The sequence below is a fragment of the Hyphomicrobiales bacterium genome (assembly GCA_039973685.1).
In the GTDB taxonomy this organism is placed as follows: Bacteria; Pseudomonadota; Alphaproteobacteria; order Rhizobiales; family JACESI01; genus JACESI01.
On the sequence record JBDWKL010000011.1, the window covers coordinates 57,672 to 114,534 of the forward strand.

56 protein-coding genes and 1 pseudogene (2 of these 57 only partly in view) are annotated in these 56,863 nt (G+C 48.5%); 26 read left to right on the plus strand and 31 right to left on the minus strand.

The genetic code is table 11. The annotated features are described in order from the left end of the window. From ABJO30_02075 to ychF, 3 genes are all read right to left on the minus strand, one after another. A protein-coding gene (locus tag ABJO30_02075; protein MEP3231598.1) for a hypothetical protein crosses the window boundary here: on the minus strand, positions 1-347 show its 5' portion. Its footprint begins 151 nt before the window's first position; only the first 347 of its 498 coding nucleotides appear in the window; its start codon is at positions 345-347; the stop codon falls past the left edge of the window. Between the two features lie 79 nt (positions 348-426). Continuing rightward, positions 427-1,035 carry a 5'-methylthioadenosine/S-adenosylhomocysteine nucleosidase gene (locus tag ABJO30_02080; GenBank protein MEP3231599.1) on the minus strand — a complete coding sequence of 203 codons (609 nt, stop codon included), beginning with the start codon at positions 1,033-1,035 and terminating at the stop codon, positions 427-429. 16 nt (positions 1,036-1,051) lie between these two features. After that, on the minus strand, positions 1,052-2,149 hold the full coding sequence (ychF, locus tag ABJO30_02085; protein MEP3231600.1) for a redox-regulated ATPase YchF: 1,098 nt from the start codon (positions 2,147-2,149) through the stop codon (positions 1,052-1,054). A gap of 111 nt (positions 2,150-2,260) precedes the next feature. On the opposite strand from ychF, the gene ABJO30_02090 reads away from it, so the two are divergent. Then, positions 2,261-2,497 (plus strand): Lrp/AsnC ligand binding domain-containing protein, encoded by a 237-nt coding sequence (locus tag ABJO30_02090; GenBank protein MEP3231601.1) that lies wholly within the window; start codon positions 2,261-2,263, stop codon positions 2,495-2,497. 578 nt (positions 2,498-3,075) lie between these two features. Here the strand turns inward: ABJO30_02090 and ABJO30_02095 are convergent. The 4 genes from ABJO30_02095 to ABJO30_02110 are packed head-to-tail and all read right to left on the minus strand — an operon-like array spanning position 3,076 to position 5,762. After that, positions 3,076-3,942, minus strand: a complete 867-nt coding sequence (locus ABJO30_02095; protein MEP3231602.1) for a halocarboxylic acid dehydrogenase DehI family protein — start codon at positions 3,940-3,942, stop codon at positions 3,076-3,078. Between the two features lie 39 nt (positions 3,943-3,981). Further along, on the minus strand, positions 3,982-4,368 hold the full coding sequence (locus ABJO30_02100) for a YchJ family metal-binding protein (protein MEP3231603.1): 387 nt from the start codon (positions 4,366-4,368) through the stop codon (positions 3,982-3,984). Positions 4,369-4,370: 2 nt separating this feature from the next. Then, positions 4,371-5,099, minus strand: a complete 729-nt coding sequence (gene pth, locus ABJO30_02105; protein ID MEP3231604.1) for an aminoacyl-tRNA hydrolase — start codon at positions 5,097-5,099, stop codon at positions 4,371-4,373. Positions 5,100-5,126: 27 nt separating this feature from the next. Beyond that, the gene (locus tag ABJO30_02110) at positions 5,127-5,762 is read right to left on the minus strand and encodes a 50S ribosomal protein L25/general stress protein Ctc (protein ID MEP3231605.1); all 636 of its coding nucleotides are present in this window, start codon (positions 5,760-5,762) and stop codon (positions 5,127-5,129) included. Between the two features lie 225 nt (positions 5,763-5,987). Between ABJO30_02110 and ABJO30_02115 the strand changes: the two genes are divergently transcribed. The 3 genes from ABJO30_02115 to ABJO30_02125 all read left to right on the plus strand — a co-directional run bounded on the left by ABJO30_02115 (position 5,988) and on the right by ABJO30_02125 (position 9,362). Continuing rightward, positions 5,988-7,295, plus strand: coding sequence for a TadE/TadG family type IV pilus assembly protein (locus ABJO30_02115; protein ID MEP3231606.1), 1,308 nt, complete (start codon positions 5,988-5,990; stop codon positions 7,293-7,295). Positions 7,296-7,593: 298 nt separating this feature from the next. Then, positions 7,594-8,901, plus strand: coding sequence for a hypothetical protein (locus tag ABJO30_02120; protein ID MEP3231607.1), 1,308 nt, complete (start codon positions 7,594-7,596; stop codon positions 8,899-8,901). 116 nt (positions 8,902-9,017) lie between these two features. Beyond that, positions 9,018-9,362: a RidA family protein gene (locus ABJO30_02125; GenBank protein MEP3231608.1), complete on the plus strand. Its 345-nt coding sequence runs from the start codon at positions 9,018-9,020 to the stop codon at positions 9,360-9,362. A 43-nt stretch (positions 9,363-9,405) separates the two neighbouring features. On the opposite strand, the gene ABJO30_02130 is transcribed toward ABJO30_02125, so the two are convergent. From ABJO30_02130 to lgt, 6 genes are all read right to left on the minus strand, one after another. Beyond that, positions 9,406-10,338, minus strand: a complete 933-nt coding sequence (locus ABJO30_02130; GenBank protein MEP3231609.1) for a ribose-phosphate pyrophosphokinase — start codon at positions 10,336-10,338, stop codon at positions 9,406-9,408. Positions 10,339-10,494: 156 nt separating this feature from the next. Further along, positions 10,495-11,058, minus strand: a complete 564-nt coding sequence (locus ABJO30_02135) for a hypothetical protein (protein ID MEP3231610.1) — start codon at positions 11,056-11,058, stop codon at positions 10,495-10,497. Between the two features lie 80 nt (positions 11,059-11,138). Next, complete coding sequence (locus ABJO30_02140) at positions 11,139-12,290, minus strand: Xaa-Pro peptidase family protein (protein ID MEP3231611.1); 1,152 nt, start codon at positions 12,288-12,290, stop codon at positions 11,139-11,141. A gap of 4 nt (positions 12,291-12,294) precedes the next feature. Beyond that, complete coding sequence (gene pgeF / locus ABJO30_02145) at positions 12,295-13,080, minus strand: peptidoglycan editing factor PgeF (GenBank protein ID MEP3231612.1); 786 nt, start codon at positions 13,078-13,080, stop codon at positions 12,295-12,297. Further along, on the minus strand, positions 13,067-14,134 hold the full coding sequence (locus ABJO30_02150; GenBank protein MEP3231613.1) for an SAM-dependent methyltransferase: 1,068 nt from the start codon (positions 14,132-14,134) through the stop codon (positions 13,067-13,069). Before ABJO30_02150 ends, pgeF begins: the two co-directional genes overlap by 14 nt. Before the next feature lie 5 nt (positions 14,135-14,139). Then, positions 14,140-14,967 (minus strand): prolipoprotein diacylglyceryl transferase, encoded by an 828-nt coding sequence (lgt, locus tag ABJO30_02155; GenBank protein MEP3231614.1) that lies wholly within the window; start codon positions 14,965-14,967, stop codon positions 14,140-14,142. 95 nt (positions 14,968-15,062) lie between these two features. On the opposite strand from lgt, the gene ABJO30_02160 reads away from it, so the two are divergent. The 5 genes from ABJO30_02160 (at position 15,063) to ABJO30_02180 (ending at position 18,053) form a co-directional block, all read left to right on the plus strand. Continuing rightward, a complete protein-coding gene (locus ABJO30_02160) occupies positions 15,063-15,320 on the plus strand; it encodes an accessory factor UbiK family protein (protein ID MEP3231615.1) in 258 nt (85 codons plus the stop codon). Positions 15,321-15,614: 294 nt separating this feature from the next. Next, entirely contained in the window at positions 15,615-16,118 is a 504-nt protein-coding gene (locus ABJO30_02165; GenBank protein ID MEP3231616.1) for a YbjN domain-containing protein, read from the plus strand. A 7-nt stretch (positions 16,119-16,125) separates the two neighbouring features. Beyond that, the gene (proC, locus tag ABJO30_02170; GenBank protein MEP3231617.1) at positions 16,126-16,956 is read left to right on the plus strand and encodes a pyrroline-5-carboxylate reductase; all 831 of its coding nucleotides are present in this window, start codon (positions 16,126-16,128) and stop codon (positions 16,954-16,956) included. Positions 16,957-17,043: 87 nt separating this feature from the next. Continuing rightward, positions 17,044-17,715, plus strand: a complete 672-nt coding sequence (locus ABJO30_02175) for a TetR/AcrR family transcriptional regulator (protein MEP3231618.1) — start codon at positions 17,044-17,046, stop codon at positions 17,713-17,715. After that, positions 17,712-18,053: a tRNA-binding protein gene (locus ABJO30_02180; GenBank protein MEP3231619.1), complete on the plus strand. Its 342-nt coding sequence runs from the start codon at positions 17,712-17,714 to the stop codon at positions 18,051-18,053. Before ABJO30_02175 ends, ABJO30_02180 begins: the two co-directional genes overlap by 4 nt. Before the next feature lie 9 nt (positions 18,054-18,062). Here the strand turns inward: ABJO30_02180 and ABJO30_02185 are convergent, their stop codons facing one another. From ABJO30_02185 to ABJO30_02195, 3 genes are all read right to left on the minus strand, one after another. Continuing rightward, positions 18,063-19,421 carry an ATP-binding protein gene (locus tag ABJO30_02185; protein MEP3231620.1) on the minus strand — a complete coding sequence of 453 codons (1,359 nt, stop codon included), beginning with the start codon at positions 19,419-19,421 and terminating at the stop codon, positions 18,063-18,065. A gap of 216 nt (positions 19,422-19,637) precedes the next feature. Further along, the gene (locus ABJO30_02190; protein MEP3231621.1) at positions 19,638-20,339 is read right to left on the minus strand and encodes a response regulator; all 702 of its coding nucleotides are present in this window, start codon (positions 20,337-20,339) and stop codon (positions 19,638-19,640) included. Positions 20,340-20,479: 140 nt separating this feature from the next. After that, positions 20,480-20,941: a MarR family transcriptional regulator gene (locus tag ABJO30_02195; protein MEP3231622.1), complete on the minus strand. Its 462-nt coding sequence runs from the start codon at positions 20,939-20,941 to the stop codon at positions 20,480-20,482. A 217-nt stretch (positions 20,942-21,158) separates the two neighbouring features. Between ABJO30_02195 and ABJO30_02200 the strand changes: the two genes are divergently transcribed. Continuing rightward, entirely contained in the window at positions 21,159-22,040 is an 882-nt protein-coding gene (locus ABJO30_02200; GenBank protein ID MEP3231623.1) for a branched-chain amino acid aminotransferase, read from the plus strand. A 53-nt stretch (positions 22,041-22,093) separates the two neighbouring features. Here ABJO30_02200 and ABJO30_02205 read toward each other — a convergent pair whose 3' ends face one another. The 4 genes and pseudogenes from ABJO30_02205 to uvrB all read right to left on the minus strand — a co-directional run bounded on the left by ABJO30_02205 (position 22,094) and on the right by uvrB (position 27,027). Further along, entirely contained in the window at positions 22,094-22,312 is a 219-nt protein-coding gene (locus ABJO30_02205) for a cold-shock protein (GenBank protein MEP3231624.1), read from the minus strand. Between the two features lie 757 nt (positions 22,313-23,069). Next, complete coding sequence (locus ABJO30_02210; GenBank protein ID MEP3231625.1) at positions 23,070-23,474, minus strand: hypothetical protein; 405 nt, start codon at positions 23,472-23,474, stop codon at positions 23,070-23,072. 237 nt (positions 23,475-23,711) lie between these two features. Then, positions 23,712-24,233: a hypothetical protein gene (locus tag ABJO30_02215; protein ID MEP3231626.1), complete on the minus strand. Its 522-nt coding sequence runs from the start codon at positions 24,231-24,233 to the stop codon at positions 23,712-23,714. Between the two features lie 244 nt (positions 24,234-24,477). Further along, positions 24,478-27,027 (minus strand): annotated as a pseudogene (uvrB, locus tag ABJO30_02220) (excinuclease ABC subunit UvrB). A 239-nt stretch (positions 27,028-27,266) separates the two neighbouring features. On the opposite strand from uvrB, the gene ABJO30_02225 reads away from it, so the two are divergent. Continuing rightward, positions 27,267-29,306, plus strand: coding sequence for an autotransporter domain-containing protein (locus tag ABJO30_02225; protein MEP3231627.1), 2,040 nt, complete (start codon positions 27,267-27,269; stop codon positions 29,304-29,306). A gap of 24 nt (positions 29,307-29,330) precedes the next feature. On the opposite strand, the gene ABJO30_02230 is transcribed toward ABJO30_02225, so the two are convergent. Genes ABJO30_02230 through ABJO30_02240 form a run of 3 tightly spaced genes read right to left on the minus strand, consistent with a single transcriptional unit; the run spans position 29,331 to position 31,589 of the window. After that, on the minus strand, positions 29,331-29,825 hold the full coding sequence (locus ABJO30_02230; protein MEP3231628.1) for a DUF1499 domain-containing protein: 495 nt from the start codon (positions 29,823-29,825) through the stop codon (positions 29,331-29,333). A 16-nt stretch (positions 29,826-29,841) separates the two neighbouring features. Next, the gene (locus tag ABJO30_02235) at positions 29,842-30,951 is read right to left on the minus strand and encodes a PQQ-dependent sugar dehydrogenase (protein MEP3231629.1); all 1,110 of its coding nucleotides are present in this window, start codon (positions 30,949-30,951) and stop codon (positions 29,842-29,844) included. 20 nt (positions 30,952-30,971) lie between these two features. Next, positions 30,972-31,589 carry a glutathione S-transferase family protein gene (locus ABJO30_02240; GenBank protein MEP3231630.1) on the minus strand — a complete coding sequence of 206 codons (618 nt, stop codon included), beginning with the start codon at positions 31,587-31,589 and terminating at the stop codon, positions 30,972-30,974. A 198-nt stretch (positions 31,590-31,787) separates the two neighbouring features. On the opposite strand from ABJO30_02240, the gene ABJO30_02245 reads away from it, so the two are divergent. The 5 genes from ABJO30_02245 (at position 31,788) to ABJO30_02265 (ending at position 36,569) form a co-directional block, all read left to right on the plus strand. Further along, positions 31,788-32,990 carry a pyridoxal phosphate-dependent aminotransferase gene (locus tag ABJO30_02245; protein ID MEP3231631.1) on the plus strand — a complete coding sequence of 401 codons (1,203 nt, stop codon included), beginning with the start codon at positions 31,788-31,790 and terminating at the stop codon, positions 32,988-32,990. Between the two features lie 15 nt (positions 32,991-33,005). Then, positions 33,006-33,437: a GNAT family N-acetyltransferase gene (locus ABJO30_02250; GenBank protein MEP3231632.1), complete on the plus strand. Its 432-nt coding sequence runs from the start codon at positions 33,006-33,008 to the stop codon at positions 33,435-33,437. Between the two features lie 171 nt (positions 33,438-33,608). After that, a complete protein-coding gene (msrP, locus tag ABJO30_02255; GenBank protein ID MEP3231633.1) occupies positions 33,609-34,634 on the plus strand; it encodes a protein-methionine-sulfoxide reductase catalytic subunit MsrP in 1,026 nt (341 codons plus the stop codon). A gap of 145 nt (positions 34,635-34,779) precedes the next feature. Next, positions 34,780-36,099 carry an SDR family oxidoreductase gene (locus ABJO30_02260; protein ID MEP3231634.1) on the plus strand — a complete coding sequence of 440 codons (1,320 nt, stop codon included), beginning with the start codon at positions 34,780-34,782 and terminating at the stop codon, positions 36,097-36,099. Further along, entirely contained in the window at positions 36,096-36,569 is a 474-nt protein-coding gene (locus ABJO30_02265; protein MEP3231635.1) for a DUF2269 domain-containing protein, read from the plus strand. The genes ABJO30_02260 and ABJO30_02265 overlap by 4 nt, the downstream gene beginning before the upstream one ends. Positions 36,570-36,580: 11 nt before the next feature. Here the strand turns inward: ABJO30_02265 and ABJO30_02270 are convergent, their stop codons facing one another. The 4 genes from ABJO30_02270 to greA all read right to left on the minus strand — a co-directional run bounded on the left by ABJO30_02270 (position 36,581) and on the right by greA (position 40,038). Continuing rightward, entirely contained in the window at positions 36,581-37,471 is an 891-nt protein-coding gene (locus tag ABJO30_02270) for a LysR family transcriptional regulator (GenBank protein ID MEP3231636.1), read from the minus strand. A 46-nt stretch (positions 37,472-37,517) separates the two neighbouring features. Beyond that, positions 37,518-38,480 (minus strand): thioredoxin-disulfide reductase, encoded by a 963-nt coding sequence (gene trxB / locus ABJO30_02275; protein MEP3231637.1) that lies wholly within the window; start codon positions 38,478-38,480, stop codon positions 37,518-37,520. Positions 38,481-38,615: 135 nt separating this feature from the next. Next, the gene (locus ABJO30_02280) at positions 38,616-39,557 is read right to left on the minus strand and encodes a mitochondrial fission ELM1 family protein (GenBank protein ID MEP3231638.1); all 942 of its coding nucleotides are present in this window, start codon (positions 39,555-39,557) and stop codon (positions 38,616-38,618) included. 4 nt (positions 39,558-39,561) lie between these two features. Then, positions 39,562-40,038, minus strand: coding sequence for a transcription elongation factor GreA (greA, locus tag ABJO30_02285; protein ID MEP3231639.1), 477 nt, complete (start codon positions 40,036-40,038; stop codon positions 39,562-39,564). A 388-nt stretch (positions 40,039-40,426) separates the two neighbouring features. Here greA and ABJO30_02290 point away from each other — a divergent pair, with 388 nt between their 5' ends. Continuing rightward, on the plus strand, positions 40,427-41,296 hold the full coding sequence (locus ABJO30_02290) for a delta-class carbonic anhydrase (GenBank protein ID MEP3231640.1): 870 nt from the start codon (positions 40,427-40,429) through the stop codon (positions 41,294-41,296). A 97-nt stretch (positions 41,297-41,393) separates the two neighbouring features. On the opposite strand, the gene ABJO30_02295 is transcribed toward ABJO30_02290, so the two are convergent. Together ABJO30_02295 and ABJO30_02300 are read right to left on the minus strand one after the other, a co-directional pair. Next, positions 41,394-42,119 (minus strand): haloacid dehalogenase type II, encoded by a 726-nt coding sequence (locus ABJO30_02295; GenBank protein ID MEP3231641.1) that lies wholly within the window; start codon positions 42,117-42,119, stop codon positions 41,394-41,396. 39 nt (positions 42,120-42,158) lie between these two features. After that, entirely contained in the window at positions 42,159-42,539 is a 381-nt protein-coding gene (locus ABJO30_02300) for a DUF1304 domain-containing protein (protein MEP3231642.1), read from the minus strand. Between the two features lie 306 nt (positions 42,540-42,845). Between ABJO30_02300 and ABJO30_02305 the strand changes: the two genes are divergently transcribed. After that, positions 42,846-43,907, plus strand: a complete 1,062-nt coding sequence (locus ABJO30_02305) for an MBL fold metallo-hydrolase (protein ID MEP3231643.1) — start codon at positions 42,846-42,848, stop codon at positions 43,905-43,907. A gap of 79 nt (positions 43,908-43,986) precedes the next feature. On the opposite strand, the gene carB is transcribed toward ABJO30_02305, so the two are convergent. Next, complete coding sequence (gene carB, locus ABJO30_02310; protein MEP3231644.1) at positions 43,987-47,379, minus strand: carbamoyl-phosphate synthase large subunit; 3,393 nt, start codon at positions 47,377-47,379, stop codon at positions 43,987-43,989. Positions 47,380-47,721: 342 nt separating this feature from the next. Between carB and ABJO30_02315 the strand changes: the two genes are divergently transcribed. Continuing rightward, entirely contained in the window at positions 47,722-48,633 is a 912-nt protein-coding gene (locus ABJO30_02315) for a neutral zinc metallopeptidase (protein MEP3231645.1), read from the plus strand. Positions 48,634-48,648: 15 nt separating this feature from the next. After that, a complete protein-coding gene (locus tag ABJO30_02320; GenBank protein MEP3231646.1) occupies positions 48,649-49,158 on the plus strand; it encodes a DUF2937 family protein in 510 nt (169 codons plus the stop codon). Positions 49,159-49,175: 17 nt separating this feature from the next. Here the strand turns inward: ABJO30_02320 and carA are convergent, their stop codons facing one another. Beyond that, positions 49,176-50,375: a glutamine-hydrolyzing carbamoyl-phosphate synthase small subunit gene (gene carA / locus ABJO30_02325; GenBank protein ID MEP3231647.1), complete on the minus strand. Its 1,200-nt coding sequence runs from the start codon at positions 50,373-50,375 to the stop codon at positions 49,176-49,178. Positions 50,376-50,612: 237 nt separating this feature from the next. Between carA and ABJO30_02330 the strand changes: the two genes are divergently transcribed. The 6 genes from ABJO30_02330 to ABJO30_02355 all read left to right on the plus strand — a co-directional run. Next, on the plus strand, positions 50,613-51,062 hold the full coding sequence (locus ABJO30_02330; GenBank protein MEP3231648.1) for a GatB/YqeY domain-containing protein: 450 nt from the start codon (positions 50,613-50,615) through the stop codon (positions 51,060-51,062). Between the two features lie 39 nt (positions 51,063-51,101). Further along, positions 51,102-51,458: a hypothetical protein gene (locus tag ABJO30_02335; GenBank protein MEP3231649.1), complete on the plus strand. Its 357-nt coding sequence runs from the start codon at positions 51,102-51,104 to the stop codon at positions 51,456-51,458. A gap of 59 nt (positions 51,459-51,517) precedes the next feature. Further along, positions 51,518-53,560, plus strand: a complete 2,043-nt coding sequence (dnaG, locus tag ABJO30_02340) for a DNA primase (protein MEP3231650.1) — start codon at positions 51,518-51,520, stop codon at positions 53,558-53,560. A 272-nt stretch (positions 53,561-53,832) separates the two neighbouring features. Next, a complete protein-coding gene (gene rpoD / locus ABJO30_02345; protein ID MEP3231651.1) occupies positions 53,833-55,815 on the plus strand; it encodes an RNA polymerase sigma factor RpoD in 1,983 nt (660 codons plus the stop codon). A gap of 152 nt (positions 55,816-55,967) precedes the next feature. After that, complete coding sequence (locus ABJO30_02350; GenBank protein MEP3231652.1) at positions 55,968-56,252, plus strand: HlyU family transcriptional regulator; 285 nt, start codon at positions 55,968-55,970, stop codon at positions 56,250-56,252. Between the two features lie 178 nt (positions 56,253-56,430). Continuing rightward, on the plus strand, positions 56,431-56,863 hold the 5' portion of the coding sequence (locus tag ABJO30_02355; protein MEP3231653.1) for a TerB family tellurite resistance protein. The gene runs 56 nt beyond the window's last position; the window shows 433 of its 489 coding nt (coding positions 1-433); it begins with the start codon at positions 56,431-56,433; the stop codon falls past the right edge of the window.

Genomic DNA, 56,863 nt, shown 5'->3' on the forward strand with positions numbered 1-56,863 from the left:
GCGCCGATGCTTTCCAAACCTTCTTCAAGATTGATATCGCTTGGCTGGCTTAATTCTTGGGCTGCAAGATCAAGCAGAAACGCAACAGCTGTATCGCTGTTTTCGCCTTGAAACTGTTCTGAAACGAAGGAAAGCACATCAGGCGTCGGCGCTTCTTCGCCCTCATCACCTTCAACAGCGGGGGCGCTGTCTGCGAGCGCTGTCTCAAGGGCATTGATCTCATTGCGGGCTGTGCGCTGTGCATCCGTCAGGCTTGCATCATCCACACTTTCAGACAGGTTTAAACGCTCCAAAAAGGAGGGCGTTGCTACCTGTAGCGGTGAAAATGATGAGCCAATAGAACTCACGGTCGATGCTCCACAAAGATATTATGAAGCGCAGTTTATAGGAAAAGGGTTTCAAAAACGTTTTGGTTTGTTTCGCGCCTTATAAAACGGCGGCGAGCTCATCCACAGCCTTTGCAAGCTTCACATCAATATCTGCGAGATAGGCTGTCCAGTCTTCGTACTTGGAAAGCTCTTCCTTGCCATCTGAGATGCCGCGTAGGCCCATTAATGGCACGTCAAACGTATCTGCAACCCGTTTAATGGCGAAGGTTTCCATGTCCACCATGTCAGCGTCGATAGCTTTGTAGGCCTCGCCAGAAACGATATTTGCGCCTGTTGAAAGTCGTGCTGTTGCCGTTGAGAGCGGGCAGGTGAGGGAGATTGCTATTTCATGGTCGATGAAAGGGGTGACGCCTTTGGTAAAGCCCAGCGGCGAGGCGTCCATATCGCGGTAAGAAACGCTCTCCACCTGATAGACTTCGCCTTGTTCAAGCGTGGCAGAGCCTGCTGACCCAAGAGAGACAATGAGGTCTGGCTTTGTGTTCAAGCCGCTCAAAGCCTTGGTCACCTGCATAGCGGCCTCAACAGGACCAACGCCGCACATGAGGGGCTTGATGCGGGCTTGAAGGGCGTCGCCATATTCCATTGGTACAGCCATGACGAACAGGACTGATTTGCCGTTGATCTGCTTGATCTCAAAATCACTCATGGCGTCACTCTTCGCTCTAGTTGTTAAACTTAAACAACATCACATCGCCATCTTGAACGACATATTCCTTGCCCTCATCACGCGCCTTTCCTGCTTCTTTGGCAGGTACTTCACCGCCCAAGGTTACGTAGTCTGTGTAACCGATGGTTTGGGCGCGGATGAAGCCTTTTTCGAAATCGGTGTGAATGACGCCAGCAGCCTGTGGTGCTTTGGTGCCTTCAGCAATTGTCCACGCGCGGGTCTCTTTCGGGCCAGCGGTGAAATAGGTTTGGAGATTGAGAAGTTCGTAGCCACGGCGGATCAAACGATCAAGGCCCGGTTCTTCAAGCTCTAGGGTTTCCAAGAACTCTTCCTGCTCATCAAGGTCTAGCTGTGCGATCTCTGATTCAATGGCGGCAGAAATGGTGACTGACTTTGCGCCTTGTTCTTCGGCCATCTTGTCAACGCGGGCAGAAAAGTCATTGCCGCTACCAGCGCTTTCTTCTTCCACATTTGCCACATAAAGGATTGGCTTTGAGGTGAGGAGTTGCAAGCCTTCGAAAATTTTGTAGTCGTCATCGCTGACCTCAAGAAGACGTGCAGGTTTGCCCTCTTGCAAGAGTTCTAAGACGGCTTCGATGATGGGAAGTTGTTCAGCAGCTTCTTTGTCTTTACTGCCCGCTTTCTTGCGCACGCCAACAACGCGCTTTTCAAGACTTTCAAGATCCGCAATCAAAAGCTCGGTTTCAACCGTTTCAGCATCTGCAATTGGGTCGATCTTGCCTTCCACGTGCGTAATGTCGCCATCTTCGAAACAACGAAGCACATGGGCGATGGCGTCCACTTCGCGGATGTTGGCAAGGAACTGGTTGCCAAGCCCTTCGCCTTTTGAGGCGCCGCGCACGAGACCCGCAATATCAACGAAGTTGAGGCGGGCGGGCAGGATCTCTTTTGATTCTGCAATCGCTGCAATTTTCGCCAATCGCTCGTCTGGAACACTCACTTCGCCAGTGTTCGGTTCGATGGTACAAAACGGATAATTAGCCGCCTGCGCTGCCGCCGTTTTGGTGAGTGCGTTGAACAAGGTGGATTTGCCAACATTGGGCAAACCAACAATACCGCATTTAAATCCCATGATATGGGTCCTTTGCGTTGAATTTTCGTGTTGCGTGTTGTTAGTTGAAACAACGAAGTTCGGCAAGTGATCGTTAGGGTCACACCATCAAATTCTTAAGGAGCCACGCTTATGCAATGCGTTTTTGTCCAAATCAGATGTCATCCGGGTAAAACTTACACGGTCGCCGACGAAATCTACGCCCGCGAAATCGCATCAGAGCTTTATTCCACCAGCGGCGATTTTGATTTGATGATGAAGCTTTATATTGATGAGGGCGAGGACATCGGCAAATTCGTCAATGATAAGCTGCTCGATATTGAGGGCATTGCAAGGTCGCTGACGACGCTGACGTTTAAGGCGTTTTGAGGGGGCGATGGCGGCTATGCGGACTTTGCTGCTGTTCGTTTAGGTATTGCTGTAGAGTTAGAACTACGCGTATTTGGAATGTTATCTCCAATCGTTTAAGGCTGAACTATCGCTCATAAAGTGAACAATTTCTAGGATGAATTTCCGGCCTGAATAATGATACACTTTGTAAACAGTCCATGAAAATTCCGTCGTCTTTAATAACCTCGAAGGTCAGGGTGACGTCGTTGTGAATTAGCTTACAATCAATTTTTCTAGGAGTTTGGACGCCATCTGGGGTCGTCAGAGCAACATTCATACAATGCGCTTCGGCTAACCTCACGGAACGCTCATAATCTGATCTCAGATCAACAAATATATGTGCTCCATATCCAATAAGTATACCAAAACCCAACAAGAAAAATTTCATCCACCACCCAACTAGATAAGAGAGTATTAGTCGTAGTCCATGTGAAAACAGACTGGGCCCAACGTTTACTTAAAAAATAAACTCCGTCAATATGGGCTCGAAGCGGACGTTCGGCAACACGGGTGTGGTAGCCCGCTCGCCCGTGCCGCTGACGTTTAAAGCGTTTTAATTAATCTCCCAACTGCGCCCGAAAATAAGCAACATTGGTGGTAAGGCCGGGTAGGAGCCATGTGAAGAGGCGGACGGTTTCTAGGATGGCGGGGAGGTCTTCGCCGCAGGCTTGTTTTAGGGTTTCAGCGGTGAGGCCTGTCGGGTTTGCTAATGTTGCCGTCGCTGCAAACTGTGCTTCATGTTGGCTTATTACCAGCGGCTCATAGTTGGGGCCTTGGATCTCAGTCTTCAAATCTTTCCATGCAAGATCGAAATAGCTCGGCCAGCGGGCGAAGCAACGATAATCCGTGTTGACGAAGGGCAGACCGAGAGTGGTTTTGATGTCTTCGTAGATGGCTTGATGGTCGGGCAAAACGTGATGCGGTTCCAGCAGTACAAAGGGTGTTGAGACTTCGGGGCCATGCGCCTTTGCGGCAGCGCCTATGTCAGTTCCGCCGAGCAACTCACCGCCCTCAAGCAATAGCCTCGCGACCATCACTGCTGGGATTTGCATGAAATTGCCGTGGCTGATGATGTCGATCATCTCGCGCATTTCATCCAGTTCTCGTGAGGAATACCCCATGGCAAAAAGGCGCTCAGAAATCGGCGGCGGATTGAGTGCCTCAATGTCGGTTTCAACCTTTGCCCGCAGGCTTTGGGCAACCTCGACATAAGCGTTAGTTTGCACAACAGGCTCTAGCGCCTTCCACCAGCAATCAAAGAATGGGCGATAGTGTGCGTAGGCCATGGTGACGACGCCAACCCATGGAATTTGCATGGCGGCCTTATAGCGCTCATAGGTATCGCGCAATTCGCCTTCGGCTTTGAATTCCCAATGGGGGTAAACGGCAGGGATTGGGACAGGTTTGATGCGTTCAATTTTCATGGAACGTGGCCTCGCTATAAAGGTGCTTACACCGTTAGCTTAAACCACAGGGGCCACATAATACCAGCGGCCTGCTTTCTTTTTGAAGCTGCTTTTCTCGCTCTGTTTATCAAGCTTGCCGTGCACCATTGATGTGGCCTCAAATGTTACCGTGCCTTTGGTGTCGTCTTTGGTGCCTGCTTCGGTTTCTAAAACCCGCAAACCCACCCAAACGCTCTGGGTTGAGCGCACATGATAACCTGCTTCATCAAAACTCTTTTGATAAGGCGGCCATGTGGTGTCTTTGAGGTAGGGAATTTGAGTGGTCACAAAGGCAGAATACCGCGAGCGCATGAGGGCTTCGGCGGTTTCGGGCAGGGCGTCGCCTTTGTGGAAAGGTTCACAGCAGGCTTCGTATTCTTGAATTGAACCGCAGGGGCAGGGCATGGCTATTCTTTGCCGCCAAACAATCGCTTCAACATATCAGCCATCGGGCCAGATGTTGGCACATCTTTCTTGCTGCCTGAGCGCGCTTGATGGATGTGGCTTTGTTTTTTCTTCTCGTGCTTTGCTGCTTTATTGGCTTGGCCGCGTGCGCTTGGTGGCTCGTTTGAATTGAGTTTGAGCGCGAGCTTGTTCGTGAAGTTGGTGTCTTCGCCTTTGGCGAGCGTGTCCATGCAATCAGCAATGCCGGATAAAAGCGGGTCGAGCCATGATTGATCGGCCTTGGCAAAGTCTCCGAGTACATAGCTAGAAACACGGTTCTTATCACCAGGGTGACCGATGCCGAGGCGCACGCGGCGGTATTCTTTGCCGCAATGGGCGTCGATGCTCTTGATCCCGTTGTGACCGCCAGAGCCGCCGCCTTTTTTGATTTTTACTTTGCCGGGTGCAATGTCCAGCTCGTCATAGACGACAATGATATCTGCCAGCTCAATTTTATAGAACTTGCATGCTTCGCGCACAGAGCGACCAGATTCATTCATGAAGGTGGTGGGCTTTAAGAGCAGCGTTTTAACGCCGTCAATTGTGCCTTCCGAAATTTCGCCCTGAAACTTTGAGCGGAAGGGTGTAAAATTATGGCGGTGGGCAATTTCGTCCACCGCCATAAAACCGATGTTGTGTCGGTTAGAAGCGTATTTCGCGCCTGGATTACCAAGTCCTACTATGAGAAACATGGGTGTCTCCTTTAGCGCGAAGGGGCGTTACTCGTCGCCGCCTTCTGCTGGTGCTTCTTCTGCGCCTTCTTCACCGTCTTCGTCTTTCAAGTCTTCCTTGATGCCGGCTGGTGTAGCGATTGTTGCAATCGTGAAATCGCGATCGGTAATCGTTGGTACGCAACCTTCAGGCAATGTCACAGAAGAAATGTGAGCACCATCGCCAAGGTCAAGAGCACCAAGATCAACAACGAGATTTTCTGGGATTGCATCCGCAGGACATTCTAGCTCAACCGTGTAACGCACAACGTTCAACACGCCGCCACGTTTAATGCCAGGTGATGTTTCTTCGTTTTCGAAGAGAACCGGCACTTCAACAGTGAGTTTCGCACCTTTAGTAATGCGCAGAAAATCGACGTGGATCAAGATGTCACGAACAGGATCAAGAGCGTAATCTTTAGGGATCACTTTGACCTTTTCGCCGTTCACATCAATGGTTGCAACAGTCGACATAAAGCCGCCTGCGTGAAGCTTCATGAAAGCTTCTTTGTAATCAATCGCAATCGGGAGAGGAGGTTTTTTGTCGCCGTAGATTACAGCCGGAACTTTTTTGTCCCGACGTAAAGCACGAGCGGCCCCCTTGCCAACCCGGTCGCGTACTTCTGCTTTGAGTTCGTAGCTCATAAGTACACTCCAAATTGTCTGGTATAAAAACGCTGTCTTTCGACTAGCGAGCTGGTTCCTCCAGGGGTGAACAACAGCTGAGCGGCTTATACGGCAAGAAGGTTGGGATTGCAATGTTTGTTCGACTTGTTATTACAGGCCTGCGCTCGCATTTTGGGGTGCGATAAGATCTATTTTTTAAGGAATATTATGAAGAATTTTTTAGTGACGTATTTTAAGAGAAATTTGGCGAAATTTAAAACTGACAGTAGTGGTAACTTTATGATGATCGCTGCCGTTGGCTTGCCCCTTGCAATCTTTGCCATTGGTTCAGCCGTTGATTATGCGAATTTCCTTTTGGCAACTCGTCAGGTGCAAGCAGCTCTAGATTCGGCAAGCTTTGCGGCAACTCGTGCGATTACCGTTGAGGATCTAACACTCGATGAAGCTGCCTTATCTGCTCGTGAACAATTGATGCTGAATATTGCCAATCTATCCTTCATCGATGCGCAGGCCATTGCGAGTTCACTTCGTCTTGAGCACGATAAAGAAATTGGCAAGTTGACGGCGATTGCAGATTTGCAGACACCAACATTGTTTGCTGGTCTTTTTGGTTATGACAATATCTCTACCACAGTGGTTGCAACCAATCAGGTGCAAAGCCTCGAAATGTCATTTGTGCTCGATAATACAGGTTCTATGAGTTTTAGTTTCGCTGATGGATCCAGTAATAAGAATGATGAGCGCATAATTGCCTTAAGGGCTGCGATGTATAATGCGGTTGACCGTCTATTACCGGCTGGTCGCGTCAATGATAATCGCGTGCGTGTTTCTATCACCCCTTATTCTGATGCTGTTAATTTGGGTCAGTTTTATCAAGCCGCTGTGGGGGAGGATGGGCCTGATAGAGGATCATCGTGCGTTACTGAGCGCGAAGGTATGGAGGCCTTTAACGATATTGCCCCAGATGATAGTGATCCAGATACGCTATATGAAACTGACGTTGCCTTGAATCCAGATCACTGCATTAACTCGCGAATTCTTCCTTTAACGGATGATCGTGAAGATCTTTTTTCTGCAATCGATAGGCTTGATACGAAAGGTCGTACAGCAGGGCATATCGGAATTACATGGGGTCTTAATACTCTGTCTGGTGAATGGCGATTATTTTGGCCTTCAAGCGCGCGACCTGCTCGCTACCTTACAACCAATGTCACCAAAATTTTGATTGTCATGACGGACGGTACATTCAATACGACTTATTTTGATGACAAGGCTGTTGAAGGTCCAAACGGGGATTTAGGTCGTGGTGGTTCTGCTAATGAAACCACATCAGAAAATGCAACACGCGAATTTTGCGATCTTGCTAAAGACCCATCTCGTGGGGTTCGCGTTTATACAGTCACATTAGGAACGAGTGCGGCAGCTGGCGCCTTAATGGCTGAATGCGCGACTAACGCTTCCACTGCTTTCATTGTTACGACAGGGGATGAATTGGACGAAGCTTTTGAACAAATTGTAATTCAAGCGCGTACACCAATTTTGACTGACTAGTTTGTTCAACTATAGGACTTTTAGAAAAACCGCCGAAAGGCGGTTTTTTTGTCTTAATTTTCTTCGCCTTCGGTTCCTTTAATGCGCATAACGTCGCGACCTTAACCTTAACAAGGCCTTGCTTTGATGGGTTAGCGAACAAAATTCATGAGAAAATACAAAGAATACATGGCCTTTAACCATTGGAATTAATGGTTAATTTGGGATTAATTTGAAATATTTCTTCTAACTGTTATTGTTAAGACAAGATTACTTTTTGAGGAAGCCGGTGGGACGGGGACTAATGAAAGAGGTCACAATGTCAATATTCTCGAAGAAAAAATGGACATCATTTAAAGCTGATACACGTGGTAATTTCGCGATGATGACTGCTGTCGCTTTACCGGTTGTTGCATTTACGATTGGCTCAGCTGTTGATTTGGCTAATTTCCGTGTCGCAAGCTTCGCTACACAGGCCGCCGTTGATAGCGCAAGCATTGCCGCAACACGTGCCATTACTGTTGAAGATGCCTCACTTGCAGAGGCGACCACTGTTGCCCGTGAGCAATTATCTCTTAACATTTCCAACGTTGCGTTTATCGATTCCCAAGCAGTTGAGAGTTCACTTCGCGTAGAACAAGACTTGAATGCAGGTACGATCACTGCAAGTGCTGATGTACAAACACCTACATTGTTTGCTGGGATTTTTGGCTTCAACAATATTGTTGGTACTGTAAGTGCAACCAATCAGGTTCAAAGCCTTGAGATTGCTTTTGTGCTCGATAATACCGGCTCAATGAGATCTTCAATTCAAGGTAATTCAAATAACAACGAACGGATAAACGCGTTGCGCGGCGCTATGACGAACGCTGTGGACCTTTTGTTACCTATTGGCCGCGTCAATGATAACCGTGTTCGTGCGTCGATTATTCCATATTCTAGTGCTGTTAATGTAGGCCAATTTTATGAGGCGGCTGTGGGGCCAAATGCACCTGATAGAGGATTTACATGTGTGACAGAGCGCGAAGGTGTTAATACCTTTGAAGATGTGGTTCCTGACGAAAATATTGAAGAAACACTCTTTGAAACGGATACTACGCTTGCAGCACCAAATTGCCTTGCAGCAGAATTGCTACCTCTAACAGGTGATCGCGATGAGTTGTTTGCGTCTGTAAATAGCCTGACGCCAAGAGGTGTTACTGCTGGACACAATGGGGTTACTTGGGGCATCAACACCATCTCTGCTGAGTGGCAATCATTTTGGCCTGAAGAAGCGCGTCCAGCAGATTACCTAACATCTAACGTTCGTAAAATTCTTGTTGTTATGACAGATGGTGAGTTCAATTCGAGCTTTTTCGATGCAGATGTTGCTGCGGGAAGAAATATTCTCAATGCGAGAGGATCGTCTGAGTCAGCTGCGCTGGAATATTGTGATCTTGCAAAAGATGCTTCTCGTGGCGTCATTGTTTATACAGTGACATTAGGAAGCAATACTCGCGCCCAAGACCTGATGTCTCAATGTGCAACCAGCCCAGCAACAGCACTTGTTGCAACGAGTGCGGAAGAATTGGACGAAGCTTTTGAGCAGATTGTAATTGAAGCGCGCACACCACTTTTGACGAACTAAGCGTCGCTTTATACGACAAAGAAAAACCCGCCTTATGGCGGGTTTTTTGTTGTGTCGTTTGCTACTAAGGCGCAAAGATGACTCAGGAAATACAAAAAGCATAACGGAGAAACGACATGACAATTAAACGCTACCACACCAACCAGCGTATGAGCCAAATGGTGATACATAACGACACCATCTATCTCGCTGGGCAGGTAGGTTCTCCTGAAAATTCAGTGGCTGATCAAACCCGTGATTGTTTGGCAAAAGTGGATGCATTATTGGCTGAAGCAGGATCTTCCAAAGAACAAATGCTGCAAGCAACCATCTGGCTTGCCGATATGTCTGACTTCGCTGCTATGAATGAAGTTTGGGATGCTTGGGTGCCAGAAGGTCAAGCACCAACACGCGCTTGCGGTGAAGCTAAACTTGCAACGCCTGAACTACTTGTAGAAGTAATTATTATCGCCACGCGCTAAGTTAGCGCGCGCGACATTACAAAATTTTATCAGCTCGTTTTTCTTACTTGAAGAGCGAGCTGATTGATTTTTCATGGTAAGTGCTGTCGATGGCTTCGCCCAAAAGAGGCGCCAATGAGATCGCACGAATATTAGCTGTGTTTTTGATCGCTTCTGTCGGCTCAATGGAATTGGTGATTGCCAATTCTTTAAGCGCAGAGTTACCAATGCGGGCCGCTGCACCACCAGACAATACGCCGTGCGTGATATAAGCCGTTACAGAGTTTGCACCGTCTGCAAGAAGCGCTTCGGCCGCGTTGCACAATGTGCCGCCTGAATCGACGATATCATCGACCAAAATACAATCATGGCCTTTAACGTCGCCGATAATGTTCATGACTTCAGACTCGCCCGCTTTCTCGCGGCGCTTATCAACGATTGCGAGCGGTGCATCAATGCGTTTTGCCAAGGCGCGGGCACGAACCACACCGCCAACGTCGGGCGATACAACCATGGCTTTGCTGGTGTCGTAACGCTCTTTGATGTCGCGACCAAATACGGGCGCTGCAAACAGGTTATCCGTTGGGATATCGAAGAAGCCTTGGATTTGTCCAGCATGAAGATCAAGCGTTAAAACGCGATCAGCACCAGCTTCTACAATAAGGTTTGATACGAGCTTAGCAGAAATTGGGGTACGGCCTGATGTGCGGCGATCCTGACGGGCATAACCGAAATAGGGCATAACCGCTGTAATGCGTTTTGCTGATGAACGTCTCAGCGCATCACACATAATCAGCAATTCCATCAAGTGGTCATTTGTTGGGTAGCTTGTGGACTGGACGATGAAGACATCTTGCCCGCGCACGTTGTCTTGAATTTCTACGAAGATTTCCTCGTCGGCGAAGCGTTTAACCTCGCATCCCACCATGTCGATATCCAGATATTCACAGATATCCTTGGCGAGTGTTCGGTTGGCATTGCCACAAACGATTTTCATGAAACCGGCTCACTATATGCTGACTATACGCGCGGAGGCTGCTTGTCAGCCTCAATTAACGGCGTTTAAACATGCTACGTCTTTGCTGTAAACCAGAATGGAGGGTGGAACCGCCACAAATGATACTTTCTAACCAATTACTCAACAAACTTATGCCTAACTGCCGTTGTTGAGCCAATATACCAATCGGTCGGCTGCGGTTTTTGAAACTTTTTTCATTTCAATATGGCTGATGCCATGCCAGCCCGTGAAGCGAACTTTGTTGCCTCGTTCTGTATCTGTGAAATATTGCAGCTTTTTGCCGTTCGCATCTCTAATGTGCCAACGATAGCTCACTGTTGCACCTGTTGGATCCAGATCTGAGAAAATACGACCTGTTACAATGTGCGTTGGGTTTTGTTTGGGGCCGACAACTTTCACTTTATTGCGTTTTAGCATTTGCGGTACAAGTTGGTTGATAAGGGCTTGGTGATAATCCAATCCGCCTTTGATGCGCTCAAAAGAGATGCGGGCAGCCTTTGACGTGGTCCCACTTGGTGTTGCACGGGCAAGTCCTTTGGGTCCCAAAACACTTGGGTTTTTATCGCGATGTGTTGCTGCACCCGCGATAAAGCCAGTTTCAAAGGGATTAACGCTGGATTTTTTTGAAGCTGCATAAGCGGGAATGGCAACAGCCATTGCACAAGCAAACAAAACAGCACGCACTACAATTTTGGACATGGTTATCTCCTCTTTTATAAAGTTGGCTGCTTCGCTGTTGTCTTGCAACTGATAAACTCTCACATTTGCGTGGTGTGAGTTTATCGAACTTCTAGATCAAGGCTTAGTTTTGACAGATCTTCCGGCCCATTTTCCGTCGTCAGATATGTCCGACCTAATGTCATGGCCGTTTCGGTGTCAGAATCCATAATGATCATATGGGCAAACAGCACCATGTTGGGTGTTATGACCGCTGGGTTGTCGCGGTAGAACATTGGGCCGTCCATCCAGCTTGGAGTAAAGCGAGCGCCCAACGAGTAACCGCAGGCATTGAGACGGTGATTGGCAAGGCCATGTGCTTCCATAACGCGGGCATGGGCCTCAAAAACATCGCCAAATGTGTTGCCGACGACCATTGCATCGCGGCATGCGAGCAGTGCTTCATGGGCAGCTGCATAGAGTTCTTTGTGGCGCGGTGTTGCTTTGCCTACTGGCACGGTCTGCATATAAGCGACATGATAATGGCGATAGGTGCCCGCCCATTCCAATGTAATTTGGTCTTGGTCTTTAAGCACCTGACGGCCAGAGCTATAGCGGCACATCAGTGCTTTTTTGCCAGAACCGATAATGAATTCATTGGCAGGATAATCGCCGCCGCCTCTAAAGATAACGTCATGCATGGCGGCAAGAACGTCGCCTTCATCAACGCCAGCTTTGATTGTGTCTAAGGCTGCAAGAAATGAGGCATCGCCCAATTCGGCGGCTTTTTTGACATAAGCAATTTCTGCGTCACTCTTTACGCAACGAAGGCCGTGAACAACACCTGATGCATCATCAATTTTTGCAAAGCTCTTAAGCGCGTCATCAACCAAGCGGCCATTGCTGGCGGTAAGGCCGTGGGTGTCATATTCAATGCCAATGTGGCTACCCAAAAGACCAAGCTCATCTAAAAGGTCGCGAAGATTGATGGCAGGATTTGCGCCTGCGCGGTCTGTCCACACGCGGATATCTTCTAAGATTGACGTGATTTGCGCCTGTCTCAAATCAGCCGAGCGGGTAAGCAGCGTGACCTCACCATTCGCGCGCACCACCATGCACTGGAAGAAGCAATAACCAAATGTGTCATAGCCTGTGAGCCAATACATGCTTTCTTGGGCAAAGAGGAGAAGCGCATCGTAATTTTGCTCCTTCATTTGCGCTTGCAGTAGCTGCATTCGGTTTTCAAATTCTGCATTTTCAAAGTGAACGGTCATTGTTTTATCCTTCCAAAACAATTGCGCTTAATAGGCGGCCATAGTCTGCTTCACCGCGATGGGTTGTGCGGCGAAATGAGTAGAAACGTTGTTCGTCGGCATAGGTGTCAAGATCGAGACGATTGACGGTGCCAACGTTGAAAGCTGTGAGACGGTCGGTGACATAACCGGGCAGGTCAAACTGGGCATGGCCTTCGTTATCGTTTGGCTGGAAATAAATCGCGTTCTCGTTCCCAAGCTTGAGAAGATTTTCGACAAATTCTGGACCGACTTCATAAGAAGGTTGGGCGATGGTTGGGCCTAATACAGCTGTAATATTTGCGCGATCTGCACCAAGGTCTTCCATGGCGGTGATGGTGTTTTCTAAAACGCCACCTGTCGCACCACGCCATCCTGCATGGGCCGCACCAACAACGCCTGCTTTATCATCGGCAAAAAGAACGGGGCCACAGTCTGCTGTGGCAATGCCCATCATTAGGCCGGGAATATTGGTAACAAGGGCGTCCGCTTTCGGGCCTTCGCCTGCATCCCAAACCTCGGTGACGGTAATCACATTGGGTGAGTGGATTTGGTAAGGTGTTGCGAGTTTATCTGCAGTAATGCCGAGATCACGTGCGCAGCGTGCGCGGTTTTCTAAAACTGCCTCGCGGTCATCTTGTGATCCAAGCCCAATGTTGCGGCTTGCGAAAATACCAGAAGACGCCCCATCCTCACGGGTGAAATAGGCATGCCGAATGCCAGAGACAGCGTTGAGTTCATCTGCCTGAACGAAAGCCTTAGTTGAAGCCATGCAGGTCCATTCCCCTTGCCGCAAAAGTCATAGCTTTGAATAGGTTCCCCATTTTGTCCGGCGCTGCAAGCCGTTCGACGTCATTTTGGATAATTTTTTGTTGTTCAATGTCCAAATTTGCGCCCAATTGGCCCGCGCGTTGGAGGATTCCCATTTCCAGCAAGAACGCGCCTTGTGTCGTTGTCTTAACGGTGAGATCCGCGTTTTCGCCAATTTTTGCTAAGGGGTCAAAGTCTATATGAGCGGTCAAATCGGCTTGCCCGACCGTCTCAAGAACATTGACATATTGATGATCTTTGACCGCTTGGAAGGTATCGCCGAACCCGCTTTCAAGATGGCCGTAATCAATAAAAAGCGCAGCACCACCTTGGTTTTTGATTGTCTCACATACCGATGCACAAAATGTTTGGGCGGGGGTGCAAATTTCGAAAATGTCGCCTACATTTGGTGAAAGGCGCGATGGCACGGTGATTGTTGCGGGTATCAAGCCCCATTCCAATGAACCGTCTGAGCTGAGACCAATGGCGCGTTCATGCCATCGGTTTTCTTGAAACAGAAACTGCCTGATTGGGAGCGCGTCGAGAAATTCATTGGCGAGCAAGATAATCGGCTGATCGGCAACATCGCTCAACGTGTCATGCCAATTGATGGTGACATCGAAAGTTGAAAGCGCTTGTCTCTGTTTTTCTTTGAGGGCAGGGCTGATTTCAATCAAGCTGACGGTTGCAGCTTCCAGCATGGGTGGGGCGAGCTTTTGGATTGTTCGTAAAACATCCGCCATCAAAGTTCCGCGACCGGGGCCTGCCTCAATCAGTTGAAACTTGGCGGGCGCACCCATTTTTTGCCAAACATCAATCGACCAAATGCCAATCATCTCGCCAAACAATTGGCTGATTTCAGGTGCGGTAATGAAATCACCTGAGCGACCAAATGGATTTTGGTTCGTGTAATAGCCATCACTTGGATCAGTCAGCGCAATTTGCATAAATTGGCCGACGGTCATTGGGCCATTTTCTTGAATTTGACTGACAAGGCGAGGCAATAGAGGCGACATCTTACTTAAGCGCTCTTTGCTTTTTTGCGTGATGCAATCAAAAGGGCAATGCCGCCTGCCATAACAGGGAGGGATAAGATCATGCCCATTGTTATGAAGTCCCCGAACAAGAAGCCCAATTGTTCATCTGGTTGGCGGAAGAACTCAACGAAAATACGTGAGGCTGCATAACCAATTCCGAAAATACCTGCCACAAGGCCGGGTGTTTTTAGCGCGTCTTTGTGGTGGGTGAGAAAACGAATAAAGAGCCATAGCAACAAGCCTTCAAGGGCTGCTTCATAGAGTTGGCTTGGGTGACGGGGAAGGTCGCCGCCATTTGGGAAAACCATCGCCCAAGGCACATCGGTTGTACGGCCCCAAAGTTCGGCGTTGATGAAGTTTGCAACCCGCCCGAAGAATAGTCCGAACGGTGCAGCGGTTCCCATAATGTCGCAGAAGGAAAGGAAGGAGAGGCCTTTGGTGCGGGTGTATAAAATGATTGCGACAACAACGCCAATCAAACCACCATGAAACGCCATGCCGCCTTCCCATACTTTGAGAATCGAGAGAGGATTTTGGAGATAGAAATCGGCGTTATAAAACAGCACGAAACCAAGCCGCCCACCAATGATGACCCCAAGCCCTGCCCAAAGCAGGAAGTCTTCCATATGGTCTGCTGTGATGCGGTTCTTCGTTGGTGCCCATAAACGTTCTGTGTTGCAGATGCGCTTTGCGTAGATGTACCCAAGCAATAGCCCCGCGACATAGGCAAGCCCATACCAGCGAACCACCACAGGACCAAGCTCAATGGCGATGGGATCAATGATCGGAAACGGAATGGCGAATAGGGACATTTGTCTGTTCCAGTGGCTAATGTTTGTAACTTGGTCAGTCGTTATTGATTGATCTACGCTATTTGCCTATATGAAGGAAACAAAATTGGGATGAAATGATGAGCCAACCAACAAATAAACTTCTTGATGAGTTCGCAAAGCTAATGACAGACGTTGCAGATGTCGCACAGGGCTTCAAACGAGAAGCCGATGGCGTGGTCAAATCTCAGTTGGAACGGTTCCTAAGTGAACTCGACCTTGTGACCCGCGAAGAGTTTGATGCGGTGCGTACAATGGCCACAAAAGCGCGTGATGAAAACGATGCTCTTTTGAAGCGGATTGAAGCACTTGAGGCTAAAAAGGGCGGTAAATAATCCGCGCATTTTCTATCCACAATTTGTAAATCTGCTTCAAACCCACGGTTTCATTAGGTCAAAAGTTAATTTCCACAGCTTACCCACAAGACATTGAGATAGGACTCTAGTCCCGATTCCCGCTGACTCCTATATTCAATATCAGAAGCGATTCGTTGGCGCAGTGATTTGCAGGCCTTTCCTGCTAAATCTCTGAACCTCAATGATGAATTTCTTTGTGTACTGCGTTCAATCATTCAATTTATTTATTCTGCCTTGTGTCGAATGGCGCGGGGTGTAGAGGGAATCCGCCTAATGAACTTCCAAGACCTTCATTCCGATGAACGCGATGCAAGCCCAGTTGATATTATCGAGGTCATAGCAGCGCTTAATGATTGGTCGTTTGAACGGTCTGGTTCGGATGAAATTTCAATTTGCGTGGCTGGGCGCTGGTCTGACTACGACGTGTCGTTTTCTTGGATGGATGGTGTCGAATCCGTGCATCTAGCTTGCGGTTTTAGTCTGCGTTCTCCTGATCATCGCCTGACAGAGGTTCGGCGTTTGGTCAGCATGATCAATGAACAGATGATTTCTGGTCATTTTGACTTTTGGCCAGACAGCAACATGATTGTTTATCGCCAATCACTCTCCCTTGCTGGCGGCGTGCAACCGACGAACCGTCAGGTTCAAAGCATGTTGGCAACGGCTGTTGATGGCTGTGAGCGGTATTTCCAAGCGTTTCAATTCGCTTTATGGGCTGGCAGAAGTGCTGAGGACGCGCTAGCCTGTTCATTGTTTGAAACAATTGGCGAAGCGTAAACAATTCATGGGACTAATCTCGAGCGAAAGACCTGTCGTTCTCGTAGGTGCGGGAAAGATGGGCGGGGCCATGCTGACGGGCTGGCTGAAAGATGGCCGTGCGGGCCAAGACTTTGTAATCCTTGATCCAATGTTGGCTGATGAGATGAAGGGCCTTGTTGCCAATGATGGCGTGCGCCATTTTGAAGCAATGCCTGATGATCTGGTGCCGTCAATTGTGATCATCGCCGTTAAACCGCAAATGATGGATGCGGTTTTGCCAAAAGTTGCTGCCAGCAAAAATTTAGATGACACCGCATTTGTTTCTGTTGCTGCTGGCACGTCAGTTGCCACGTTCCAATCTCATTTTGGCGCTGAGGCTGCCATCGTTCGCGCTATGCCTAACACCCCGTCACAAGTGGGCCGTGGCATTACCATCGGTTATCCAACAGCTGGGGTGAGTGCGGACCAAAAAGCCGCCATTGCTGAACTCTTGGAAATCACGGGTGGTTTTGATTGGGTTGATCGTGAGGCATTGATTGATGCGGTAACGGCTGTTTCTGGTTCTGGTCCTGCCTATGTTTTCCATATGGTGGAAGCGATGGCCGCAGCGGGCGAGAAGGCGGGGCTTAGCCCTGAACTGGCTCTGCGCTTGGCGCGTGCGACTGTAGAAGGGGCGGGTGAACTGCTTTATCAATCCGACCTTGATGCTGGAACACTGCGTAAAAATGTTACGTCACCAGGCGGCACAACTGCTGCTGCTTTGGATGTGTTGATGGACGAAAACGGCCTGACGTCACTTATGACCAAAGCGGTTGATGCTGCAAAGGCGAGAGCCGAAGAGCTGGGTCGCGCTTAACCTGCCTTAAAGGGTAACACACGCAACCATATTGATTTTTGGCGCTGAACACATACATTTAGATCGAACGATTTATTGGAGCAGATGATGGCGAGCGAAAAACAACGGCTAAAAATTAGAAATGCCTTTTTGGATCTGTTGTCACAGCATGACTGGGATGAGATTTCTCTGGCGAAGGTGGCAGAAGCTGCAGAGGTGAAGCTCTCCGAACTTCGCGGTGCCTTTGATGGCAAAGTCGCGATGGTCGAACACTTCATGCGTGAAATTGACGCCAGTGTTTTGGATGAAGTTGACGTAGATGTTGCTGAAGAACTGCCGCGTGAACGTTTGATGGATATTTTATTGTCGCGCTTTGATGCATTGATGCCTCAAAAAGAGGCCGTGCGTTCTATTGCGAAGGCTGCAAAGGCTGATCTTTCTGTTGCAGCACAATTAAATCATGTCGCTCTGGTTTCTATGACATGGATGCTCAATGCCGCAAACATTGAGACCGGTGGACTTAAGGGCGCGGTGAAAGTGCAGGGCGTGGCGATGGTCTATGCCAAGGTTTTGCAGGTTTGGCTCAACGATGATGAGAGCATGGCCAAAACCATGGCGGCCCTCGATAAAGAACTACGTAAGGGCGAACAAAACATGCGACGGGTGGAGCGGGTGCAGAATATGCTAGGGCCGCTCAAGGGTTTCAAAAACTTGAGACGCGGGCGTCGTGCTAAGCCCCAATTTGATGATGCCAATACAGTGGACAGTGCAAGCCTATGAGTGATGAAATTTCTTTCGACGACTTTATGAAGGTCGATATTCGGGTTGGTACGGTGATTGAGGTCAACGATTTTCCAGAAGCGCGCAAACCGGCTTATAAGCTCGTTATTGATTTTGGTGATGAGATTGGAACACGTAAAACATCCGCGCAAATTACAGCTCATTACACCGCTGATAGCCTAAAGGGGCGCAAAGTCATGGCTGTGGTCAATTTTCCACCTCGGCAAATTGGTCCGTTCATGTCTGAAGTTTTGACGCTTGGTTTTGCCGATGACAACGGTGATATTGTTCTGGCTGGCATTGAACGTGATGTGCCTAACGGTCAGCGGCTTTGCTAAGCACCAAATTTATGCAGGTATTTTTAGGGTTACTTTTAAGCCGCCCATGTCACTATCGCTCAGTTCAATAGTGCCGCCATGGCTGTTGATGGAATCTCTGGCAATAGAGAGGCCAAGCCCCGTACCTGCTTTATCTGTATTAAGGTTGCGCGCATTATCAAGTCGGTAGAAGGCACGGAACACATTTTCACGTTCTGATTTTGGAATGCCGGGACCATCATCTTCAATCGACATTACCAACCAGCCTGACATGTTCTTTCCGGTGATTTTCAATGTGTCGGCATGTTTGATCGCGTTTGACCAAATATTATCGAGGCAACGTTTGAAGGCGATGGGGCTTACATGAACGATAGTTTCGCCTTCGAACGTATAGCTTGCCGTTTTGTTTTCTAGTTTCGCATAACCGATCAGATCTTCGTATAGGTCTGGTAGTTCAATGTCGGCGCTCTGCTCATCTGCATCCCCTTTGGCAAAGTCTAAATATCCCGCCAACATCGTCTGCATATCTTGGACGTCTTGCTCCAGATCTGCGACGTCTTTGCCTTCACCAAGAAGAGCCAATTGTAGTTTGAAGCGGGTAAGGATAGTGCGCAGGTCATGGCTGACACCGGCAAGCATCGCGGTTCGTTGCTCAATTTGACGCTGGATACGGCTTTTCATTTGGATGAACGCACGGCTTGCGCGGCGCACTTCAGTGGCGCCAGTTGGGCGGAAATTTGGGTGATCTCTGCCCTTACCAAAATCCTCAGCAGCATTGGCAAGACGTTGAATTGGTTTGATTTGATTGCGCATGAAAATGATGGCGATCACCATCAAAACCACGGCAGTACCCAACATCCAGAAAATGAAAATATGAGAGTTCGAGGCATAGGTCTGCGAACGACGTGCGAAAATTTGGACGACTTTGTCATCGAGCTGGATGCGTATTTCCACGAGTTGCGAGCGACCAACGGTATCAATCCAAAATGGCTTTCCTATTTTCTGCGCGATTTCACCTGAAAGGGTTTGATCAAGTAGTGAGAAAAACGGTTTTGGGACGGGGGCAGGCAGAGGGTCAGGCGGTAAGATGCTCAGGTTTAAGCTGAGTTGTTCACGCGCAATGCGAATGATGTTTTCTTCATCGGTCTTTGAAGGATAGGCTTCCATAAACTTCAAAACAGAGGAAATATCCTGTGTCACAGCAGCTGAAAGGCGGCGTGTCACTGTATTCCAGTGGCGTTCCATGAACACGAAAACCAAAACAGACTGCAAAATCACAATGGGTGCGATGATGATGATGAGGGCACGGGCATAAAGCGAGCGTGGGGTAAGCCGTCGCCATAAGGAGTGGTCGACAGGTGTTCTTTCTTGCAACGGTTCATTCTTCATGGGCGCAATGGCAGTCTCATCCTCGCCATCTGCCGCATTTTGGGCTGTTGGTTTTTGAGGCTTGTTTGACTGTTTTTTGCTATCGGCGATATTCATGGCATTGGTTGTCGCAACTAGGCGCTTTATTGGCAATCTCTTTTCAACGATCCCACAAAGCAAAAGCCAGCACAATATAACTTGCACTGGCTTTTCTTGGTTGTCGTCAATTTATCGGGGTTACCCGTCTGTTAGTATCCGGTAGCCAATGCCCCGCACAGTATGCAGGTAGATTGGATTTGCGGGGTCGATTTCAATTTTGCGGCGTAGTCGGTTGATTTGCACATCCACCGTGCGCTCGCCTGCACTGGTTGGGTCTGCAAGCAGTTCGTGACGTGGCACGCATTCACCGGCTGCCGCACAGAAAATTCGCATCATTTCTTTTTCACGGTCTGTCAGCTTTATAACACTCTCTCCTTTGCGCAGTTCACCACGATCCAAATTGAAGGTGAAAGGGCCGAAGCGAACAAGCTCAATGGTTGCGCCAAGTGGCGGACCATTGCGGCGAAGAATATTGTTGATGCGAAGCAGCAATTCGCGCGGTTCAAACGGTTTGGAGAGGTAATCATCCGCGCCAACTTCAAGTCCGCTAATGCGGTCTGAAATATCTGATTTGGCGGTCAGCATTAAGATTGGCACATCCGATTCGTCACGAATAGAAGCGGTGAGCGAAATACCATCTTCACCCGGCATCATCACGTCAACAATCAGCAATTCAAAGGCGAGCGTATTCATGAACCGACGCGCTGTCTCGGCATTTTCTGCAGCCGTTACCCGTAAACCCTGGTCTGTCAGATACCGCTGTAAAAGTGAGCGGATGCGGTCATCATCGTCAATCACCAGAATATGGGGGGCTTCATCTTGTACGGTAATCGCATTCATTGCTGGATGAAACTCACTAATTCGCTCGCTATCGAACGTTCGTTCAATCAATATTGGTTGATAATCCATCTTGGCACGTAGTTCCTGTCTAAACAAAGTCGGCATTGGAATAATCCCCTTATAAAAATTCCAACCGCGCTCTAGATGTCCTCCAACTTTTTAATCATCTCATGATCCGCATCATTGATGAGTAAATGAAGAAACTTCTTCGCGGCAACTGCCCCGTCCGGCCCAAGTTCATAAAGTGCTCGCTCGATGCGGCGACACTGTGTCTGCGCTAAGGCCAAAGCAAGATTTCTTCCTTTTTGCGTGGGAAATAACAATCGTGCGCGCCCATCATCAGGACTTGAGTGCTGCGTTATGTGCTCAGATTCGATCAATTGTTTTAAAACTCGTGCCAAGCTTTGTTTCGTGATGTGTAGAATTTCCAAAAGATCTGCAACGCGAATGCCAGGCGTGCGGTTCACAAAATATAGAACTCTGTGATGCGCGCGGCCAAAGCCAATTTCTTCTAAAACGAGATCAGGGTCATTAATGAAATCGCGATAGGCAAAGAAGAGGTGTTCAACAACATCAAAGCGATATCCCTCAGTGTTGCGCATAGGCTCCACAAGGGCAGTATCGGGAAGGTCTTTCGGCAATTTGGAAGGATCAAACGTGGGCATGTGACCTATTGCGTTCTCTTGTCTCGTTGATACCAAAAATTATACGTCAGTATTGTTGACATATATTTGCCTCGTGTTACCGTCTTTGTCCAATGAAAACGCATATTGCGTGTGCATTCTCATAAATTTTTTGCTGTGTTGAGGAGTAGTTGTCATGGCAAGCGTGCCGTTTGATCAGCTTGAAGGTGTTATTTGGTTCAACGGGGAGTTCGTCCCGTGGGCTGATGCTAAAGTGCATGTGCTGACGCATGGGTTGCATTATGCAAGTTCTGTGTTTGAGGGTGAGCGCGCTTATAACGGCAATATTTTCAAATTGACTGAGCATACAGAACGACTGTTCAATTCTGCCGAACTGTTAGGTTTTGAAATTCCTTACACCGTTCAAGAAATTGATGATGCGTGTAATGAAACACTTAAGCGCCAAGGCTTGAAAGACGCTTATATTAGGCCGATTGCTTGGCGCGGTAGTGAGATGATGGGTGTGTCTGCACAGGCTAACCGCATTAATGTTTCAATTGCTGTTTGGGATTGGCCATCTTATTTCTCACCAGAAGAGCGCTTGAAAGGCATTCGTCTTGATATGGCTCAATATCGCAGGCCGGATCCAAAGACGGCACCGAGCACATCAAAGGCTGCGGGTCTCTATATGATCTGCACCTTGTCAAAACATGCTGCGGAAGCAAAAGGTTATGCTGATGCGCTTATGTTGGATTGGCGTGGCCGTGTTGCTGAGGCGACCGGTGCGAATATCTTCTTCTTGAAGGATGGTGTTATTCACACACCAGAGCCAGAAGGTTTTTTAAATGGCATTACGCGCCGTACGGTCATTGATTTGGCTAAACGTCGTGGCATAGAGCTGATTGAACGTCCTATTATGCCGGAAGAATTAAGCGATTTTGAGCAATGCTTCTTAACGGGCACTGCCGCGGAAGTGACACCTGTTTCGGAAATTGGTCCTCACAGTTTCACCGTGGGTCGCGAAATTGAAACGCTGATGATTGATTATGATGCTGAAGTTGGAAAAACACCGCAATAAATTGCGGTGTTTTTGCCTTCAAATTTTGATTTTTCACCTATAAAATCTTTAAATTATTCCTCCACGATGACCAAGTTAACCGCTTTGTCACCCTTGCCCTTTTTGTCGGGTTCAGTTTCAAAAGTTAGTTTAATTCCTTGATCAAGTGGGGGTATCTCTGATTGCTCAACAGCAGAAATATGTACAAACACATCTGCGCCTCCGTCTTCAGGCGTAATAAACCCAAAGCCTTTTGATTGTAGAAAAAATTTCACAGTACCACTGCGACGCATTCCATCCATCCTTACCGGCTCTTTAATAGCCATTTCGAAGTAAATTATATTTTGTTGCCACTGCATTAAGGCAGTGGCGGTATGATGCGGTGGAGTGGCTTATTGCTGTTTCCTATTGGAATTGGAAACTAAAATCCTTTTCTTAGTCCGGTCCGTACCATTTTGTATTTCCATTTTACTATGAGAAGTAGAATAAGACTTGTCTAGCTTAACTTAGAAAAAATAAATGGGTTTGCATCAAACAGTTAGTTACGAAAAATCGTTGATTTACAGGCATATCGGCGGTTTGATCGTTTTTAATGAGAAATTTAAGAAATAAAATTATTCACAATTATGTTAATCCACGAATAATTTAATTGAATATGGGTTTTCTGGGTTTCGATAAATAAACAGAATAATCTGGAACTAATTTTTATTGGAAATCACAAAAATACCCATCGTGGTGACAAATTTGGTCCCTGCCTACACGTCAAAGAATCAATGATATTTGAGCAACCATTGTGGTGAAATGGTGGGTGAGGCATTCCGATAGCTGAAAAACTGCGGGCTGATGCTTAGCGGTTTTGGGAACCTATAATCTCACCAAGGGAAAGCTCTTTAACTCCGGCAACTACCACTGAATTATTTCCATGTCCCTGCTGATGTCCGCTGTCGTAATCTCTCCCTTGTAAAACCAGATTGGGTCGGGCCTGAATGCAAAAAGCGCGGAAACCGATTGGCTTCTCGCGCTTTTTGCTTGTTGAAGTTTTTTAGTTACTTAGCGGATACCGAAAGCTTGGCTTCTACCACCATGAAAGAAACCATGGTTCTTGAAAGATTTTTTGTGGAAGTTATGGCCTTTGAAGCTGCGTTTTTTGTAGTGTTTACCGCTGTTAAAGCCAAACCGCTGGTTAGAGAAGCCTCTGCCTCTAAAACTTCTGCCACCTCGAAAGCTTCTGCCGCCACGAAAACCACGGTTGCCACGAAAGCCTCTATGTCCTCTGAAGCGAGCTTGTTCGATCGCACTGCCAGTTATCTGCGTTGCTGTTGTTGTTGCGATTGAATTTGTAGCGGGTGAAAGAGCTTGTGAAGGCGTTGCACTAAAGCCAATCACCGCTGCTGTTACAAAAGCCGCTAAGGTTGTTTTGATTGAGCCAGTAGTTTTTTTCATTTCTTTTGTCATCTTACTTTCTCCTGTTCGTTCGCATTCTTTATTGCTGGCGATATTTTGTAAGTGTCACAAACGACGACCAGCGCTATTCATTACATAGGGAACAGGATTGGGTGATTTTAGTGCGCTTCCCAAAAGCGTGATGAAGCGTGAGAACGAGTTAAGGGGACGTGATCGGGGCAATGAAAAAAACCGCCAACAAGGTTGGCGGTTTCTAAGTATTTGAATTTAATCTATTTTTCTAGAACTCTAGCTAGTTGGCTTCTTTTTCTTAGTTGTCTTTTTCTTTTTGCTTGCAGTCTTTTTCTTAGCGGTTGTCTTCTTTTTCTTAGTTGTCTTCTTTTTTGTACCTGAGCTGCTGCTTGATGTCGCGCTTTGGCTGCTACTTGAAGATGAATTGCTAGACGCTGTTGTTTTCTTTTTCGTCGTTGGTTTCTTTTTTGATGTCGAGCTGCTGCTAGAAGTGGTGCTTTGAGTGCTGCTTGATGATGAGCTGCTTGAAGCTGTCGTTTTCTTCTTAGTTGTCTTTTTCTTTTTTGACGCTGTTGAAGAGCCGTTACCTGGGTTCGCGCGACAGAACGCTTTTACCTTCGCGCCATTGGAGCGCGTATGAGCACCCACATAAGAACAGCCACCTTTGGCTTGGCAAGCAGACTGTGAAAGCCCTTTACAAGCCGATTGCGCAAACGCCTGCATTGGCGCGATGGTGAAAGGCAAGATCATAACTGCAAATGCAATGATGAAAGCCTGAAGGGTTGTGATAAGTCGCATTGGTGGTTCCGTTTTCTATTATAGGTTGTATGTAGTGGTTTCATATTCGCGCATAAGATGCAAGCCGCAAGGCGCGTTATTGGGCGGAAAATTGGTTTTTTGGGAATGATTTCTCTTACCGCTTCCCTCGTTTGCCAGCCTTTTGCCCCGGTCTGCCTGTGGTGCTCCGCCCAACAGGGCGTTTTTCACCTGCGGGGTCGTTTCGTTCTCCACGATAGCCGCCGGATTTGTCTTCGACCGCTGTTTGGCGTGCCAAGGGGTCGTCGGCGATAGCAAGTTCGGTTTCTTGCAGGCGTTTGATTTCATCGCGCAGTCTGGCGGCTTCCTCGAAGTTGAGGTCGGTCGCGGCGGCGCGCATGTCTTTTTCAAGCGTTTCCATATGCGCTTTGAGGTTATGACCGACGAGGGCGCCTTCTTCTGCAAAGCCGAGATCTGGCGTGACGTGGTCGCCTTCGTAGACGGATTGTAGAATGTCGCCGATGTTCTTCTTCACCGTGGAAGGGGTGATGCCGTGTTCTTCATTATAGGCGACTTGCTTTTCGCGGCGACGGTCTGTTTCCTTCATCGCGCGATCCATGGAGCCGGTGATTTTGTCGGCATATAGAATAACGTGCCCATCAACGTTCCGCGCGGCGCGGCCAATGGTCTGCACCAGCGATGTCTCAGAGCGCAAGAAACCCTCTTTATCCGCATCAAGAATGGCAACAAATCCGCATTCAGGAATATCGAGACCCTCGCGCAGCAAGTTGATACCGACCAACACATCAAACGCACCAAGGCGCAGATCGCGCAGGATTTCGATGCGCTCCAACGTATCAATGTCAGAGTGCATGTAGCGCACTCTTATACCTGCCTCGTGCAGATATTCTGTGAGGTCTTCCGACATGCGTTTGGTGAGCGTTGTCACCAGTGTGCGGTAACCCTTTTTGGTGGTTTTTTGAATTTCATCCAGCACGTCGTCCACCTGCGTGGTGGCGGGACGCACTTCGACGGGTGGGTCGGTTAGACCTGTTGGCCGGATGACCTGTTCCACAAACACGCCGCCAGTCTGCTCCATCTCCCAATTGCCCGGTGTCGCGGAGACGTGGACGGTTTGCGGGCGCATGGCTTCCCATTCTTCAAAGCGCATAGGTCGATTGTCCATGCAGCTTGGTAAGCGGAAGCCATATTCGGCCAAAGTTGCTTTGCGTCTAAAGTCACCACGATACATGCCACCAATTTGCGGCACGGTAACGTGGCTTTCATCGACGAAGACGAGAGCGTTATCGGGCAGGTATTCAAACAGCGTGGGCGGTGGCTCCCCCGGTTTGCGGCCTGTGAGGTATCGCGAATAGTTTTCAATGCCCGCACAAGCGCCCGTTGCTTCCATCATTTCAAGATCAAAACGGGTGCGCTGTTCCAGTCTTTGTGCTTCCAGCAATCGGCCTGCGTTTTGTAGCTCTTGCAAGCGATGCTCAAGCTCGGTCTTGATGGACTTCATTGCTTGGTTGAGCGTTGGGCGAGGCGTGACATAGTGGCTGTTTGCGTAAAGGCGGACGAATTTTTTATCGTCTGTCTTCTTGCCCGTGAGCGGATCAAACTCTGTAATCTGTTCCACCTCATCGCCAAATAGAGAAACACGCCAAGCGCGGTCTTCATAGTGAGCAGGGAAGATGTCGATGGTATCGCCCTTCACACGGAAATTACCCCGTACGAAGGCCGCATCATTGCGCTTATATTGCAGGGCAACGAGGTCGGCGAGAAGTTGGCGTTGGTCGATACGGTCGCCAAGCTTGATGTCAAACGTCATCGCCGTATAGGTTTCAACCGACCCGATACCATAGATACAAGAAACAGAGGCGACGATGATCACGTCATCACGCTCAAGAAGCGAGCGGGTGGCGGAGTGGCGCATCCGGTCGATCTGTTCGTTTACCGAGCTTTCTTTTTCAATGTAAGTGTCAGAGCGCGGCACATAGGCTTCTGGCTGATAGTAGTCATAATAAGAGACGAAATATTCGACCGCATTATTCGGAAAGAAGCTTTTGAACTCACCATAGAGCTGTGCTGCCAATGTTTTGTTTGGCGCAAGAATAAGGGCAGGGCGCTGGGTCTCTTGAATGACTTGCGCCACGGTGAAGGTTTTACCAGAGCCCGTCACGCCAAGCAGCACTTGGTCGCGCTCATCCTGTTCGCTAATGCCGTGCACTAATTCTTTGATGGCTTGAGGCTGGTCGCCTTGCGGTGTGAAATCTGAAACGATTTCGATGTTTAATCCACCTTCAGACTTTTCAGGCCGCTCAGGTTTATGCGGTATCCAAACATCGCCTTTAATCTCTTCGCGGCCATGTTCGATTAAATCTGATAGCGCTTGAACTGTCGCCGTTGCACCTGTTGTCGAGGTGAGCTTTTCGGCATCTTCTAAAGAGACATCAAGACCGGCAACAGGATTAAGACCACCCGCCGCGCGTTCTTTTGCAGTTGCTGGCCCGCCCATAGATGTGCCGCGCGAGGTTTTAAGCGCTTTCGGTTTCTTCGGCTTCTTGTCTTTTTTATTGGCGGGCACTTGTTTGTCAGTACCTGGCCCCATTTTGCCAAGTTCTGGTTTTTTGATACGAGCAGAAGGGGGTAGGTCTTCGGCCTTGCTTATCTCATCAGCCCAATCTGAAATGGAGGTTGAAGAGATATCGACCGGCGTACCTTCAAAGCTTGCTTGCGGACTTTCTTCAAAACCAGTTGGTTCGTCTTTTCCATAGGGGGAAAAGGCGTCATCTGATTTTTGAGAATCACGTGAGCTTTGCTTCTTATCTGCCATCCTACTTATATGTGACAGGACGAGCGGAATTGAAAGTACCAATTGGATTCAATTATAAAGCGCCCCTAAGAGATAAAATTTGGCGTTCTTTGTCAGGAAAAGCGAGAAAGTATGACTGTTTTGTGACTTTTTTATCACTTTTTGCGTGAATGATGAATGCCTCCAAAATTTGCGCAGTTTTCGGGTTGCCTTACGTGCACGTCAATCTGTTTTCCATAGTGCAAAGATTGGGAGGTCTTATGACAAATTTACGAAAACTACTTCTTGCTGGATGCGCGCTAACTGTCAGCACAACTTTGGCTCAAGCTCAATTTGCAACCTCGGGTGACGTGATTTCCTTCGGCGATAGTTTGTCGGATAATGGCAACTTGTTTGCGATTTCGGGAGCGGCCAATGATTTTCCCGGGAGCAGTCGGTTTGTGAACCCAGGCGGTTTGACATGGATTGAACAACTACTTGGTGGAACACCTGATCCAACAGGAGCCAACGCTGTCAGTCCACAAAACTCTCCTGTTCAAGGAACAGGTGTTACTGGCGATGTAAATGTAGCTTTTGGTGGTGCATTTGCCGGAAGTGGTGGGCTTGCCGCTGGTATTCCAGGTGTGACCGAGCAGCAAGGCATTTTCGCGGGCGCAGGCGGTACGATTGATGCAGATGATACCGTTACATATTGGGCGGGTGCGAATAACTTTTTTGCAGGTCTCCCATTAGTAACAGATGCAGCAGGTGCCGCGGCTCTTGGGCAAAATGTTGGTGCTTTAGCTGTCAATGATATTACCCAACTTGCAACAGGCGCTGTTGCGCCTGGTGGTGGTCCGGGTCAACTTGTCTACCTTAATCTACCCAATCTTGCTTCTTTGCCTTCAACCAATTTGGGTGCGGAGCAAGCAGCAGCTGGCGCAGCCGCGCAAGTCGCAGCAGCAGGAGGTGATGCAGCAGCGCAGGCAGTGGCATCCGCTCAAACGCAAGCAGCCGTTTTAGGCGCCGCTGAATTTGCGACCCAAAATTACAATACCACCCTAGAAGCTGGCGTCGCCCAGCTTGCAGCGGTTGATACAAATACTGATTTTGTTCTGATTGATGTGGCGGCTGTCTTTGATGAGGTTACTGCTAATCCTGAGGCTTTTGGTTTTACCAATGTGACTGCAGGATGTGTATTTGATGCCGCATGTGCGGCCGCAGACTTTGAAACACAAAACGAATTTTTGTTTTCTGATGGTGTTCACCCAACCAACGCGGGCCATGCTTTAATTGCAGAACTGGCGCGTCAAACAATTGATCCAACAGTTGGCGGATCAAATGCGGCGGCTATCGCGGATTTATCTTCGACTACTCGCCAGATTGTTGCAGGTTCTGCACTCAGCCGTGCGCGTAGTTTCTTCTTTAGTCAAGGAGCATCTAGCGACGTTTCATCATCGGCAGACGTTGATACGTTTAGTGAAAAAACACCAATACGCGGTGAAGCTTTTGCTGAAGTGTTGGGTGGTACAGCATCCATCGGTGCGCGCACTGGTACACCACGATCAGATATAGATCTGATCGGCGTTCGCCTTGGTGCAGACATACTTCGCTCAGAAAATCTTGTGGTTGGTGTGCAAGGTTCTTTCGTGCAAGGCGATGGCTCGCAGCCTGCTTTGAGTTTTGAATCTAATTCACTTGCGCTTGATGTTTATTTGGCTGGTAAAATTGGCAATGTATTTGCGGCTCTAACTGTTGGCGGTGCTTATAGTGAGCTTGAAGACATTACCCGTAGCGTTGGTGTCGGTCCTTTGACCAATTTAGGAGAAAGCGACGCAAAACAGTTCAGCGCAATCGGCGAACTTGGTTATGATTATAAGTTTGGCGGCTTAAGTGTTTTGCCATCTGTAACGTTGGGCTATTTCAACACAACGATCGACGATTATACCGAGGTCGGTGTTTTCGCACCGTTGGCCTTTGGCGAGCGTTCAATTGATGCTGTAACGGGCGCCGTTAACATTCGTGCTGCTAAGACATTTAGCAATAACGAAGGTGTTTCTGGTGTTTTGTATGCAGGTGTCGGCTATGAAGATTACTTGTCCTATGACGCTGACGACTTATCTGTTGGAGCGCTTGCATCAACGGCAGCTGCATCATCACTTGCTATTGATGATCCAGAGGGGCGTGGTTTCTTGTTTGATGTTGGAACCAAGGTGAAAATAAACAATAAGTTTTCTATTGGCGCAGAATACCGCTTGGGTGTTGGTGGCGATAATACACGAAGTCACCAAGGTAGCCTGCGCGTAAGCACTCGTTTTTAAGGCTCTATCTGCAACGGTATAAAATTAGCGGGTCGGGTGGTTGGTTTCTAAGTTTGAAATCCACCGTCTGACCCGTTTTTCATTGGCGCTAAAATCTCGGTAGCCAATTTGTGCGCGGGAATAGATGGCAAGCGTTGCGCCGTCTTGAACATCGAAAAATTCTACGCTGATCGTATCAGGAAAACGGCAAATTGGTGAGCGCATGATGAACCGCAATCCATCACCAGCGTCATCAACAGTGCTGCGACTTTCTGTGCCGAGCGCTGTGATGAAATTTGTCTTCAGCCGTTCTTTCGTCATTTTGAAGACAGGCGGTTCAGCGTCGGGTGTTTCGTTTTTGCAAATGTCTTTAGGGCAAAGCAAAAACTGATTTGGTCTGCTGGTCTTTTTCAACGTTGGAAAATCAACGTGGCCAAGATCAGGGTCGCCAATGACTAACTCCCAAAAAGTTTCGGGCGAGCGAAAGAATAGCAAAACCACTATACCAAGAATGAAAATGAAGGCGACGATGTAAAGCATGGCTGTCTTTTTCACGTTAGTTGGCGGGAGCAAGGCGGAGGAGGTAACCACTGTCAGAATGGGTGAGTAGATATAAAGCACCATCTGGTCCTTCGACAATATCTCGCACACGCCCAACGTCGCCTTCTAACAAGCGTTCTTGTTCTGTGATCTTGCCATTGTCTTGCGATAAGCGAGAGACAAGTTCAAAAGCCAGTGCGCCGACAAAGATGTCACCTTTCCATTTGGAAAACAGATCACCTTGGTAAAATAAAATCGATGAGGGGGCGATGGATGGATCCCAGAAAAAATGTGGTTGTTCCAATCCATCACGTGCGACACCAGCGCCAATTTTGCGGCCGCTGTAATGGCGGCCATAAGAAATGATTGGCCATCCGTAATTTTTGCCCGCCTTTGGTTGATTAATTTCATCACCACCACGTGCGCCGTGTTCAGATGTCCAAATCTCTCCCGTTTTAGGATGCACCGTGATGCCTTGCGCATTGCGATGACCGATAGACCAGATTTCTGGAAGCGCCTTCTTGCCATCTGCAAAGGGGTTGTCAGCAGGAATTGTGCCGTCTGGGTTAATTCGTATGATGGAGCCTGCATGATCAAATGGATCTTGGGCGCGAGGGCGTTTGCCACGGTCACCATGGGTGATGAACAAAGTGCCATCTCGCGCAAATACAAGGCGCGAACCAAAATGTCGGCCTGTTCCAGTTTTGATGTTTTGACGGTAGATCACTTGAGTGTTTTGAAGCTCTAAGCCGTTAAGCTGCCCACGAGCAACCGCCGTGCCGCTGCCGCCTTCGCCCGCTTCTGAAAAGCTTAGATAGACCCAGCGGTTTTCAGCAAAGTTTGGATCAATTGCAACGTCGAGCAAACCACCCTGACCACGTGCACGAACTTTAGGCGTGCCTTTGAGCGGTTTTGACAAAGCGCCATCTTTGAACAGTCGCAAATTGCCGTCGCGCTCGGTTATCAAAATGCTCGCGTCTGGCAAAAATGCAAGCGCCCACGGTGTGTCGAGCTTGCTGGATAAAACCTCAACTTTGAGTTCGTAGTCTTTTGATGGAAACGGATTGGCTTGGACGGGGAAGGCAAATCCAAAAAGAATGAGGATGAAGCTGCACAGTCTAATCATGGTTCGCCTTCTGCGTTGGTTTAAACAGATGGAAGCCAGTCCATCGAAACAAAACCATCTATACCACGAACCCGGTTGAGCCAGTCTTCAATTTTTGGAAATGTGGAAAGGTCAAAGCCGCCTTTTTCTGCTTTGTGAGTGTAAGCGTAAAGAGCAATATCCGCGATGGTGAATTGGTCGCCAACGATGAAGGATGATTTTGCCAGCTGTAACTCCATTGCTAAAAGCGCTTTCATGCCCCCTTCCATAAGGGCTGACATCTTTTCTTCCGTTGCTAAATGGGCGCGACTTGCAATGGTTGATAGGGAGATGCGAACGGCGATGTTTGGTTCGTGGCTATATTGTTCAAAGAATAACCATTCATAGACTTTCGCCCGCTCAAAGGCATCTGTTGGCAGGTAGTTAGTGCCTTCTGCCAGATGCAATAAGATGGCATTGGATTCAGCCAATGTGCGTCCATCGGTATACTGAAGGAAGGGAACTGCGCCTTTTGGGTTGAGGGCTAGAAATTCAGGCGTTGAAGATTGTCCAGCAGATGGCGCAATGGCGATGCTCTTGAAGGGTGTTTGTTGTAATGCCAGTAAAAGGCGGACTTTGTAGCAATTTCCTGATTCAAGCATGTCATGAAGAATGAGCATTTGTTTCCCTTCGCGCCTGCGGATTTTCGTTGTCTTTCAACATACTATCCATTTTGGCTGCTGTCTCATTAGAAAGACTGACACACTCATGAAAAATCCTGATGATGGAAGTCATTTATCCCCCTTGTAAGTGAAGCGTTAGGGGCGTAGGTTCGCGCCGTAAAATGATATGCCCCCAAAGCAATGGAGACCTCCCAAATGGCATTTCTGTCCGATACTCTTTCACGAGTAAAGCCTTCTGCAACCATCGCTGTTTCAGCCAAAGCACGCGAACTAAAAGCGGAAGGGCGCGATGTGATTGGCCTTGGTGCTGGCGAACCTGATTTCGATACGCCAGACAACATTAAGGCAGCAGCTGTTGATGCGATTAATCGCGGTGAGACGAAATACACGGCAGTGCCTGGTATTTTGGAATTGCGCGAGGCGATTGTTGAAAAATTCAAGCGTGAGAACAATCTCACTTATACAGCTGACCAAGTGATTGTTGGCACAGGCGGCAAGCAAATTCTTTATAATGCATTTGCTGCGACGCTAAACCCAGGCGATGAAGTTCTCATTCCAGCTCCTTATTGGGTGAGCTATCCTGATATGGTGATGCTAAATGGTGGCGACCCTGTATTTGTTGAAGCGACCATTGAAACCAATTTCAAGCTGACAGCTGAAGCGCTGGATGCAGCGATTACGCCGAAAACGAAATGGTTCATTTTCAACTCACCATCTAACCCATCGGGTGCGGCTTATTCGCATGATGAATTGAAGGCGCTCACAGATGTATTGTTGAAACATCCGCATGTTTGGATTTTGACCGACGATATGTATGAGCACCTTTGTTATGGCGATTTTACTTTTGTAACGCCTGCAGAAGTTGAGCCGAAGCTTTATGAGCGCACGCTTACAATGAATGGTGTTTCAAAAGCCTATGCCATGACAGGCTGGCGCATTGGTTATGCAGCTGGACCCGTTGAACTGATTAAAGGCATGACGAAGGTTCAAGGCCAATCGACTTCTGGCACCTGTTCAATTGCTCAGTGGGCAGCCGTTGAAGCATTGAACGGTACGCAAGATTTTATCGGTGAACGCCGTGATGAATTTGAACAGCGCCGCAACCTTGTTGTTTCTATGTTGAACCAAGCATCTGGTATTGATTGCCCAATGCCTGAAGGGGCGTTCTACGTGTATCCTTCTTGCGCAAGCTGCATGGGTAAGAAAACACCATCTGGCAAAGTGCTAGAGACGGACGAAGATTTCGTGACGGCATTGTTGGAAGATGAGGGTGTTGCAGTGGTGCATGGCTCGGCCTTTGGTCTTGGCCCGAACTTCCGCATTTCCTATGCGACATCGACACAAGCGCTGACGGATGCGTGCGAACGTATTCAGCGTTTTTGTAACTCGCTTACATAGGCGAGCGGACACGTTATGACGGTCTGCTTTGACCATGGTAATTCGGCCCTGCTGATTGATCGCGCTCATGCGATCCGGCGGGCCGTTTTTATTGAGGAGCAGCACGTCAGCGAGCCTGAAGAATGGGACGACCTTGATCAAGCAGCGATCCATTTTATTGGTGTTGATGCAGATGAAGACGTTGCGACCGGACGTATGATAGTGGCCAATGGGGTCGCTAAACTACAGCGCATTGCCGTGTTAAAACACGCACGCGGACGCAATCTCGGGCTCAAATTGATCAAAACGATGATGGATGTTGCTGAAAAAGGAAACAACGTTCACACGTTTAAATTAAGCGCCCAAACATACGCTATTCCATTTTATGAACGGCTCGGATTTGTCGCCTTTGGTGGTGAATATGATGATGCCGGCATTCCGCATCGGGACATGAAACGAGCCGTATAGCGCCGTATTTGCTTGGAATCGGACTATTTTCACAAGAATATGATGGAATTTGATCGAAAAATCGGTTCTTTTTGCAATGGTGCGCAATCTTTAACCATGATCATCTATTATAAATCTAATTGACTAAAAGTGATGCCTTCAACGTGGGTATCAACATTCAGGAGAAATACTGTGCTGATTAAACGTCGCAAAAGCTGGGAAATTCCAGAAAATCAAGCAACACCGGAAAGCGCCTTTTTAAACCGTCGGCAATTGGTTGCCGCTGGTGGCTTGGCTGCGGGTAGCTTGGTTTTGCCAGAGAAAGCGCGCGCTCAAAATGCTTTTGAAAACGCTCTCGGTGCCATCTTTGGTAAGAGTGAAGACGAGAAAGCTGCTGCTAAAGAAGTCGACCCAAGCGCCAAACTTTATCCAGCAAAACGCAATGAGAAATATACTCTCGATCGCGAGCTGACGCCGCAAGACGTGAACGAATCATACAATAACTTTTATGAATTCGGCTCGCACAAACGCATCGCCCGCGCTGCCCAATCGCTGAAAGTTCGCCCTTGGACAGTTGTGATCGACGGCATGGTGGATCGCCAGCGCTTCTTCTCAATCGATGATTTGCTAGCTGAAGTACAATTGGAAGAGCGCCTTTATCGCCATCGTTGTGTTGAAGCATGGTCTATGACGATACCGTGGTCTGGTTTCCCAATGTCAGAGATTGTTCGTCTTGCGAACCCGCTTTCAAAGGCGAAATATATCCGCATGGAGACATTCAACGATCCAGAAACAGCAAGCGGCCAGCGCGCATCCTTCCAGCCTTGGCCTTATGTTGAAGGTCTTACAATGGCCGAAGCGATGAACGAGCTAACGTTTATGGTAACGGGCACCTACGGCAAGCCAATGGCGAAACAGCACGGTGCGCCTTTGCGTCTTACTGTGCCGTGGAAATATGGCTTCAAGTCAATCAAGTCGATCGTGAAATTCACGTTTACAGACAAACGCCCTGTCAGCTTCTGGGAAACCTTGCAAGCGCGCGAATATGGCTTCTGGGCCAATGTAAACCCAGAAGTAGACCATGCTCGCTGGAGCCAAGCGAAAGAGCGGGTGCTTCATACTGGCGATTTTGTGCCAACGCTTCTTTATAACGGTTACGGCGAACAAGTTGCCGACCTTTATAAAAACATCCCAAAGAGCGAGCGCTTGTTTACTTAAACGCCGCCACAATCAAACAATTAAACCGCCCCTTTGTGGGCGGTTTTTTGTTGGGCATGGGATGAAACTTATTGGTTGACGAAACTTTGGAAAACCATTGAACTCTAACCAGCACTTAAGTCGTGAGCGAAGGGAATCGTTGCCAGTGGTGGATAAGAAGCTCACTCGTAAAAGTGTACTCGTTTTGGGTGCTTATGGGCTTATCGGTTTTCATATTACCCAGAAGTTGGAGCAAGCAGGTTTTAATGTGATTGGCCTTGGCCGTAATCGCAGCACAGCTAATCGTGTCTATCCGTCGCTTGATTGGCGCATTCATGACCTTCGCGATTTAAGCGAAGCATCACATTGGCAACCTGTGCTTGAAGGTGTTGATCTGGTGGTCAATGCGGCTGGTGCGTTGCAAGAATCGGGTGATGATAAACTGGATGTCGTTCATCGCGGCATGCTAGAAAGTTTACTTCCAGCGCTGGCAGAACGTGGCATCGGGCTTGTACAAATTTCTGCGGTTGGTGCTGAACTCAATGCCGACACAGCCTTTATGAGCACCAAAGCAGAGGGCGATCAATTGGTTCGTGAGGCGGGCATTGATCATTGGATTTTCAAACCGGGTTTGGTGCTTGCGCCAACGGCTTATGGCGGGAGTGCTTTGTTGCGGCTTAATGCTGCCGTTCCCATTGTGCAGCCTTTGGCTTTGCCTGAGACAAAAATTCAAACCGTCCATGTGGATGACATCGCGGGCGCTGTGGTGATGGTTGCACAAGGTAAAGTGGATGCTGGTATTGAGTGTGATCTTGTTGAGGAAACAGAGCACAGTTTAGAAGGCGTCATTGGCGAAATCAGAAATTGGCTCGGGTTCAATCCAGCGCGGTTCCGTTTGGTGTTGCCACGTTGGGCGCTTTCGTCAATTTCGTTCATTGCCGACAGTTTAGGGCACTTGGGTTGGCGCTCACCGCTTCGAAGTTCTGCTGTGAAAGTACTTGAAACAGGAATTTCTGGCGATGCGTCTCAATGGCGAAAATGGCATGATGTGCCGTTGTCTCCGCTTTCAAAGACGTTAGAGGCAATGCCAGCTTTGGCTGAAGACCGATTATCAGCGCGCATGGCATTATTGATGCCGATGGTTATCGCTACCCTTGCACTCTTCTGGTTCCTGTCTGGCATTCTTGGGGTAGTCAGTCTTAGCGCGGCAGCTAATGTTTTGACGGCTGTTGGATGGTCGTCAGCACTTGCCAAATTCAGCGTGGTGTTTTGGGCTGTCGTGGATGTTGCTCTCGCAGCAGGCATTTTATATCGCCCCACGGCGAAACTTACCTGCCTTTGTATGATTGGCGTGAGCTTGTTCTACTTAGCCGCCTCTACAGTGACAGTGCCGAGCCTTTGGCTTGATCCTTTGGGCCCGCTCGTGAAAGTGTTGCCGAGCATTCTACTTGCCCTTGTTGCTCGCGTGATGTTGGAGACGAGATGATGGAATGGATCGACCTCATTCGCGTTTTACATGTGCTTGGCGCCTGCGTTTTGATCGGCACGGGTAGCGGGATTGCCTTCTTTATGGTGATGGCTCATCGAAGTGGTGACGCTAAGCTTATTGCAGGTGTTGGCTCCATCGTGGTGATCGCGGATTGGGTGTTTACCGCCAGCGCCGCAGTTCTTCAACCGATCACAGGCCTGCTGCTCATCCATCATGTGGGGTGGTCATTGGGCGACGGCTGGATTTGGCTATCGTTGGTTTTATACGGCGTGATTGGCGCTTGTTGGTTGCCTGTCGTTGTTATTCAAATGCGATTGCGAGATTTGGCGGTTGAGGCCAGTACCCAAAATACCCCCTTGCCACCACGCTATCACAAGCTCTTTCGCATCTGGTTTGCCTTAGGCATTCCAGCGTTTACCGCAATCGTTGTTCTTTTGTGGCTGATGGTAGTGCGGCCTGATTTCTAAAATTGCAGTGATTAAAACTGCCACTTTTGCGCTTCTGAAACGAGGAAATCGCGGAAGGCTTGAACGCGGGCGGAGTTGCGTAGGTCGTCGGTGTAGACGAAATAGGTGTCGAAGGACGGCACGCTTTCTTCCACAGGTAGCTGCACGAGGCCAGGTTCTTTATCCACCACATAGTCTGGCAGAAGTGCGATGCCAACGCCGCGTTGGGCTGCGTTTTTCATGGCGTATACATTGTTGACTTCGAGCGTAGAGGTGCGTTCTGTTTTACTGTCTTTACCCGCCCGCAAAATCCAATTCAGTTCCTTCAAGTGGTCAGGATAATTGCGACCGAATGAAATGATGCGGTGGTTGTCGAGGTCTTTGGTGTCTTTCAATGGGCCGAAGCGCTTTAGATAATCTTGCGAGGCATAAAGGTGAAAATGCACCGTGAAGAGCTTGCGCTGGATGAGGTCTGGTTGTGTTGGCGCATGAAGACGGATTGCAACATCAGATTCACGCATGTTGAGATCCAGCTCACTATCTGAGAGCTGCATTTGCAGTTTAATGTCGGGGTAGAGATCCGTGAAATTATTGATCCGCGATGTCAGCCACGTGCTGCCAAGACCAATGGTCGTGTTAACGCGCAACGACCCACTTGGCCGTTCCTTGGAGTCTGTCAGCCGCACCATGGCGGCTTCCAGTTTCATCAGCACATCATGGGCCGTGCGGTAAAGATCGTCGCCTTGCTCAGTTAAGATCAAACCACGGGCATGGCGATGGAAGAGGGTGACGCCCAAATCATATTCAAGCGCACTCACCTGACGACTGACCGCGGACTGGCTCAGGTTTAATGTTTCACCAGCATGGGTGAAACTGCCCGCCTCTGCAGCGGCATGAAAAATCCTGAGTTTATCCCAATCCATCTTGGTGCCCGTTCATTGGTTTGTTCAGCTTAGCGATACAACTTATCTATTCGGCGGCTTGCTTGGCTTGATCCGCTTCATGTTCGGCAATGTATTTTTCTGCTTCCAGCGCTGCCATGCAACCCATGCCCGCAGCTGTAACAGCCTGACGGTAGATGTCGTCTGTTACGTCACCAGCAGCAAAGACGCCTGGAATATTGGTGGCGGTCGAATCTGGTGCCGTCCACATATAACCGCTATCGCGCATTTGTAGTGTGTCTTTGAAAAGATCGACTGCTGGCGCATGGCCAATAGCAACGAATACGCCGTCCACGTCTAATGTGCTGATCTCGTCTGTCTTGGTGTTCTTTACATTGACGCCGGTTACAGATGGCATCGGTTTTGTGTCACCTGTAATTTCATCAACAGCGTGGTCCCATAGAACTTCAATCTTAGGATGAGCAAAGAGGCGTTCTTGCAAAATTTTCTCAGATCGTAATTCGTCACGACGGTGAACGAGCGTTACTTTTTCTGCAAGGTTTGCAAGATAGAGCGCTTCTTCAACAGCGGTGTTGCCGCCGCCGATGACAGCCACTTTTTTGCCGCGATAAAAGAAGCCGTCGCATGTAGCACAAGCAGAAACACCGAAGCCCATGAAGGTTTGTTCTGATTCAATACCAAGCCACTTTGCTTTAGCGCCAGTGCAGATCACCACCGTGTCAGCGGTGTAGACTTCGCCGCCATCGCCAACTGCTTTAAACGGGCGGCTTTCAAGATCGACGCTTTTAATTGTGTCGTTCACAAGCTTAGTGCCGACGTTTACTGCTTGGTCGCGCATTTGTTCCATGAGCCAAGGGCCTTGGATTGGATCAGCGAAACCTGGATAGTTTTCAACCTCGGTGGTGATGGTCAATTGTCCGCCTTGTTCAAGGCCTGTTACCAAAACAGGTTCTAGCATGGCGCGTGCTGCGTAAACTGCTGCGGTATAACCGGCAGGGCCGGATCCTATGATTAGGACTTTAGTGTGCATCGATGATGTCCCTAATGAGAAGCTTGGAAGTTACCTTGATATTGCCATTGAAGGGGGCGGGGTCAAGTATTGAGTTTTTAAATTTGATAATCTTTGTGGATCGCGGTTGATAACCTTCAATTCCGTTGAAATAGGCTAAAGCCGAAAGGCACCTTTAACGGCTTTGGTAATCGCGGGCGTTTCGTCAAAGCGGGGTTGAATACCTGCTTTGATCGGTTGGTCCTCTGCCATGACGAGGCCTTTTTCTCGTAGTCTGCGAATAGTCCAACGGAATTTGTTGGGATTGCCAGTTGGCTCAACCACATGAACGGGCACTCCGCTCGCCAACGCTTCGCCGACCATGTTGTGACTATCACCGCTCACCAAAATGGCGTCGGCTTCTGACAGCATATGAAAATAGGGATTGTCGCCGGAACCATCCCAGATGAAACTTTCAGGGCAAGGGCTGGCTGCTCTAACGGCTTTCAAAAAATTATCTGGAGTTCGGCGTGAAGCCGTGACCATGACCGCGTTAAAGCCAGCGGCCTTTTGCAATTTATTTGTGAAGGCGTTGATTGCGGTATCGTCATAAGTTGCGTGCTTGCTGTTACCACCCAAGATGACGGCGAGTTTTGGTCCGGTGAGCTTGGTCAGCCTAGGATCCGGTGTCTGCTTGCAAGCATCTAGCTTTTCTTCTGATACCAAATGCGGCGCGGTAAGCGTGGAGATGACGTGCTCGCCTGAGAGCTGGTCGTGGCTCGGTGCCCATACGTGCGCAAAAGACGAAACATTGCGGCCCGGGTTTTTCAGAAACAAAACGCGGGTGCGGCCTTTAGATTGTTTGAAGAGGCGCTTTGCATAGGGGTATGTCTGGCGATTTGCTGCGATAATGAGGTCAGGCAGCGGGGCTTCAAACTTCGATAGCTCATGTGGGTCAACAGGCCCCCACGGCATCAAAAATTTCCAAGGTTGCCTTGGCGATACTTCGATAAAGCGCACATTACTGGATAAACGGCGAGCAATCGCTTCGCATTGAACGACATCGCCTCGTCGTCCATCGGTGATAATCCAGATTGATGGCTGTGCGCCGTCTGTCATGATACTAGACGTATTTTACGTCCAAAATTTCATAAGCGCGCGTACCGCTAGGTGCAGCAACTTCGATGCTGTCGCCTTCTTCTTTGCCGATCATAGCACGGGCGATAGGGGACGAGATTGAGATTTTACCGCTCTTAATGTCGGATTCTAAATCGCCGACGATTTGGTAGGTTTTCTCTTCGTCCGTATCTTCATCAACCATTTTCACCGTCGCACCAAACTTGATGTTACCGCCAGTCATTTTCGTCGGGTCGATTATTTCAGCACGGCCAAGCTTGTCTTCAAGCTCCATAACACGGCCTTCATTGTGGCTTTGAGCCTCTTTCGCCGCGTGATATTCCGCGTTTTCAGAAAGGTCACCATGGGCGCGCGCTTCTTCAATCTCACGGATAATTTTACCGCGAATATTTTGCTGGCGGTCTTTCAACTCGTCTTCCAACGCTTTGTAGCCTGTGATGGTCATCGGCACTTTTTCGACCATGGGAACCTCTTTAAAAACTGACCCACCTATGATTGCGAGCCATAAAAAGCGCGGCTCCACTAAACTTACTGAAGCCGCGCGTTGCTTGATTGGCGATAACTATAAGACGGGTTTGTGTTCTTGTGAAGATAGAGAATAGCAAAACCTTATGCTGTGAATTTTTGTCAATAAATTCAATGCTTTAATTGGGTTCTTTTCAAGATCGCGTTGATTCGCAACTTGCTTCACGAATGGGTTATACCGCCTTGTCAGGGTCAAGCCGCGGTATATGCTCTTGCTGTGATCTAATTAAAAATAAGATCTCACATTCGATCTCCGTCCAATTTAGCTGCGCGTATGAGCTAAATAAAAGTGGCGGTTTAATAGTTTTTATAGGGAAAAAACAAATATGACGAATAAGATTTCTACATTAATTGCGCCAGCAACAGCGGCTTTGTTATTCACAAGCCTAAGTGTAGGCGCTTCTTTAGCTGCTGGCTCGGTTGATGATGGCTATGTTGCGAAACAAAGAAATACTCTTGCTGAGAGCACAAAGGGTAAAGGCTATGGCCCGCAATCACCTCGCGACCTTGGTACATTAACTGGTAATAATTCACGTGCCTTCGGTTCTGCGCCTGCGCACACGGCCATGAACCTTTGCAATATTCACTTCCATGAGAATGCTGAGCACAAGGGTGGTTCGTTTACTGCCTATGCTGGCAATGGCAATGGCAAAGGTGCTGGCACCGGCTTCCAATATACGGGTAAATTGTCTGACACCGAACTTAAGCCCTATGGCAAAAAAGTTGGTGAGGGCAAATATGGTGACCTTCAACCCGGTGATACGATTGAAGTGCATTATGTGCACACAACCGCGAAAGTTTCCCCTGGCCCAACACTGGGTTCATGCTTGAGTGAAGCAATCGGCAATCCGCAATTGCGCGTTGAAACACAGGTCTATGTGATTGTGAATGATGTGAATGCTGCGAACTTTGTTGATCTTGCAAAAGTTGAGAAGATCAATGACCTATATCAAGCGCCAAACATTCCAACTGATACGGGCGCGCCGATCCAATACGCTGGGTCGACGACGGGTCCAAGCTACAATGAAAAAGGCTCACCGTTCCAAGTAAGCTGGAGCGTGCGTCCTGAGATCAAGAAGATCACAATTCAAAGTGTTGACGCTTGGTTGGGTGGTAACATCTTTGAAGAAGACCACGCCCACGGTGTTCGTAATTTGGTGACAAACCCAGATTTGATTTCGAATATTCTCAACTAGAATTTCTGGTTTAAATGCAAAATTGAAGAGGCGGCACGAGCCGCCTTTTTATATGCCAAGTCGGAGGTTAGGATTCAATCAAACGTGGAATACACACTTATTTTCCCGCCAATTCCGCGCGGTGGGCGTCGGCTAGTTCGGCCATGCTGTTAAAACGGAAATCGTAAGTGGGCATGTCGCCGGGGTTCATTGTTGCGCCGAAACCCTCTTTTTCATGGCGGCGATAAATCCAGCAGTTTGATAAGCCATATTTGTTGGCTGAGGCGTGATCATGGAACATGCTTTCAGCTGTATGCAGGATGTCGTCCTTGTTGATACCCTGCCGTGCCAGCGTTTCCAGCATGTAGTCAAAGTTGCGATCAGACGGTTTATAGCTTCCGATATCTTCAGCAGTATAGACCCCATCGAAATGGACACCAAGGCGGGCGTTTGATCCTGAGAAACTTTGATTGTCAGTGTTGGTAAGAACCACGAGTTTGTAATGCTGTTTGAGATAAGCAAGCGCGTCGCGGCTATCATCAAAAGCGGGCCATTGGCGCACGGAATGGCCGTAGGCTTGGCACTCTTCCCACGTTACTTCTGCACCCCATTCTTCCGCTAGTCTGCGGTAAACAACAGCGAGAAGATCGTAATACTTCTTGTCGGGCGTCCAGCGTTGCGTTGTGGATTCGTGATAGGCGTGCGCTTCTAAGATGTCATCGCGAGATAGGCTGCGGCTGACTTTATCCGTTAGTGGCTTTAGCCCCGTCACCATGCCGCTTTCCCAGTCGATCAAGGTGCCATAAACATCAAATGCTAGAACTTTAAAGTCGCTAAGTTTCATTATTTTAATTCCTGATAAGGTTAGCTGCGATTTTCGCGATTATGCGTCGTTTGATTTTTGACCTAAATGAAGCAGGGCCAAAGCAATGACGGACGGCACCAATTGGATGAGGCCGGGTTTAACCGCAACCGTTACAATGGCGCCAATGCCTGCAATCGCCACGAAGGCGAGGAAGCATGTTGCAATGTCCTTTTGCCATTTTACGTCTTTAACGAGCAATGACCAAACAAGCCCAATTACCAAGAATGCATTGTAAATGCCTTGGTTTGCGGCCATCTGTATGGTCTGTTCAAAAAGCTCGGGCGGGAATGTTTCAAAAACTTTTGGGCCGCGCGATGTCCACGCGAATATTTCAAACCATGCAATATAAGAATGCAACAAGGCGATCAGGGCTATGAGTATTAAAGATACTTTTTTCATGTCGGCTCTTTGGTTCAAGGGTTGTTGTTCGTGGATCAGGTTTTAAGCCCAATCTAGAGGTTTGCCAATATGATATTCTGTCTGTCCGCCACCTTCGCTGTTGGCGTGGCAAAACACAATGATAATTGGAAGAGTTGCGAAGTTGCGCGGAATTTATTGAGAGGATTATTAAATTCTTCTCTGCTGCCTTTGCGTTGATCTCAGCCTTATCAATGTAGCTTGTTAGTCATCCTGTTTCAGCATGAGATATTGGTTTAAAGAATCTTCGATTACTGCTACACGAGATTGAAGTGTAAGAGAGATTTCATGACTCGTCGTAAATTCCTAAAGTTGGGGCTTTTTGTTTCCGCAGCATCCCTACTTAGTGGGGGTGTCACAACGGCGATCGCAAAAACAAGAAATATTTATTATAACGGTCGGCGTACAGACCATTTTGATGGGTTGAAATTTTTCAATCCAAAGGGCGCTAACCCGAAAGGGCTTGGTGGGCTTTTAAGATGGAAATTAGGCAGTCAGCCGGCTCAGTGGCCCTCGACCTATCTAAGCCCGTTTGCAGGGGCAAAACCTGAACGCAGCGTTGATAATTTGGCCATTACCATGGTCGGTCATGCGACATTGCTTATTCAGATAAACGGTCTGAACTTCCTGACTGATCCAATTTTTACTGAGCGTGCCAGCCCTTTGTCCTTTGCGGGGCCAAAACGCATTGCACCACCTGGTGTATCGCTTGAAGATTTGCCGAAGATTGATGCGGTATTGTTGAGCCACAATCACTATGATCATTTGGATAAAGAGAGCTTGAAGTGGTTGGTTGAAAACCATGACCCTCTCATTATCACCCCATTGGGCAATGATACGATCATCCACAAGTCCATACCCACTGCTCGTGTGCAAACTGGTGATTGGGGGGATGTGGTTAAATTAGGTAAAGCTAAAATCCATTTCGAACCAATGCACCATTGGTCTGCGCGCAAAACCAGTGATCGCCGAATGGCCCTTTGGGCAGCGTTTGTTGTTGAAAGCAAAGCTGGCAAAGTTTACTTCGTTGGCGATACTGGATTTCACAATGGGATCAATTTTAAAGCCGTTCGCAAAAAGCACGGCGGTTTTAAAGCGTCGATTGTGCCAATTGGTGCTTATTCGCCCCGTTGGTTCATGAAAGATGTGCACCAGAACCCTGAAGAGGCCGTTCAGTCTCATATATTATGTAATGCGGAAGTCTCTATCGCCCATCATTGGGGTATGTTCCAACTAACGAATGAACCGATAGAAGAGCCAATTGAGCGATTGGCCGCGGCAAAGTCTGCTGCAGGTTTGAAAGAATCTGCATTCTTGGCGTTGAAACCTGGCGAAGCTTGGAATGCTTAAAGCTTAGAGAAACAGCCTTAAGTCCTAATCGCGGGCACAAGCTTGCTCCCGCGATACTGATTTTTGAGGTACTTCAAGCTTATCCGAAATAATCCTGCAATGAACGCACTTCCACATTGCCTTGGTTGTAAGCTGCTATGCCTTGGGCAGCAGCGTTTGCACCCGATACAGTTGTGTAATACGGCACTTTGTTGAGCAAGGCTGCTTGTCTTAGAGAACGGCTATCTGAGAGGGCTTTTGAACCGTCTGTCGTGTTGAACACCAATTGGATTTCACCATTTTTGATGGCATCCACCACATGCGGGCGACCTTCAAGCACTTTGTTGATGCGCTCTACTTTGAAGCCTTGTTCTTGTAGATAGCGTTGCGTGCCACCTGTTGCGACGATTTTGAAACCGATCTCGCTCAAAATCTTGATGCCTTCTAAAACGCGTGGTTTGTCATCGCTTTTCAATGAGACAAAGACAGTGCCAGAAGTTGGCACTTTCGTGCCGCCACCAAGTTGTGATTTTGCAAAGGCGATGCCGAAATTGCGATCAAGACCCATCACTTCGCCGGTTGAACGCATTTCTGGTCCAAGCACAGTGTCCACGCCTGGGAAGCGGGCGAATGGGAAGACGGCTTCTTTAACAGCGATATGATCAAACTGATGTTCTTTCAAATCAAAGTCTGCAAGCTTCTCACCAGCCATAATGCGCGACGCGATTTTCGCGATCGGGTCACCGATGGTCTTGGCAACGAATGGCACGGTACGTGAAGCGCGTGGGTTGACTTCAATCACGTAGATTTCGTCATCTTTCACGGCATATTGCACATTCATCAACCCGCCAACTTTAAGCGCAAGCGCCATTGCACGGGTCTGTTCTTTAAGACGCGCAATCACACTGTCTGAGAGCGAATGCGGTGGCAGCGAACAAGCGCTATCCCCAGAGTGGATGCCTGCTTCTTCAATGTGTTCCATGATGCCGCAAACGAAAGTGTCTTCGCCGTCAGCCAAACAATCAACATCAATCTCGGTCGCGTTGGTAAGATAACCATCGATCAAAACCGGTGCATCACCTGAGATGATGACGGCTTTGTTGATGTATTGCTCGAACTGGGCGTCATCGCGAACGATTTCCATGCCACGTCCGCCAAGTACATATGACGGACGGATAACAGCTGGATACCCAATGCGTTCCACAATGACTTTTGCTTCATCGCGTGAGCGGGCAATGCCGTTGTTTGGTTGTTTGAGATTAAGGTCGTTGAGCAATGCTTGGAAACGGTCACGATCTTCAGCCAAGTCAATCGCGTCTGGCGATGTGCCAAGAATTGGAATGCCTGCATCTTCAAGCGCATTGGCAAGTTTCAACGGTGTTTGTCCGCCGAACTGAACGATGACGCCGTGCAGGGTTCCGTTCTTCTTCTCTTCGCGCAAAATGGCCAACACATCTTCTTGTGTTAAAGGCTCAAAGTAGAGACGATCAGATGTGTCGTAGTCTGTTGAAACGGTTTCAGGGTTACAGTTGATCATGATCGTTTCATAACCTTGATCAGACAAGGCGAAGGCGGCATGACAACAGCAATAATCAAACTCGATACCTTGGCCGATCCGGTTTGGACCGCCACCAAGAATGACGACTTTATTGCGATCAGACGGGTATGATTCAGAGCGTGTTTCACCAACGAACGGCGTCTCGTAGCTTGAATACATATAGGCCGTTGGCGACGCGAACTCTGCAGCGCACGTATCAATACGCTTATAGACAGGATGCACATTCAAGCCATCGCGGTGTGCAAGAACGGCTGACTGATCTTGGTCTGTCAGCTTTGCCAAGCGCGCGTCAGAAAAGCCCATTGCTTTAACAGAGCGCATGGTGTGCTCCGTTGTTGGCAGACCGTGGATGCGGATTTTGTTTTCCATGTCCACAATGGTGCGTAGTTGATCAAGGAACCACGGGTCGATTTTGCAGAAGGAATGGATGAAGTCATTGTCCCAGCCAAGGCGCATGGCTTGTGCCACTTGCAACAGACGGTCGGGTGTTGGTGTGCCAAGAGCTGCGCGGATTGCATCTTTTTCTTGGCCGTCGCTATACCCTTCAATCTCAATGTCATCGAGACCATCAAGGCCAGTTTCGAGACCGCGTAGAGCTTTTTGCAAGCTTTCAGCAAAGGTCCGGCCAATCGCCATCACTTCACCAACAGATTTCATGGCGGTTGTTAGGTTTGGCGATGCACCTGCAAATTTCTCGAAGGCAAAGCGTGGAATTTTTGTGACGACATAGTCGATGCTTGGTTCGAATGAGGCAGGTGTTGCACCGCCTGTAATGTCGTTTTCCAATTCATCAAGCGTGTAGCCAACCGCAAGGCGGGCTGCAACTTTTGCAATTGGGAAGCCTGTTGCTTTTGAGGCAAGCGCTGAGGAACGAGAAACCCGTGGGTTCATCTCAATCACAACCAAGCGACCATCTTCAGGGTTTACTGCGAACTGAACGTTTGAACCGCCTGTTTCAACGCCGATCTCGCGCAATACCGCAATCGATGCGTTCCGCATGATTTGGTATTCTTTGTCCGTCAGCGTGAGGGCAGGGGCGACGGTGATGCTATCGCCTGTATGCACGCCCATCGGGTCGATGTTTTCGATAGAACAAATGATGATGCAGTTATCCGCTTTATCGCGAACCACTTCCATCTCAAATTCTTTCCAACCAAGAACGCTCTCTTCAACCAAAACTTCGTTGGTTGGTGAGGCTTCAATGCCGGATAAAACAATGTCGTAAAGCTCTTCAATCGTATAAGCGATACCGCCGCCTTGGCCACCCATGGTAAAGCTTGGGCGGATAATGGCTGGAAGGCCCGTTGTCTCGCTTGCTTTCAAGGCTTGAAGCTGAGCTGTGAGGCGATGCTCTTCACGGCGATGACGCTCGCCTTCCATCCACTGAACTTCAAATGCTTCGAGCGCGTCATCGCTGCCTTGTTTGGCAACGTTAGCGCGCTTTGCATTATATTCGTCTTCGAAACGCTTCTTCAGGTCTGTCGTGTTCACAAAAGCTGCGTGCGGTGTGTCGAGGCCAATCTTCTGCATGGCATCGCGGAAAAGGTCGCGGTCTTCGGCTTTGTCGATTGCTTCAGCCGTCGCGCCAATCATTTCCACATTGTGCTCTTCAAGAACGCCCATTTTCTTGAGTGACAATGCACAGTTGAGAGCCGTCTGTCCGCCCATGGTTGGCAGGATGGCGTCTGGTTTTTCTTTCTCGATGATCTTCGCCACAATTTCTGGCGTGATCGGCTCGATGTAAGTTGCGTCAGCAAGCTCTGGGTCCGTCATGATGGTGGCGGGATTAGAGTTCACCAAAATAATCCGGTAGCCTTCCGCTTTGAGCGACTTACAGGCTTGAGTGCCAGAGTAATCAAACTCACAAGCTTGACCAATAACGATCGGTCCGGCCCCGATGATGAGGATGGAGGAAATGTCGGTTCTTTTGGGCATATGGACCTGCTTTTTTAGTTAAACGACAGGGAGAGTTCTGCAAAAAACCCGAGACGCTGAGGGCGACCGGGTGACGTGCAATTTAATGTCGTGGCTAAGGCTTTTCTATAGGCAAATGATGGGCAGTTGAAAAGGGCTTTTTGTCGATTCTAGTGAATAAAGTCGCGAAAAATACGTGGTTTTTATGGTGATCTCTGATCAAGGTGAATTTGTAAGGGGGTAATGACCCTCTTTTGTCTTCTTTTAAGAGGACAAGCCGATGGTCGCACTTTATGATGCAGGTACTGTAAAGTTGTATTCGCGCAAGAATAAATAGAATTATAAATAGGGGAATTCTCAGCCATGCGTTGGAAGGGTCGTCGACAAAGTTCGAATGTAGAAGATGTACGAGGAAGTAGCCGAGGCGGTTTTCGGCGTCCAATAGGGAGTGGCGGAAGGCGTCGCGTTAGCCGTGCTGGCGGCGGTGGCAGCATCGGTCTCATCGTTGTTGGCTTGATTGCTTATTTCGTCTTCGGCATTAATCCGCTGACCTTTTTAGGTGGTGGGGGCGACCTTGGTGGTTTTACAGGCGGGCAACAGCAATCTGTAGCGCCCCGAAATAGCAGCCCTGCCAATGATGAGATGAGCCAGTTTGTGCGCGTGGTTTTGGCCGATACGGAAGATGCATGGGGGCAGATTTTTGCTGAGCGTAATGCGCGTTATCAAAAGCCTGTTTTGCAACTTTTTACAGGCCAAACGCGATCTGCTTGCGGCTCGGCCTCTTCTGCGTCTGGTCCGTTTTACTGTCCAGCAGATAACAAAATTTATATTGATCTGAGTTTTTATGACGAGCTTCGCCGTCGTTTTGAGGCGCCCGGCGATTTTGCGCAGGCTTATGTGCTAGCGCATGAGGTTGGCCATCATGTGCAAAATCTCGTTGGCGTTTTGCCAGAATTCAACAAACGCCGTCGCACCATGAGCAAAGCACAAGAAAACGCGATGTCCATTCGTGTTGAGCTACAGGCTGATTGTTTTGCGGGCATTTGGGCGAACTTTGCGTCTGGAAAAGGTTATCTTGAAGCAGGCGATATTGATGAAGCTCTTAATGCTGCCACACAAATTGGGGATGATGCGATTCAAAGACGCACGCAAGGTTATGTGGTGCCAGAAAGCTTTAATCACGGTACATCTGACCAACGCAAAAGATGGTTTGGCCGTGGCTACCAATCTGGCAAACTCGAAGCTTGCGATACGTTTAACGCATCACAGCTTTAAGGGTTTTGCCTCAGCATGTTTGGACGCCTTATAATTCTTATTTTCGGCCTTTTCGGTGCATCAGGGCTTGCGCAAGGGCCGGAAATGGCGACCCAGTACGAACAACGCATCGGCGGTGCGCTGGGTGAGCTTCAAACAGTGATTGAGCAATTTGACAAGGATGTCGCAAAGCACGGTTTAACCCGTGAAACTGCATTGGAAACTTATAGCCAAGCCTCAGCACCATTTTTGAAAGACAGAGGGCGGTCGATGCAGATTGCTCTGTCGCGGTTTGACACTTTAACTCACCAAGTGAAGACCTTTAAAACCAGCAACGATCTTTATAAGCCGATTTATCTCTTTGCAGAGGGCGACGAAAAGGTGATGCAAGGCATGCTGAAAGATTACACCTTCGGCATACCAGCGACCTTGTCTGGTTTCGTCTACGCGGTCTTTGGTTTTTTCTTCGGCGGATTCTTTGGTTGGGTCATACGCATATTCTCGCCACGGGATGCAGGCCATGGCGATGTTCGTGTAACCAAATAATTTTAGTTGTCAGCCAATTATGCCTGTTCGTGCTCTGGCAACAGTGCCTCTTTGCGACGGGCGCGCATGAGATTCACGAACCGACGGAAGAGATAATGGCTATCTTGTGGGCCTGGGGATGCTTCTGGGTGGTGCTGCACGGAGAAGATAGATTTTCCTGTAACAGCCAAACCGCAATTAGATTCGTCAAACAGAGAAACATGCGTTTCTTCAACACCGTCAGGCAGGCTTGAACCATCAACCGCAAAGCCGTGGTTCATGGAGACGATTTCAACCTTGCTGGTTGTGTGGTCTTTTACCGGATGGTTTGCGCCGTGGTGGCCTTGGTGCATCTTCATTGTTTTTGCACCGAGTGCCAAAGCGAGCATTTGGTGGCCGAGACAAATACCAAAAGTTGGAATGTCTGCTGCAACGACTGCTTTGATTGTATCAATTGCATAAGCGCCGGTTGCTTCAGGGTCACCGGGGCCATTTGATAGGAAGACACCATCAGGATTGAGGCTTGTTACATCACTTGCGCTGGCGCTCGCTGGTAACACTGTTACCTTGCAGCCAAGACCTGCAAGCAGGCGAAGAATGTTGCGCTTTACGCCGAAATCAAGAGCGACCACATGGTAAGGTGTTTCTGACGCTTTCTTGAAACCTTCATTCCAAACCCAAGGAGCTTCTGTCCACTCATAGGATTTGTCGGTTGTGACAGTCTTCGCCAAGTCCATACCAACAAGGCCCGGCCAAGCGGCGGCTTTTGCTTTCAGCGCTTCAATATCGAATTCGCCGTCTTTATTATAAGCAATCACTGCATTTGGCATGCCGTTTTCGCGCACTAGGTTAGTCAAAGCGCGGGTGTCGATACCAGCCATGCCGATAATGTTGCGCGCTTTTAACCACTGATCGAGGTGGCGAGTAGAGCGGTAGTTTGAAGGCTCTGTAATGTCTGCTTTTATGATACAGCCGCGCACGCCGTTTAAGTCAGCGGCTTCAACCGTTTCCATGTCTTCATCATTGGCGCCAACATTGCCGATGTGCGGGAAGGTGAAGGTAACGATTTGGCCAGCGTATGATGGGTCGGTCAGAATTTCTTGGTAGCCGGTGATTGCTGTATTGAAACAAACTTCCGCTTCAACCGCGCCTTCCGCCCCAAGGCCCATGCCTTCAATAACGGTGCCATCGGCAAGAACTAGAACAGCGGTTGGTTTCGGGTCAATCCATGCGCTCATTCTTTTGGCTCCTTTGCACTCAGCCCGCGCGTCATCGTTTCGGCAGGCGAGTTTTTGTCGATTTTCAAAGATTGAAAGGGTGATAAGAGAAACGAGCGACCACGTCAATGTTTGAATTATTTTTGAAATTCAATAAAATCAATGGCTTAGGAAATTTAATTATGTTGCCTGTGGAAAGGCGTCTATTTATGATCTCGCTGCACCACTCTATCTTGGCAATTTAAAGGCCCTTCCTTAATGCGTGACCAAATTTCTGCAGCTCTCAAAACAGCGATGCATGCCCGTAATAAATGCGAGACGAATACGCTTCGGCTGATTACTGCCGCGATTAAAGATCGCGATATTATGGATCGCAAAGGCGGTGATGGGCGCACAACAGACGAAGAAATTCTGGATGTGCTGGCTAAAATGGTAAAGCAACGCGAAGAATCTGCACGCGTTTATGAGGGTGCAGGGCGTTTGGAACTTGCTGAGCAAGAGCGTGAAGAGATTTCAATCATCCAGCGCTTCTTACCGACACAGCTTGATGCAGAAGCCACGAAAACGGCCTGTGAAAATGCGATCTCCAATTGCGGTGCTGAAGGCTTGCGCGATATGGGCAAAGTGATGGGCGTGCTTAAAGGTGAATATCCAGGGCAAATGGATTTTGGCAAAGCGTCTTGCATTGTGAAAGAACTACTCGGTTAATGCTGAGCGTTGTGAGTGTAGGGTAGTGGGTGACTGATTATGATTATTGCTGTTGCCCTTTTTCTGATTGCTTTTAGTGCGCTTTGGCAATCTTACCGTGACCCGCAGGTGAACCTGTCTTTTCTCTCTGAAAACGCCACGGCGCTCGCTTTCCTTTGTTTGTTTGTCGCCATTGGGGCGCTGCTGATCAATCATTTGCAACGCACTGCCTATGGCGGCACGGATGGGCTTTATATGCTTGGCGTGGTTTTTAGTTGGGGCGGGTTGATTTTGCTGTGGTTTTTGCGAAAACATCCAAAAGACCGCAAGCCACCTGATTTCTTGTTAATGCCTCTTGGCGTGGTCGATAAAGGCCTGCTTGCGGTTGCTGGTCTTTGTGTATTTATGCTGGTTTAGTGAGCGATATTTATAGGCTGGAATGCCATAAATAACGTTTGTTCCCGTAATCCACATCAATGGCGCTTGAAACAAAGCTCAATACCGACGATACCTCTTTCATGGCCCGCTTTACTCCCCAGATTTTGGATGAAATCCGAAACCGATTGACCCTGTCCGACATTGTTGGACGGCGGGTGACGTACGATAAGCGCAAGAGCCAGCCGCAAAAGGGTGATTATTGGGCTTGTTGTCCGTTTCACAATGAAAAAACACCGTCCTTTCACGTGGATGACCGCCGCAATATTTATCATTGTTTTGGTTGTGGGGTGACGGGGGATCATTTTCGGTTTTTGACGGAAAAAGAAGGCCTGTCGTTTCCTGAAGCTGTTGAGCGGCTTGCTGATGAAGCGGGTGTGGCATTACCAAAGCTTGATCCGCGTGAAGTGGAGCGGGAGAAGAAGCGCGGTTCGCTGTATGATGTGGTGGCGTTTGCCCAACAGTTCTTTCTTGAACAATTACAAGGGCCCCTCGGCGCTGCCGCACGTGGGTATCTGCAACAACGTGGACTTACTTTAGAAACTCAGCGCCATTTTGGTATTGGCTTTGCGCCACGTGATCGCTCTGCGTTGAAGCAGTATTTGGTTTCAAAAGGTGTTGAACACGATCAAATGGTTGAGGCTGGCTTGGTCGTTTCTGGCCCTGATGTGCCTGTATCCTATGACAAGTTCCGCGACAGAATTATGTTCCCGATCCTTGATTTGCGCGAGCGGGTGATTGCCTTTGGTGGTCGAGCGATGTCGGCAGATAATCCAGCCAAATATATGAACTCGCCCGAAACACCACTGTTTTCAAAGCGGAGCATTTTATATAACGCTGCGAACGCTAGAAAAGTCGCCTATGACCGCAAGCGTATTGTGGTTGTTGAAGGCTATATGGATGTGATCGCTTTAGCGCAGGCAGGCATTCCAGAAGCCGTTGCGCCACTTGGTACGGCACTCACCGGAGAGCAATTGCACCTTTTATGGAAAATCGCCGACGAGCCAATTTTATGTTTTGACGGTGATGAAGCGGGTCAACGTGCGGCCAACCGGTCTGTTGATGTTGCGCTTCCCCTTTTGAAGCCTGGTAAGACTGTGCAATTTACAATGTTGCCAGATGGCCAAGATCCTGATGACCTGATCAATGCTGAGGGCATCGAGGCGGTTGAAGAGCTGTTGAATGATGCACGAAGCCTTTCAGACCTTATTTGGGTGCGCGAAGCTGAAAGCGGCACATTTGAAACGCCAGAACGCAAAGCTGCACTGGAGGCACGGTTTTCGGAACTTATTCGCTCTATTGCAGATCAAAATGTTCGCCGACATTATGAACAGGCCTTTCGCGATAAAATGCAGGCATTTTTCTCTCCTAATGGGATGAGCGGCCAATCCAACGGCGGCTATGGCGGAAACAGCGGATACGGGCAGAATAACTATGGCCGATCTTATAATAACAACGGCGGTGGCTATAATAGAAACTCTTCGGGCCGCCGTGGTGGATTTGGTGGTGGCAGAGCAGGGCGCAACAATGGCCCGATGATCACGGACCGACTGCGTAAAAACCCGCTCACGTCTAAAAATTATGGCCGAGGTCAACCGTTGATCCCGCGTGAGGTCGTGCTTGTTGCGACTTTGATGAACCATCCAGAATTGTTGGGCGATTATTTCGAGAGCTTTTCAGAATTAAGCTTCAAAAACTCGGTTCTTGCCAAGTTGCAGTCAGGTTTATTGAGCAGTGTCGCCGTTGGACATGAGTTTTCTGCCTCAGAATTGCGGTTATTTTTGGTTCGGGAAGGCTTGGAAGACGAAGTTTTTCGCATTGAAGCAGCCGTAAATGGCCTTCATATGTGGCAAATTGGCGCAAATGCGCCAGTTTCTTCAGCAGAAATGGGTTACAAGCAAGCTCAAGCCTTGCATCATCGTGCACATACATTACATAAAGAGCTGAAAGCAGCCGAACGCGCTTACGCAAATGACGAAAGCGAATTAAACCTTGAGAGACTGCTAGACGTAAATGCACAAATTGCCAGTGTCGATGAAGACGATGTCTTGCTCGGCAACCTTGAAAATATGCCAAATGGCTAACAGCCCTTTTTTTGAGGGACGCATATTGAATGGACTGGCACATAGTAACGCCGCAAACAGCCTTAAGTTGGTAGCGGCAAGAAAGTTTGAGGTTCGGCACTAAGGTTAATCGACACTTAACTCACACCTGATAATTAAGATTCGGACGCTGACGGGTGGGCCGAACAAAGTGATGTTTAAGCCATTGACCAGATGCAGAAGAAACGAGTTGGCGAGGCGGTTTGATCACCCCCTTGCGGTGGCGTAACGCCACCAAGACCTGGAGAATATGAATGGCAACAAAAGCCACGGAAAAGAAAAGCTCTGCGGATGCTCAAGGCGAGACCACAGATGGACCGCTTCTTGACCTGACAGATGCCGCCGTCAAAAAGATGATTAAAGTCGCCAAGAAGCGCGGCTTTGTCACTTATGATGAACTCAACAACGTTATGCCATCAGACGAAGTGACGTCTGAGCAAATTGAAGACATCATGTCCATGTTGTCTGACATGGGCATTAATGTGGTTGAAGATGATGAAGGCGAAGAAGAAGGCGAAAGCTCTGAGAGCGGCGGGGAACTTGTAGAAGCTAACAAGTCCACAGCTGTTGCAACCACCGCCAAAAAAGAACCAACCGACCGCACAGATGACCCTGTCCGCATGTATTTGCGTGAAATGGGTTCTGTGGAGCTTCTCTCTCGTGAAGGCGAGATTGCGATTGCGAAGCGGATTGAGGCTGGTCGTGAAGCGATGATTGCCGGTCTTTGTGAAAGCCCGCTGACTTTCCAAGCGATTATTATTTGGCGTGATGAGCTGGCAGAAGAGAAAATTCTGCTGCGCGACATTATCGACCTTGAAGCAACCTATGCTGGCCCAGATGCCAAGCAGGTGCCAGCTGCGCCGACTGCTGAAGAGCAAGAAGCGAAAAAAGAAGAAGAAAACCGTCGTCCAGAAAACGGCGAAGGCACTGAGGGTGATGAAGACGAAGACGATGAAGATATGGAAAACAATATCTCATTGGCTGCGATGGAAGCTGAGCTTAAGCCTGAAGTGGTTGCAACGTTTGATGGTATTGCGAACAACTACGCGAAGCTTCGCAAACTGCAAGACAAGCTTGTAGAAACAACACTTGCTGACGGCGATCAATCTGGTAGCGACAGCACCAAGATGAAGAAACTCCGTGAGGAAATTGAGACAGACGTTAAATCCTTGTCACTCAATCAAAACCGGATCGAAGCGCTTGTTGAACAGCTTTATGAAATCAATAAAAAGCTGATCGGTTATGAAGGCCGTCTTCTCAGACTGGCTGAATCTTATGGCGTGAAACGTGAGCAGTTCATTGAGCATTATCAAGGGTCAGAATTGAACCCGAACTGGCTTGAAAACGTTGGCCAATTACCAGGCCGTGGCTGGAAGGAGTTTTCGAACTCCGAAGAAACACGCGTTTCTGATTTGCGGGCTGAAATTCAACACTTGGCCTCTGAAACTGGCCTTGTAACAGGTGAATTCCGTAGCATCGTTCATATGGTGCAAAAGGGTGAGCGCGAAGCACGCCAAGCGAAAAAAGAGATGGTGGAAGCAAACCTTCGTCTCGTGATTTCAATTGCGAAGAAATACACCAATCGCGGTTTGCAATTCCTTGATCTCATTCAGGAAGGCAATATCGGCCTTATGAAAGCGGTTGATAAATTTGAATATCGCCGTGGTTATAAGTTCTCGACCTATGCGACATGGTGGATCCGTCAGGCAATCACCCGTTCAATCGCGGACCAAGCGCGGACAATCCGTATTCCTGTGCACATGATTGAGACGATCAACAAAATCGTTCGTACAAGCCGTCAAATGCTGCACGAGATTGGTCGTGAGCCAACGCCGGAAGAATTGTCGAATAAGCTTGCTATGCCGCTTGAAAAAGTGCGCAAGGTTTTGAAAATCGCGAAAGAGCCTATTTCTCTCGAAACACCGATTGGTGACGAGGAAGATTCGCATCTTGGTGATTTCATTGAAGACAAAAATGCGATTTTGCCAATTGATGCCGCGATCCAAGCAAACTTACGCGAAACAACAACCCGCGTTTTGGCCTCGCTTACGCCTCGTGAAGAGCGTGTTTTGCGGATGCGGTTTGGTATTGGCATGAATACCGACCATACTTTGGAAGAGGTTGGACAACAATTCTCCGTTACTCGTGAGCGGATTCGTCAGATTGAAGCCAAAGCTTTGCGCAAATTGAAGCACCCAAGCCGGTCGCGTAAACTGCGTTCATTCTTGGATAGCTAAGCGCTTAAGAATTGTTAGAATATCATCCCGCAGGTAGCACATTGCCTGCGGGATTTTTTGTGGCCTCTTGCGTAATTCACCCCAAACCTTGACAGGCTCGCTGCAACTGGTTGCTATATCAAGACTAAGTAGATGAACGAAGGATTGGTTGGATGTCGTTTTTAAAAAAGCTCTTCGGCGGTGGCGAAAGTACCCCAAAGCCTAGCAAATCTGCGGCTTCGGTTGATTATAACGGCTATAAAATCACCCCCGCACCAATGAAAGACGGGGGGCAGTTTCGTCTTGCTGGAACGATTGCAAAAGAAATTAATGGCGTTGAGAAAAGCCATATGTTGATACGGGCGGATACATTTCCGAGCAAAGAAGCCGCAGAAGAAGCGACACTTAAAAAAGCTCGTTATGTTATTGATGAGCAGGGTGACGCGGTTTTTTCTTGATGGATCAGTGTCTTCTTCTCCTTCGTCGCATTTAGGATGTTTTGTGAGGAGATTAGTTGGGACATAAAAAAACTGACTCTTGAGAAAAAATAAGGTATGTAATAACACGAAGTGGGTGAGATTTAGGGTAGGGGCTTGGCCCAAATATTTGGGCTGCATCATCTGTCTGGAGGTTGATATGAGTATAGAGATTGAAAACTATTTGGACGCTTTTGGTATAGTCGCGCCCTCTATGTTGCAGCAGCCGAATTTCAGACGGAATTTAGCTCGTATCGTTATGACCATTCATATGATGAAGGCCGATAACGTTGTGAAACCTTCTGAGACCTCATTTTTGACGAATATGGTTCAAGCCAAATTTGACCTCGACGACGAAACATCAAAGCAATTGGCGCATGAACTTTGTGATGATAGTGCGCATGCCCCTGATCTGGCGGCTTTAGTGTCTTTTATAAAATCAAATTCTACTGTTGTTGAACGCGCAGATTGTGTGCGTGAAATGTGGGAAATTGCGGTTTGCGACGAAGAGCTGCACACATTGGAAGATGACTTTGCCTATCGCTGCGCCACGCTATTGGGCTTGGAAACCAGCGAGCTTTCTTGGTTGCAAG

Bases quoted from the DNA above. Each gene is read 5' to 3' on its own strand.
- trxB (MEP3231637.1), bottom strand. From the start codon at position 38,480: ATGCACACTAAAGTCCTAATCATAGGATCCGGCCCTGCCGGTTATACC.
- ABJO30_02270 (MEP3231636.1), bottom strand. From the start codon at position 37,471: ATGGATTGGGATAAACTCAGGATTTTTCATGCCGCTGCAGAGGCGGGC.
- ABJO30_02190 (MEP3231621.1), bottom strand. From the start codon at position 20,339: ATGAATGCGATTACCGTACAAGATGAAGCCCCCCATATTCTGGTGATT.
- ABJO30_02140 (MEP3231611.1), bottom strand. From the start codon at position 12,290: ATGACCGTTCACTTTGAAAATGCAGAATTTGAAAACCGAATGCAGCTA.
- ABJO30_02280 (MEP3231638.1), bottom strand. From the start codon at position 39,557: ATGACAGACGGCGCACAGCCATCAATCTGGATTATCACCGATGGACGA.
- ABJO30_02350 (MEP3231652.1), top strand. From the start codon at position 55,968: ATGTCGTTTTTAAAAAAGCTCTTCGGCGGTGGCGAAAGTACCCCAAAG.
- ABJO30_02130 (MEP3231609.1), bottom strand. From the start codon at position 10,338: ATGAAAATCGTTTGTGGCAATGCCAACCGAACACTCGCCAAGGATATC.
- ABJO30_02120 (MEP3231607.1), top strand. From the start codon at position 7,594: ATGTCAATATTCTCGAAGAAAAAATGGACATCATTTAAAGCTGATACA.
- ABJO30_02180 (MEP3231619.1), top strand. From the start codon at position 17,712: ATGAGTGATGAAATTTCTTTCGACGACTTTATGAAGGTCGATATTCGG.
- ABJO30_02135 (MEP3231610.1), bottom strand. From the start codon at position 11,058: ATGTCCAAAATTGTAGTGCGTGCTGTTTTGTTTGCTTGTGCAATGGCT.
- ABJO30_02330 (MEP3231648.1), top strand. From the start codon at position 50,613: ATGCGTGACCAAATTTCTGCAGCTCTCAAAACAGCGATGCATGCCCGT.
- ABJO30_02195 (MEP3231622.1), bottom strand. From the start codon at position 20,941: ATGCGCAACACTGAGGGATATCGCTTTGATGTTGTTGAACACCTCTTC.
- ABJO30_02165 (MEP3231616.1), top strand. From the start codon at position 15,615: ATGAACTTCCAAGACCTTCATTCCGATGAACGCGATGCAAGCCCAGTT.
- ABJO30_02095 (MEP3231602.1), bottom strand. From the start codon at position 3,942: ATGAAAATTGAACGCATCAAACCTGTCCCAATCCCTGCCGTTTACCCC.
- proC (MEP3231617.1), top strand. From the start codon at position 16,126: ATGGGACTAATCTCGAGCGAAAGACCTGTCGTTCTCGTAGGTGCGGGA.
- ABJO30_02185 (MEP3231620.1), bottom strand. From the start codon at position 19,421: ATGAAGAATGAACCGTTGCAAGAAAGAACACCTGTCGACCACTCCTTA.
- dnaG (MEP3231650.1), top strand. From the start codon at position 51,518: ATGGCGCTTGAAACAAAGCTCAATACCGACGATACCTCTTTCATGGCC.
- ABJO30_02315 (MEP3231645.1), top strand. From the start codon at position 47,722: ATGCGTTGGAAGGGTCGTCGACAAAGTTCGAATGTAGAAGATGTACGA.
- pth (MEP3231604.1), bottom strand. From the start codon at position 5,099: ATGTTTCTCATAGTAGGACTTGGTAATCCAGGCGCGAAATACGCTTCT.
- ABJO30_02150 (MEP3231613.1), bottom strand. From the start codon at position 14,134: ATGTCGCCTCTATTGCCTCGCCTTGTCAGTCAAATTCAAGAAAATGGC.
- ABJO30_02160 (MEP3231615.1), top strand. From the start codon at position 15,063: ATGATGAGCCAACCAACAAATAAACTTCTTGATGAGTTCGCAAAGCTA.
- ABJO30_02200 (MEP3231623.1), top strand. From the start codon at position 21,159: ATGGCAAGCGTGCCGTTTGATCAGCTTGAAGGTGTTATTTGGTTCAAC.
- ABJO30_02230 (MEP3231628.1), bottom strand. From the start codon at position 29,825: ATGCTTTACATCGTCGCCTTCATTTTCATTCTTGGTATAGTGGTTTTG.
- ABJO30_02210 (MEP3231625.1), bottom strand. From the start codon at position 23,474: ATGACAAAAGAAATGAAAAAAACTACTGGCTCAATCAAAACAACCTTA.
- ABJO30_02215 (MEP3231626.1), bottom strand. From the start codon at position 24,233: ATGCGACTTATCACAACCCTTCAGGCTTTCATCATTGCATTTGCAGTT.
- carA (MEP3231647.1), bottom strand. From the start codon at position 50,375: ATGAGCGCATGGATTGACCCGAAACCAACCGCTGTTCTAGTTCTTGCC.
- ychF (MEP3231600.1), bottom strand. From the start codon at position 2,149: ATGGGATTTAAATGCGGTATTGTTGGTTTGCCCAATGTTGGCAAATCC.
- ABJO30_02205 (MEP3231624.1), bottom strand. From the start codon at position 22,312: ATGCGTCGCAGTGGTACTGTGAAATTTTTTCTACAATCAAAAGGCTTT.
- ABJO30_02080 (MEP3231599.1), bottom strand. From the start codon at position 1,035: ATGAGTGATTTTGAGATCAAGCAGATCAACGGCAAATCAGTCCTGTTC.
- ABJO30_02295 (MEP3231641.1), bottom strand. From the start codon at position 42,119: ATGAAACTTAGCGACTTTAAAGTTCTAGCATTTGATGTTTATGGCACC.
- carB (MEP3231644.1), bottom strand. From the start codon at position 47,379: ATGCCCAAAAGAACCGACATTTCCTCCATCCTCATCATCGGGGCCGGA.
- pgeF (MEP3231612.1), bottom strand. From the start codon at position 13,080: ATGGCTTCAACTAAGGCTTTCGTTCAGGCAGATGAACTCAACGCTGTC.
- ABJO30_02305 (MEP3231643.1), top strand. From the start codon at position 42,846: ATGACTCGTCGTAAATTCCTAAAGTTGGGGCTTTTTGTTTCCGCAGCA.
- ABJO30_02300 (MEP3231642.1), bottom strand. From the start codon at position 42,539: ATGAAAAAAGTATCTTTAATACTCATAGCCCTGATCGCCTTGTTGCAT.
- ABJO30_02100 (MEP3231603.1), bottom strand. From the start codon at position 4,368: ATGCCCTGCCCCTGCGGTTCAATTCAAGAATACGAAGCCTGCTGTGAA.
- ABJO30_02175 (MEP3231618.1), top strand. From the start codon at position 17,044: ATGGCGAGCGAAAAACAACGGCTAAAAATTAGAAATGCCTTTTTGGAT.
- ABJO30_02110 (MEP3231605.1), bottom strand. From the start codon at position 5,762: ATGAGCTACGAACTCAAAGCAGAAGTACGCGACCGGGTTGGCAAGGGG.
- ABJO30_02240 (MEP3231630.1), bottom strand. From the start codon at position 31,589: ATGCTCATTCTTCATGACATGCTTGAATCAGGAAATTGCTACAAAGTC.
- lgt (MEP3231614.1), bottom strand. From the start codon at position 14,967: ATGTCCCTATTCGCCATTCCGTTTCCGATCATTGATCCCATCGCCATT.
- ABJO30_02320 (MEP3231646.1), top strand. From the start codon at position 48,649: ATGTTTGGACGCCTTATAATTCTTATTTTCGGCCTTTTCGGTGCATCA.
- ABJO30_02290 (MEP3231640.1), top strand. From the start codon at position 40,427: ATGACGAATAAGATTTCTACATTAATTGCGCCAGCAACAGCGGCTTTG.
- ABJO30_02090 (MEP3231601.1), top strand. From the start codon at position 2,261: ATGCAATGCGTTTTTGTCCAAATCAGATGTCATCCGGGTAAAACTTAC.
- ABJO30_02250 (MEP3231632.1), top strand. From the start codon at position 33,006: ATGACGGTCTGCTTTGACCATGGTAATTCGGCCCTGCTGATTGATCGC.
- ABJO30_02235 (MEP3231629.1), bottom strand. From the start codon at position 30,951: ATGATTAGACTGTGCAGCTTCATCCTCATTCTTTTTGGATTTGCCTTC.
- ABJO30_02265 (MEP3231635.1), top strand. From the start codon at position 36,096: ATGATGGAATGGATCGACCTCATTCGCGTTTTACATGTGCTTGGCGCC.
- greA (MEP3231639.1), bottom strand. From the start codon at position 40,038: ATGGTCGAAAAAGTGCCGATGACCATCACAGGCTACAAAGCGTTGGAA.
- ABJO30_02335 (MEP3231649.1), top strand. From the start codon at position 51,102: ATGATTATTGCTGTTGCCCTTTTTCTGATTGCTTTTAGTGCGCTTTGG.
- ABJO30_02125 (MEP3231608.1), top strand. From the start codon at position 9,018: ATGACAATTAAACGCTACCACACCAACCAGCGTATGAGCCAAATGGTG.
- ABJO30_02245 (MEP3231631.1), top strand. From the start codon at position 31,788: ATGGCATTTCTGTCCGATACTCTTTCACGAGTAAAGCCTTCTGCAACC.
- rpoD (MEP3231651.1), top strand. From the start codon at position 53,833: ATGGCAACAAAAGCCACGGAAAAGAAAAGCTCTGCGGATGCTCAAGGC.
- ABJO30_02225 (MEP3231627.1), top strand. From the start codon at position 27,267: ATGACAAATTTACGAAAACTACTTCTTGCTGGATGCGCGCTAACTGTC.